This window comes from Sphingomonas sp. FW306-05-A, assembly GCF_058782275.1.
The window spans coordinates 1,936,326-1,993,996 of record NZ_JBYSXN010000001.1 but is presented as its reverse complement, the minus strand read 5'-3'; the positions used below and the strand labels follow the sequence as shown (position 1 = coordinate 1,993,996).

Below are 57,671 nucleotides of genomic sequence, written 5' to 3'. Positions count from 1 at the left end.
GCGGTGCAATCTGTCAATGCGCTGTAGGATTTGGGTTTTGGGGGCGACGGCAATCCGTGCCCTGTTATCGATGAATCGATACATGGTTTCGTCTCTTCGTTTTGGCCTACTACAGCCGTTCCCGGTGACGGACCGGGTGCCGGGAGGTAGTAGCCAGCCGAAGAGACTGGTGGAGAGCTTTCCCCCCGAAAGGGTATTGTATAGCGCCCCGCTCCCGACATAAGCTGTCGGCGAGCAGCGAACGCTAATTCGCTCTCATTCGGAGCATATCGCTCCGCGGTGTTCGGTCTTGGTCCCGCGCCAACGGGACAGCGACCTATCTTCGGTCAGGGCTACTACACCCACCGGCAACATGCCTAATTCCAACAGACCGCGCAAGCATCCTCCGCCAAGGGGATCGCTTTGGCGCGTTCTTCGGCGGATGATCCTGATGATGACGGATTGAAAACATGGCCGTGCGTTGTTGCGGCCTCTGATCACGGCTGACTATTTGAATTGATCGATCATTGGGTGGTAAGCAGTCCGGCCGCTTCCGGGCGGCGATTGCGGCCAGCAATGTCCGCTTCGCGCCCTGCAGTTGAGTGAATTGACGTGAACCAACGCCCGGTTTCCAGACCGACCGCATCGCAGCTTAAAATCGGAAGCGCATCCCGACAGACATCACCGATTCCTCGTAGCGGATCGCACGCGGCAGCGTCGCCGTCGTGCCGGCGTAAGGGCTGTCCGCGCCGTAAATGTAGGTGAGGTCGGAGCGGTAGGGCTTGGCCAACATGTTGGTCCAGTCAGCCGTCAGCGTCAGGCTCTTGAGCAGATCGTAACTCGCCGACAGATCGAGCCGCCCGATGCCACGGACATTCTCAATATAGGTGTCGGGCGCGCGAAACTGCAGCGCCGATTGGTAGCGGCTTCGGTAATTGTACGACAGACGCGTCGAAAAGCCGCCCTTCTCGAAAATGCCAGCGACGTTGTACGTCCATTTCGACACGCCGAGGATCGGCGTCTGCGTGACCGATCCGCCGAGTTCGCCGGGGACGCCGGTCTTGGCGTCGAGATAGGTGACGTTCGCGTCTACGCCGAACGATTTTGCCCAGGTCGGTAATCCATCGAAATCGAAGAAGGTCGTGAACAGAGCCTCCACGCCCTGAATACGACCGGCCCCGCTGTTGAACGGAGTCGTGACGTTTAGGCGATAGCCGTTCTCGTCCGTCGTCGGGATCTGGTAGCTCGAAATGAACCCGTTGAGATCGCGCCGGAAGGCCGCAACGGCGATCTGGCCAGCGCGCGAGAAGTAATATTCGAGCGAGACGTCGTAATTGTTCGATTTCAGCGGTTGAAGGTTGGGATTGCCTGAACTGCCGTTGCGGATGCAGCTACTCGCCGCTGGGTTCTGCGCGGCCGGAAGGATCTGGTTGGTGACCGGATCGAATTCGCAACCGGGCAGGGAACCTGCGTTGACCGCTGGATTATACTGACCGAAGCCCGGGCGCGAGCGCGTCTTGGTGGCCGCCAGGCGCAATTGCAGCGCGTCGGTGAAGCGGATCCGTGCGCTCGCATTGGGCAGCCAGTCGGTGTATTTCGTCGTCGCGTCGATCGGCGTCACCACGGACCCGCTCAGCGAGGTGCCGACCAGATTGAGCGTCGTGCCGACGACCCGAACCCCGACCGCGCCATCGACGCGAATACCCGTGCCGAACGCGTAGCGCAGCTGCCCGTAACCAGCATAGGATGTTTCCTGCGAACGATAGGTCGCCGCCGGATTGACCGGAGGTGTCCCCTCCGCGAGACCTGCAAAGCTGCGGAGGTCCGCGATATTGCTGCGGATACTCGCGTACGTCGGCGTGTAATAGCGTCCCAGCCCGTTGCCCGCGTCATTCGGGAAACCGCTCGGACCGACCGCATAGTCGACCGGCACCGCGCTGAGCGGCAGGCGCTCCCCTTCGAGATAGGCGTAGCGGTCCCCGTCCTGATATTGCGCGTTGCGGTCGACGTAACGGAAACCGGCCTCGATCTTGGTAAGGATGGCGTTTCCAGTGTCCCACGAACCGTCGATCCGTCCCTGCCAGTCGCGCCCTCGCGCAATTTGCTGCCGGTCGTAGAAGCCTCGGAAGATGTAATTGGCGGGGCTGTTCGCATCGACCCCGGAGAGCCCAAAGCTCGGAGTGCCGCCGGTCAATCCCGTGTTGAACGCCACCGTCGTGGGCGCAGCATAAGCCGTGTCGAACGAATAGACCGAATTGGTGAATGTGCTCGTGGTGCGGGCGACATCGGCAGACAGGTGGAAGCCACCGCCGTCATATTTGCCGCCGACGGCATATTGATAGGTGTCGGTCTTGCCATAGGTCGCGCCCTGGAAGCCTTCGGGGCGATTGGGGTTCACCGCGGTGCCGCTGTCGACCAGATTGCCGGTGCCGTATGCGATCCCGTTGTACGTCGTCAGCGGTGCCCCGTTCGCATCATTGCCGCGCGAATAAAGCGGAACGCTCGTCTCGCGATCGGAGACCTTGTTGCGGAACCCCTGCCACAATCCTTCGGCGTAGAATTCGAGTCCCGGCTGCGGACGCCATTGCAGCGCACCGTTCAACGAAGGACGCGTGCGTCGCCCCTCGCCGAACGTGATGCGCTGGATATCGGGAAGCCGCGCAACGGTGTTGCCCGGCTGGAGCGTCGGCGTCGCGATGAAGTCGGTATTGGAAAGTGTCGAGTCAAGATAGTGTAGGCTGGTGTAACTGAAATTGATCAGCGCGCCGACCTCGCCGATCCCGGTGTTCCAGCGGTTCGTGACCAGCAGGTTGCCGTTGGGCGTGAAATCCTTAGAGCGTTTCTGATACTGGCCCCAGAGCGAGCCGGCCACCTCGAACCCCTTGAAGTCGAACGGCTTGCGCGACCGCACATTGACCGAACCGGCAAGGCCGCCTTCGACCAGGTCGGCGGTAGTCGTCTTGAACACCTCGATTGCGCCGATCCCGCCCGCCGGAAAATCCTGGAGGGCTACGGCGCGCGACTCCGCGGTGAAGATTTCGCGGCCGTTGTAGGTGGTGGTGAAGTCAGGAAGTCCTCGAACCAGCACGCGGCTCGCTTCGCCGCCACTGCGATCGACCTGCACGCCCGGAATGCGTGCGGCGGTGTCGGATAGCGCGACGTCGGGCAACTTGCCGATGTCGGAGGCGACGATCGAATCGACTTGCTGGACCGAATTGCGCTTGATCGCCTGCGCCGAACGCAAACTCTGCCGCAGGCCGGTGACGACGATATCGCCCCCCGCAGTCGCGTCTGGATTGTTGACCGGCGACTGAACGTTGGCGCTGACCGCGTCCTGCGCTGCCGCTGGCGTCGATCCCGCCGAATTGTCCTGGCTGGTTTCACCCTGCGCGGGGAGGGGGGACGGCGTGGGAGCGGACGCTACCTGTGCCCCTGCGGGCGATGCAGCGAGTGCGATGGTGGACGACGTAACGAGGATGACCAGCTTGCGGCGCATAAAACCCCTCCAACCAATGGCTTCGTTCTAGAAGCTCAAAATCGAGTTCCTAAAGCTCCATCCACGGCGCAGCAATAGATTATCATATAAATGAAAGTTAGTTACGAATGCGACGATTAAACTGGCTTTCCCGCCACCCTTTCGACGGTCCAGGCGAAGCGCTCTCGAGAAGGTTTGATTAGTAAGATAAATGCGATTGGCCTTTCAGGGCAGGCTCGCTATCACGCTGGAAACGCTGGGTCTGCCCGCGCGAACTCAAGGAGAGGCTATGAAAACGCTGGCGATAATCGCGCTGACCGGGGCGATGCTGAGTCCCGCCACGGCGCATGCGGCGGACGCGAAGCGCAGTACGTTCGGGACACTGCCCGATGGTCGTCCCGTGCCGGCGGTCACGCTCAGCAACGGCGCGGGCGTCAGCGCGACCGTGATCGCCTATGGTGCGGCCCTACAATCGCTGGTGATGCCCGACCGCGACGGCAAGCTGGCGGACGTCGCACTCAGCTACGGTTCGCTCGCCGAATTCCTCGCCAACCCGCAGTATTTCGGCGCGACCGTGGGCCGCTTTGCCAACCGCATCAAGGGCGGGCGATACACGCTCGATGGCAAGGCATATGAAGCGCCGGTCAACGACGGGCCCAACTCGCTCCACGGTGGAAAACTCGGTTTCGACAAGGTCTTGTGGCAGGTCGTGTCGGTAAAGTCCGGGCCGGTCGCTTCGGTCACGTTGCGCTATGTCAGCTCAGACGGGGACCAGGGCTATCCCGGCACTTTGACGGTGGATGCGACCTATTCGCTCGATGCGGCAAACGCGTTGACGATCGACTATAAAGCCACGACCGACCGGGCGACGATCGTCAACATCACCAACCACAATTACTGGAACCTGTCGGGCGAGGACTCGGCGACCGGCGCGATGGCGCATCGTGTCATGATTCCCGCGGAAAGCTATCTACCGACCGATGCCACCGCGATTCCGACCGGTGAGATCCGATCGGTCGCAGGCACCGTATTCGATTTCCGCACGCCGCATGCCGTCGGTGATCGGGTGCGCGACGCGAGGGATCAGCAGATCGTTTTCGGTCGCGGCTATGACCATAATTGGATCATCGGACGCATGGTCACCGCCGACCAGCATCTGATGGCCCGCGTCGAGGACCCGGCATCGGGACGCGGCTTCGAGCTTTGGTCAAACCAGCCCGGCCTGCAATTCTACTCGGGCAATTTCCTGAACGGCACCAGTTCGGGCAAGGCGCGCGGCCTCTACCGCGAGGGCGACGCGCTTGTGTTCGAACCCCAGATCTTCCCCGACACGCCCAATCAGCCCGCGTTCGGCTCCGCCCGGCTTGCGCCGGGCCAAACCTATCGCAACGTCATGACCTATCGCCTGACCTTTGGTCGGCGCTGACCCGCAAGGACCCGTTTATGATCCGCAGAACATTCTTCTTCGTAGCGGCCAGCGCAGTCGCGCTGATGGCTACCGCTTTTCCCGCCACGGCGCGGGAGCAATGGACCAAAGCCGATTCAAACCGGTGGTATGACAAGCAGCCATGGCTCCTCGGATCCAACTATGCCCCCGCAACCGCGATCAACCAGTTCGAGATGTGGCAAGCGGACACGTTCGATACCGCCACGATCGACAAGGAACTCGCGTGGGCTGAACAACTGCACATGAACACGATGCGCGTGTTTCTGCACAACATGCTGTGGGAACAGGACGCCGCCGGCTTCAAGCAGCGCATCGATACCTTCCTGAAAATCGCCGCCAAGCACAAGATCCGTCCCGTCTTCGTGTTGTTCGACAGTTGCTGGGATCCGAACCCCGAGCTTGGGCCGCAGCACCCCCCGATTCCCGGCGTGCACAACTCGGGCTGGGTACAGGGGCCAGGCGCGGCGCGACTGGCCGATACGGCGCAATATGGCAAGCTGCGGTCCTATGTCGAAGACATCGTCGGCAGTTTTGCGACCGACAAGCGTATCCTTGCTTGGGACGTTTGGAACGAGCCCAATAACGGCGGCGGCGGTGGCGGCTCATACGCCGAGACCCCGAACAAGACCGCGCTGGTCGCCCCATTGTTGGATCAAGTCTTCTCTTGGGCGCAGGCCAAGGACCCGATCCAGCCGCTGACCAGCGGCGTATGGACCGGCGATCATTGGGACCAGCCCGGCACGCTGGACGCGGTCGAGAAGATTCAGATCGCCCGCTCCGATATCATGACCTTCCACGATTACAGCTGGCCCGAAACGTTCCTGCGCCGGGCACGGCAGATGCTGAGCTATGGTCGACCGGTGATCTGCACCGAATACATGGCGCGGGGTGCAGGGTCGACCTTCGATGGATCGCTGCCGATCGCCAAGGCGCTCAACATCGGCATGGTCAATTGGGGCTTCGTCGATGGGAAGACGCAGACGCGAATGCCGTGGGACAGCTGGAAGAAGCCCTATACCTATGAGGAGCCGACCGTCTGGTTCCACGAAGTCCTGCGTTCCGACGGGTCACCGTACCGGGTTGCGGAGACCGATTTGATCAAGCGGCTCGCGATGGCACCGAAGGGTGTCGTGCCCAAGACGGTGTCGCTGCGGCAGTGACCGGTCGCTTGCGGGCGCGGTTTGGCGCACTGCTGCTGCTGGTCGGCGGCAGCGCGATTGCCCAGGATGTTCCGTCGGTAATTGTTGGTGCCGATCCCGACGCGATCTTCGCCGAGGGAGAGATGTGGATCTACCCGACCGGTCCCGGCGACAGGCTTGATGCATGGTCGTCCGGCGACCGGCGGCACTGGCAGGATCGCGCGACGTTGCTGCGTTTGGAAGACATCGCGTGGGCGGAAGCCGACCAAGTCCGCCGCCACTATCTTTGGGCACCGTCGATGGTCGCGGCGAACGGAAACTATTTCCTTTATTACTCCATCGGACCGCAGGACCCGACGCCGAGCCGACTGGGCGTCGCGCGATGCGCCACGCCGGCGGGGCCATGCACCGACAGCGGCAAGCCGTTGCTTACCGGCGGGAAGGGGTTCGAGGCGATCGATCCGATGGTGTTCGTCGACCGCCGAACAGGGCAGCGGCTGCTCTATGCCGGGGGCAGCGCCGGGGCTAGGTTGCGCGTGTTCGAACTAAGATCCGACATGGTGACGATTGCGCGGGAATTGCCGATCGCGCAGCCGCCCGGTTTTACCGAAGGTGTATTCCTGCACGAGCGGCAGGGAGTCTATTATCTTTCGTACAGCCACGGACACTGGAACCGGGCCGATTATTCGGTTCGCTATGCCACGTCCGCGTCACCAACCGGGCCTTGGGCCTATCAGGGTGTCATCCTCTCCTCTCAGGGCAGGTACAAAGGGCCAGGGCATCATGCGTTCGTCCGCGACGCGGCAACCGGTGAATGGCTGATCGTCTTCCACCGTTGGGAGAACAAGACGGGCACCGGACCTTTTCCTGGCAACCGTCGCATCGCGATCCAACAGATCGTTTATCGCGCCGACGGGACGATCGCGCCTGTCGATATGCTGGGTGATGCGGTTCGGCGCATAACGCCCCGATCGACCAGCGTAAACGCACGCTAGTTCAAGGCGATTGAGGGGCACGTCCCCCGCCTGGGAACCGTCGGCGAAGGTCGAGCCATTGGCTCGACCGCCATCTTATAGCGCAGCAATACGCTCCGCCCCTGCTTATCATCCTCAGGAAGAATGGAGGACGCACTTAAGTTCGAACCAAGGGCGCGCTGATTAGAGCGCGTCGTTAGTCTGGCAATAGCAATAACGCGCTAATGCTGCGCGTTTTGGTCGACTGCCGAGACGAGACTGGCGTTCGGGGTTCCTCGCCCCTCGCGAACGAGCAGGCTCAAGAGGCGGTCGCCGAGGTGTGTGGTGAGCGGCGGGGAGGGCGGTGTCACCGCATTCATTACCTCTCACCGAAGGACTTCGGGAAAGAGGCTCACGTTCTTGCGCATGATGCGGATCCGGCGCTAGCGGGGACCGTCGCGGGGGCTCGACCCCCAACGAGCAGAGGCTGTCGCGGAGGGCCTCAAGCACAAGTCCCCGCAGCTTCATGCGCCCGCCGTTTCGGAAGCTGACAGGCAACTGACGGCCAGTTCCGGCCGAAGCATCCTGCCTTAACGAATATCCGCTTTCGATCGACCATTAAGCCGGCTTGATTGACCGATTGTGGGTCACGTCACCGGGAAGGTGGCGGCAGCTCTCGACCAACTCAAGCCGTTCCGCAGCCAGTTACTGAATGTCTGCTCCTGACGGAACCTGCCCTTCGCCCAACTGCGATCGGGCCGTACGCGACGCGACCAATCTCGGCCATTCAGCATCGTTGAACGGCCGTCCCGCCCCGGACTTACGATCATCTTGAGGTCCAATGCCGATCGACAAACGGGGAGCTGGGGAGCCGCGGAGCTAAGTGCCTAGGTTCATCTGCTTAGCTTGCCCGGCATACTCCACCGCCACGCCCGAGCATAGCGAGAGTGCGGAGTTCCCCGGGCGCATCAAATGCGCGCGGATCGCCCGGCTCTTCGCCATGCCGGGATACGAGCCCCGCCGCGAGCCCAGCGATAGCACGCCCGTCGCCTGCTTCCACTCCAGCGTCGTGCGCGCCGCCGCGCCTTGCTCGTAGCGATAGGTGAGTCCGTCATCCTCGTACAACAAGGCGGCGGCATCCCGGCCGGGATAAACCAGAAGATCGAGTGCCCCGCCAAGTAGACTCGCCGTCGATTGGCCGACCAGTCCCAAGGGCAGGACGGTGCCCGCCCGCACGTGAAGCGGAATGCGGTCCAGTGTCGCCGGAACGTTATGCATCCGCCCGCCCTCACGATGTTCGTTTGTCCAGAAATCGTACCAGCCGCCCTCTGATATCGGCAAGTAGACGTCCCAGGTCTTCACGCCTGCGGCCAGCACCGGCGCGACATGGATAGCGCTGCCAAACATGTACGCATGAACCTGATCCAGGGCTCTCGGATCGTTTGGAAAGTCGAATACCAGCGGCCTGATCAGCGGCATTCCGGTCGCAGAAGCCTCGGCTGCCAGGGTGTAAGTGTAGGGCAGCAAGCGATAGCGTAGTTCGAGGTAGGAGCGGGCGATGTGCTCTACTGTTTCACCATATCGCCAGAACTCGGTGTTGGTCATGTAGCCGTGGACCCGCGTCATCGGCAGGAACGTCGCGAACTGGAACCAGCGCAGGAACCGTTCCTGATAGGCAGGGTCGGTATATTGTCCCTTGCCCGGCCGGAAGAAGCCCCCCGCATCGACGGTCCACCAGGCCTGGCCCGCCGCCGCCATGTTGAGCCCGGCCGGGATCTGGCGTTTCAGCGTCTCCCAATCATGGCCGATGTCGCCCGACCATGTCGCCGCGCCGTAACGCTGCTGGCCCGGTGCCGCCGATCGGGTGAGGATCATCACCCGCTTGTCCGGATAGGCGCGCCGCTGTTCCTCATACACCGTTCGACTGACTTGCAGCGGATAGAGGTTACGGCGCTTCTCGCCCGGTTGGGTAGTGCCCGGTGCCGCATAAATCCGCCGTCCGGCCAGATCGTCATTCTCGGGTTCGGTTGCGTCCTGCCACCAGGCGTCGATGCGAAGTGAGGCAAGCTTCTGGTTCTGCTGTCGTGCATAGAAGCGCGCGGCGACCGGATTGAAGAAATCGATCCATTCGGTGCCGGGGATATAGAAGCCCCTCGCGGCCACGTCCTTGCCCAGTTCCGTCTCCTTGCCGACCTTGGACCAGACCGACAGCATCAGGCGCATGTCCATCGCATGCAGATCGCGAACGAGGCCTGCTGGGTCGGGATAATGCTCCTCGTCGAAGCGCATGGCGTTCCAGCCGTACTTTCCCCAATATTGCCAGTCCTGCACCATCATGTCGCAGGGAAGCTTGCGCGCGCGGAATTCGCGTGCCGTCGCCAGGATCTCGTCCGACGAGTGAAACCGCTCGCGGCAATGAAGATAGCCGAGCGCCCACAGCGGCATCATCGGCTGCGGGCCGAGCAAGGCGTGATACCCCGCCATCACCTCGGCAGCCGTCGGCCCGGCGATGACGACATAATCGATCCCCTCGGATACGGGCGACCACCAGGTCGTGCGATCGTCGACCGGCGCAAAGTTGAGCACCGGCACATCCTCGTCGGCCGCCCGCACCAGCACGCGGTGCTCCCCCGCGGCAAGCACGCCGATGAAGCTGGCGGTCGGCGGCAGCCAGAGATTAGTATGATCCGTCAGCGGCTTGCCGTCGATCTCCACATAATGGCGCGACGACATCTTGCGGCCGAGATCGAGCAGGAATGCATAGCGCCCCCCCTGCGGGACCGTGAACGTGCCCGTGAACTCGGCGTCGCGGCGCTGGACGCGGGCATTGCCGGTGGAGGTGGTGACATCCGCCGTGCGCGCGTCGCCTGCCTTCGCTTGCCGAGTCAACGCTATCGGCCGGTCGGGCCGGTTCAGCTCCGCCATGCCGGGATTGTGCCACAGCAGACCATAGCCCTTGCTCGACAGCACGAACGGCTGGCTGATCTGCGTATTCACCTGCGTCAGGCGCCGCGGCAGGCCCCGAATATCGAGATGGCCGTCCTGGAAGCAGCCCGTGCCGTAGAGCCGTTCGTCGGCCGGGCTGGCGAACCCTTGTGTCACGGCCAGGGTCGGCTCGGTCCCGATCGTCGATCGCGCAACGTGGCGCGATCCAGGCGCTTCGCTGAGGAGCAGATTCCCCGCGCCGTCATTGAATGACAGGCATCCTGTCGCCTCATCCCAAGTGCATATTGCGTGCGGAAGCGTCAGCCGCGTTCGGCCGCGCTCCTGGGTCCGCCTGGGGATTGGCGGCTTCGCGATGGGCACCAGCATTTCGCTCGGCGTTGCGGGGCGCGCGCCAACGGGCGTGACGCATACGCGAAACGCACGGTCGCTCAGTGCCGTGACGGCAATCGACAGGTCGCCGGTGCGGATCAGGAAGTCCGGGGCGGCGATCCTTGTCGCGGCTTGCACCAGGCCGCTCGACACGAAAGCCACGCCCGCGCCGCTCCCGAGCAGCGCCCGCCGGGTGATGGCTGCGCTCCACGGCGTTTTGGTCTCGCTCACGCAACCTCCCCTTCGTCTCGACACGGCGCGGCCATCAGTCGGATCGTCCATCTTCCTCGATGATGGCGACGTCCCATGCGGCAAGATCGATCGGCCCGCCGCGTTTCACCTTGCGCCCATGCACCAGTTCGGTGCCCGCGGCGGGGGCCGCCAGACGCTGTGGCATCGCCGAATAGTTGAGCACGTACCGGACCGTGTGCCCGTTCTTCAGCGTGCCGCCGCGCACGATCAGCGGGAATTGCACGCCTGCAACCGATGGCGTGACCCCTGCTCGCGTGACTTCGGCAGCGACGATCTTCTCGGCCAGCGCGTCGCTCGGCATGAAGCCGACATAGCTGACCTCGCCCTTGCCCCAGTGGTTGCGAGTCATCGCGGCGGCAGCCGGCCATGACGGATGCTGATAGCGCGCCACGACCTCGGCGGTGGTGGGCTTCAACATCTCCATCCACCAGCGCGGCGCGTTGTCGGCTTCCGAAACCCCGAACGGATTCCCTGCCAGCGTGACGCTCTCGGGGATCGTGAACTCCTGATAGGTGACGCCCGCAGCTTCCGCGATCGCCCCCGGCTGCGAAGCATAACGGACCTTCGTATTCTCGTCAGAAAAGCCGCTCTTGAACGTGTAGAGCAAGTGGCCGCCGCGCTTGGCATAGTCATTCAGCCGCGCGATCTCCGCGTCGCTTGCCGCGTACAGCGCCGGCACGACGATGAGCTTGTAATCATCGAGATTCTGCGTGCTGTCGGGCGACACGATGTCGGCCTCGACGTTCATCCGGTAGAGCGCATCGTAGAAGGGGCGAATCACCTGATTATACTCGATGCCCGTCGGCTTGAACGAATTGAACGCGGTCTGGGCGGCGTTGCTAACATAGACGGCGACCTGATTGTGCTTCGTCATGCCGGCCAGCTTCGGACCAAGGCGCGCGATCTCGGCACCGATCACCTTTGCCGCTGCATACTCCGCATTGGGCTTGTAGTCCTGCGACAGCAGCCCGCGCCAATAGGTCTCGACGGCGTTTGCGGTGGTCGCCCAGTGCCAATATTCGACCATCTGCGCACCCGAAGCGAGATGGCTGAACGCCTGCAGACGAAGCTGCCCCGGATAAGGCGTCCATTGCGGGAAGCCCTGCGCCTCGGTTTCAAGCACCAGATAATTCTGTCCATTGCGGATCGAGCGGGCCTCGTCGCCACCAAAGGCGATTTCCGCCCCGGTCAGCTTGTCCTGAGTTGGATGATAGATGTCGATGCCAGCGATATCGAGCGACCGCGCCGCTTTCCAGTGGTCGACTTCCGGCTGGATGCCATACGAACCCTCGCGCCAGCTCAGGTCGAAGTTCTGCGTCATGAACTGGCCGGGCCGGGCATGGGCACGCACCAGCTTCGCCTGCCACGCCAGGAAGTCGGTGACGAGGCTGCGCTGGTAGGAGGCGAAGGCGTTGGACATGCTGGCGTTGATCGATCCGTTGGTCGACGGGAAGTCCTCCCAGCGATTGATCCGGTTCGACCAGTAATTCAGGCCCCACGCTGTGTTCAGAGCATCGAGGCTCGGCCATTTCGCCTTTAACGACTGGACAAACGCCGCCTGCACCGCAGGGCCGCTGGTGCCATAAGGCTTTGTTTCGTTGTCCAGCTGGTAGCCGATCACCGCGGGATGACCCTTCACATGGTCGACCAGCGCGACGATCACCCGTTCGGCTGCGGCGCGGTAGTCGGGATGGGTGATGTCCATGTTCTGCCGGGTGCCATATTGCGCGCGGACGCCGTCGCGGCCGACGACGAGCACGTTGGGATGCTGGCGCGCGAGCCAGGTCGGTATTGCATAGGTGGGCGTTCCCACGATCACCTTGATGCCCTGCTTGTGCATCGCGGCAAGCATGCGGTCGACATGGCTGAAATTGAAGACCCCGGGCTGCGGCTCCAGCGTGCCCCATGTCGACTCCGCGATGCGGACGACGCTGATTCCAGCCGCCTTCATCATCCGCGCGTCCTCGTCGACGCGGTCGACCGGCGTGTACTCGTCATAATAAGCAACGCCGTAAAGGATGGTATCCGGCACTTGCGCCTGCGTCGCGGATGGCAGCGCCACGATGGCCAATGCGAGTGCTTGCACGAACCGCTGCATGATCCTGCCATCCATCTCCAAATCCTATCCCTCCTGTATCGTTTTCAAGCCGTCAGGCGCTGGACGATAGGCATCTTGCCGGACACGACTTGGCTCGCGGCGCCTAGGTTATTTCGGTTTGAGTCCGAGCGTGGAAAGTTACCTTGCCAGCGCAAGCAGCGCAGCACGTCGAAGCTGGCAGCTTTCATACGTCGTCTCCCCTGCAACGCCGCGCGGTCGTTTCGACGGTAGGGGCTGAACGCCGTTTACCGGTTGCCATCGCGTATCATGAATGACGTCATTCTACACAGCGATGTCATATATGCAAGATACCTCTCATATATGCTCGCAACGCATAGGGTCTTGGCCGCTTCGTTTGCAGGTACCTGCGCTGATGGAGAGTATAAACAAACAGAGACTGTTAAGCGGCTGAGGTAGTTTACTTGGCTGGTAGCGGAGGCTTTGCTGGCAGTTAGACAAGGTCGGCGTCGACAGCAGCGACATCCTTGTTCGTGACCCGGCCCGGTGAATACTGCTGAATGAGCAAAACGTCCATTTCACGACGACAAGAAGCCGCCTCGCTCTCGTCACACCGGTTTTGGCACCATTCGATATGTTGATTTGAGTGCGCAGATTGTTCCAGCCGGCGAACGTCCGCTTCTGCCGGTAAATGCCAAGCACGACTGCTTACTGGAAAGGCGGCTAAGTCCGAATGCGCGGTCAAATGGCCCCTCGCCGGATGCGAGGAGCCAGCGGGTCAGATTTCCGTATTCTCAGCAAGGGCGAGTGCGTCTTCCACGTCGATGCCGACATAGCGCACTGTGTTCTCGATCTTGCTATGACCGAGAAGGATTTGGACGGCGCGAAGGTCGCCAGTCGCCCTGTAGATGATCGATGCCTTCGTTCGGCGAAGCGAGTGCGTGCCATACTCGCTTCGCATCAAACCGACTCCTGTCACCCATTCATCGACGAGCCGGGCGTACTGGCGGGCGCTAAGATGCCCAATATGATCGACCCTGCTGGGAAAGACATAGTCGTCCACCGTGCCGCCCCGCCGTTCAAGCCATGCTAGCAGGCTAGTCCGAGCGTCCGGAAGCAATTCGAACTGCACCGGCCGACTGGTTTTCTGTTGCATCACGATCGCAAGCGTTCGGATCTGCCCGCCGCTGACAATGTCGCGAATCCTCATCTGCACCAGGTCGCAGCCCCGGAGTTTGCTGTCGATCGCCAGGTCGAACAGCGCCCGATCTCGCAAGCGGCGGCGCTGATTGAGATAAAATCGGATCTCCCATATTTGCTTCGGTTTCAGCGCGCGCTTCGCACCGACGGTCCGTCCGGCATTCCAGACTGGACGCTTTGTCGCGGTGGGTTCGGTTTCAGGCATCTCCATAATCATTCTCCGATGGCCAGAGTGGCCGTCCGAAGAACGCTTTGCCGCCTGGTAAGCAGGAATGACCCAGGCACCTGCCGACCAACTCAAGCCATTCCGCGGTGGATGCTTGAACGTCCGCCCACGCCGAAAGCTGCCGATCGCGCCGCGATCCGGAACGCAAGAAAAACGAGCATTTCTCTGACTATTTGCAAAAGACTGTCCCAATCTTAGTTTCGTCACCTGAGAACCCAATCACAAATGCGGTGCGCGCTTGGTCCCCCGCCAATGAGGTTTTCGAGTATTTTTGCTATCGAGCGCGGGCGACCGTTATCGTGCGTCCGCCGCAACGAGAGTGATTTACGTCTCCACGATCTTGGGACTGTTGCGTCGATCCGTCTCGCATACTGTGAGCCGTGAAACGCGTGTATGGCAGTTCGGGGCGATCATCATTGAATGCCGCCACAGCTATGTAGCGGAGCAGCGGCCCACTATCGCATTCGCTCGCGGCGAGAGTCGCGCTGGAGTTCCGGCAACAAGCCGTAGTCGGCATCACCGCGCGCTTTCGTTACGGATGCCCGCGGTGGTTGCGGAACTTGCACGCGGGTCCAAGGCGCTCATGTACAAGGACAGCGCCTCGGTTGACGGGCTGCCCGACTGATTACCCCTCGCCAACCAAGCACGTCGGCGTCTGCCGTCGCGCACCGTCAGCATCGCGAAAGCCAGTATGCCGATGGTGGAAAGGGCGAACTCCAATTTTGTGGAGTCCAACATAAGGTGAACCAGATCCGCGCCAATCAACGCCGTCATCGCAGCGACCGACCCGAGGGGAGCCTGCGTCGCGTTCGGGCGGGTGAGGTGGAGGAGCAGGGCGAGTGCTGCGAACAGCCCCGCGGTCGTGGCGATTGGGATCGCGACGCTAACACTCGCCACGAGCAGGAAAACGCAGGCGAGCGCCACGCCGGTCAGCGCCGCAAGCGCGACCAGAGAAGCATGAACAACCGGTGTCGACCAGCGCGTGATTCTCGAGCCTGCTGCCGCGGCGAACAGGAGCGGCGACAGCACCACGGCATAGCGCAGCACAGGCGTGTTGAAGATAAACCGATGCACGGCAACAATCTCGGCCACCAAGGCCGCAGAAAGTGCGGAGGCGAGCAGGCTTGCCGCCATTATCCAGTAGGTGCGGATCATGCCGACGCGTATCGTCTCGTCGGAAGCTAAGTACCTGGGTCGCCCCAGTCGGGGGTGATCAATCGTGACCCTGCTCATTGCCAGCGACTTAAATGTGCATGGTACGGGCGAGAATGCTTCGCGCGAAGGGCAGGGTGTAGCCGGCGGTAGGCGCATACCGAGCTAAGCAATCCTTGATCACCAGCCGTGCTCTCTTTAGCTCGGCCATGCGCTCGGGAGCGCTCGCGCCTGAGTTCACGCCCAACGATCCAGTTGGCTGCGAGAAGCCAATGGGAGCCGCGCATCGTAATCTCCTGAGTAATCATTCCGCTGGACAGTGGCATCTCGGTGCGGTCCGCCATCGTGAAGCTGTTCACCTCACAAAAGAGCGCGGCACGCCGCTGATGATTTGGCTCGTTCCGGTCGCGTGATCCAATCGAAATTTGGATCGGATAGCCATAGTTCGATGCTATGGTCCAACGACGAATATACGATACGCGATTGGGCCCGGTAACCTGCGCAACACCGTTCGCGTTGATGGCAATGCCTTAGGACGGGCCGTCGCTGCGGCGTGCGGAGTAGTAGATAGACGCTTCATTCTCGTTTGCCTGCCGCTTTGCCTCGACAATGCTCTGGAAGGGCGCATTGCCGTTGGCGATTGCACTGGACAGGACGCCGTCGCGCTGCCCGGTTGGCGACACCATGACCCGGCACTGCGTGTCCGCTGTCGCCTTAGTGGCCGCCGAATCTCAAGCGGGAACCGGCATCCGGCGCCGCTGGCGTCAACATGGTGCAGAGCGGCAGACGTGGTGACCGCATGGCCGTGCGGGACGAGCACCTTGCCGCCACTCTTCCACGCGCCCGACGTGGCGTTCGGCGTGAGAGTGCCGTGCAGTTCCTTATGGCCTGCAGCCATGACCGGGACGTTGGCACTGATGGCCTTGGTCGAGCAGTTTCTGACGTTGATGTTGATGGCCGGCGCGAGCGCGGACGCTAACGTAAGGGCTGTGGCGGCCAGCAACTTGGCATGGGCTTCTCCTTCGCGGTGAAGCACGACCACGTTCCAAGCGGCTTCTCGGACCGGGCACCGACGTCCGTGGTGAGCAGGACCCCTCAGCCGCGGTCCGGTAAGCCGAGGAAAGAGCCGGTGGAACGATCGAAAAGCTTGCGCCCATACCAGAGATCGTGCCTATTCAGTTCCATGCCGACGCTCCGACAGCTCAGCTATCTCGTGACGCTCGCGGACGCCAAGTCATTCGTTCAGGCAGCGCGGGTTGCCTGCGTTTCGCAGCCGACACTCAGCCAGCAAGTTAAGGCATTGGAGGACCGGCTAGGGGTCAAGCTGCTCGATCGCGGCCTTACAGGCGCGGTGCTCACCCCGATCGGTCGCAGCGTGGTTACGAGAGCCCGCGTGGTGCTAAGCGAAGTGCGGGATATTGAGATGCTCGCCTCCCGTTCGGCCAACCAGCTCTCCGGCACGCTGCGCTTTGGCACGACACCCACCCTTGGTCCCTATCTTCTGTCGCCGATTATCGCGGAACTGCACAAGCTTGCGCCTGAGCTTCGGCTTTACGTCCGCGAAGGAATTCCCGACGATCAGTCGCTCGATCTGTCGCGGGGCAATCTGGACGTGCTACTCGGGCCGATGCCGATTTTAGGTGAAGACCTGGAGGTTGAGCCGCTGTTTCGTGAGCCGCTTCACCTCGTCTGCGCGATCGATTGCGACTTGCCAGAAGGCGAGCCAATCGACCCGGGGCTGCTCCAAGGTCGGCCGGTGCTGTCGCTAGATCCTCGCCATCACCTCCATCGACAGGTGGCGGAGATCGCAGGCGGCTATGGCATGATGCTCACGCCCGATTACGAAGGGACGAGTTTGGACAGCCTGCACCAGATGGTCGCCAGCGGGCTGGGACTCAGCATCCTGCCTGGCCTCTATCTTGCGTCGGACGTCGGAGGTTCCATTGGGCTTAAGGTCATCACCGTCGCCGGCTGGACCCGGCACCGGTCGATCGCACTTGCTTGGCGTCGTTCCACCGCGATGGCACCCGCGTTCCGGTTGATCGCGGAACAGGTGCAGATCGCGGCGCGCACGATTTTGGAGCTATAGCATCCGACTAACGCGCGGACACATATCTTTCTATTTCTGGTCGGCTATCGTACGCTGGTATCCACTCCGTAGCGCACGGCAATGTCCCCAACCCCTAAGCTGGCGCGACCTTAGCGTCCGGAACCATGCTCCCAGGTTCCGGACGCATTTAGAACTTGATGCGGTGAGCATGTGGGACATCGCAAGTCCACAGGTGCGCGCGTGCGTCACTGCTTCTTGCGACAAATAGCCCAAGACAGATGATACAGGGCGGCGGTATCGCGATACTTCACCGCTTTGGCACCGCCCGTAAGACGAACGGTTGTCTGGCTATCTGCAAAAGACCATCTCAATCGTAGTTTCGTCATCAGAAATCCATTCACAAATTCAGCGCGCGATTGGTCCCCCCCAACCAGCTTTTCTCGTCATTCTGAGATCGCGGGTGGACGGTCATTATTGTGCGTCCGTCGTACCGAGTGTGCTTGCGGCTCAACGATCCGTCGATAGGTCTTACGCAATGTGAGCCGTACAACGCCTTCTATCGCAGTTTCGGGTATCATCCTTGCAAGCCGCTACAGCTACCGATGAGCGCGCCATAGCCGAGGCGGACGGCCAATCGCCGCGAAATGCCTATGGGATCGGTGCCTGTGAGGTCGCGCTTCATGTAGCGCGCAGTGGCCAGCACCGCCGAAGCGAGGTTCGCAGCGGTCAAATCTTGGTACTTTTCTTCGACTAAGAGTTAGATCTCGATAACTGCTGAAGTGGCACACCGTTCAGTGCAGGTCCCCGCAACCAAACGCTAAACGACAACGCCGCCCTCACGGGCGGCGTTGTCGTTTGTGGCAAAGGCAACTAGCTCAGAAACATTCGACACCATCTCTGCTTCATCAGCGTAATTGACTTGGACGTCGGCGCACGGACGATTCTTCTAAGTCGCTCTTCCAATTGGCCCGTTCTCGGAGCATCAAACACGCGGCCTGCCGGTCAGGCAACGGACCAAGCTGGTGACGATGATGCGCGAGCTTCTGACCGAGGTTAGGGTCGGCGTCCGGTGTGGGTTCTATGCGCGCTAATCACACCTATGGAAATTGAAGAAGGTCGCCTGTTGGATGTGCCGGATCCTTCCCACGTCGTTGCAGCAGGCGCGCGACCTCCACCTGCGGGCTCGCAGATTGATTGCGATCTGCCCGTCCGGAAATCTCGCAAAGACGTTACCGAACGCCTGATGACTATTCCCAGCATTGGCCCGGTCGGCACCGCCCTGGCGACCTCGATGACCGATGGGCACCAGTTCCGCTCAGATCGATAGTTCACCGCCTGATGGACCCACCTTGACCCGCAGCAACAGCGGCTGGCGCGGATCAAACAAGCGGTGATCAGTATCTGCGCAAGCCGTTGGTCATCAGCATGACCTAGCAGCTCGGGCAAGTCGTGTACAAACCCCAGGCGGCCTACTCTCGCCTCGTCGAATTGCTCATGCGCAAGCCGCCACGCATCTAGACGACCGCGATGCTGAACGTGAGCGCGCGGACGCGAAATGGTCAGAAACTATGTAGCTCGTAAAGGAGTATTCGGAGCCAATGGTCGTGCTGTTGACGGCGACGCCCGCTGGCGCGTGCCTGTTGGCCAACGCCAGCGACGCTTTCTCTGACCAGGGATGCTTGTGACGATTTCGGCCCATCGCACGCATCGCCGTACGCGCGCGCAACCATTCGCATACGGTCGTACCATCCCCGTCTCCAGGACCCAGTGAAAGATCGACGCTAGCTTGGACGATCCGCTTGGCGCGTAGAAGAGACCTACGTTCGGGCACCAGCAAGCGTGTCGACGAACTGCTGATGCGGCGGCAGCGTGGCGACACGCGTCGCGATCCCGCGGGAAAGATTTCTTAGCGCCTCCGCCAACTGACCGGGCGGCATCATCCGCGCCATCAAGTGGTGGCGATGCGGTGTAAGCCCTTGTCCCAGCATGACTTGCAGCCACGAACTGACTCGGAACAGCTCGTCCGCGCCTTGATAGGCCTGCGCTTCCTCGGCGAATAGCGCGAGGCGCGCTGCCAGCGTGTCGGGGATGCTCATCTCGCGGCATTGGCGCCAGAACGGCTCGTCGCGTGCGTTGAGGTGATAATGGAGAATCACAAAATCGCGCACGCCTTCCATTTCGCGCTGCGCCATGGCGTTGAAGCGATCCGACACCGCCGCCGTCGCACCCCCGAACGGAAAAAGCTGCAACAGGCGCGTCAGCGCGATCATCATCAAATGGATACTGGTCGATTCGAGCGGCTCGATGAAGCCCGACGACAGACTGAGCGCGACGCAGTTCTTTTCCCACGCGCGCTTGCGGCGGCCGGTCGTGAAGCGGATCGGCCGGGGCTCGGTCAGCGTATTGCCCGCCACCGACCCGATCAGGAGCGCCCGCGCCGCATCGTCGCTGAGATGCTCGGCGGCATAGACGATGCCGTTCCCGACGCGGTGCTGCAGCGGAATGCGCCATTGCCAGCCTGCTTCATGCGCGATCGCGCGCGTATAGGGTAACGCAGGTCCGACGGCGGCGGTCTGCACCGCCAGCGCCCGGTTCATCGGCAGCCAGTGGCTCCAGTCCTCATAACCGACCCCAAGCGTCTCGCCGATCAACAGGGCGCGGAACCCGGTGCAATCCAGGAACAAATCGCCTTCGACCCGCTCCCCCGATTCGAGCATCAGCGCAACCAGATCGCCGCTCTCGGCATTCTGCTCGACTCGCGCGATGCGTCCCTCGACCCGACGCAACCCGGCTGCCTCGCAGCGGCCGCGCAGATAGCCCACATACCGCCCTGCATCGAAATGATAGGCGTAATTGAGTTGCGCCTTGGTGCCTGTAGCAAAGCGACCCGCTTCGGCGGCTTGTGCCTCGTAACAATAGTCCTCGAGCGGCCCGGCATTCCCATCCGCGCGCGCCGCCAGCCAGAAATGCTGGAAATCACCCATCCAGGTCGATTTTCCGACGTCTCCGAAGGAATGGAGATAACGCGAGCCTGGCCTCGTCCAGCCCTCGAAGGCGATGCCCAGTTTGAACGTGGCACCGGTCGCCCGGACGAAATCGTCCTCGTCCAGCCCGAGCAGGGCATGGAACCCCCGGATGGTGGGGATCGTGGCTTCGCCGACGCCGACCGTGCCAATCTCGTCGGATTCGACAAGCGTGACGTCGACCAGCTGGCCCAACTGGCGGGTCAACAGCGCCGCGGCAAGCCAGCCGGCCGTGCCGCCACCGGCGATGACCACGCGGGTCTTGGGCAAGGTGTTCATCGACCGTCCTTTGTCAGCGATTGAGCCGTTGCAGCAGCGTGGCGCGCAACCGGCGCGCCGCGGTGGCATCCAGCGGGGCCAGCGCTCCGCGCGCGGCGGCGGGCAGATGCGCGCCGCCGCGCGCTGCATCGCCGAAGACATAATAATCGAACAGCGCTTGCCACCCTGCCTTCTCGTGCGCCGGGCGGTCGCGGAGGCTCAGCAGGCCGTGCAGCAGCGTATTCTGCGGCGTGTCCATGAAGCGCGGCGTCGCATTCCACCAGTAATTGATCATCGCGTTGAACGGATCGAGCGCCTCGACCTGATGCCACCACAAAGCGGGATAGATCAGCGCGTCGCCAGGCTCCATCTCCGCAATTTCGGCGGCGGCCAGCGCGTCGGCGAAGCCGGGATACCGGTCCAGATCGGGGGCATCGAAATCGACCATCGAGACGACTTGACCAGCGGGCGTCGGGTCGAGCGGCCCTGGATAGAGGTTGGCGACCTGATCGGGCGGGAAGAGGGTAAAGCGCCGCCGCCCGACCAGCGTGACGGCGATGTTGTTCGACATGTCGTAATGCGCCGCTGCCGTGGTGCGGTTGCCGATCCAGATGCTCACCACCGGCGGATGCTCCAGCAGTTCGGGATCGCCGAAGGGAAGCGCCGCTTCGGCCCTGAGCCCGGGCAGATACTGATCGATATCGGTGGAACCGATATAGATGGCCGGCGCGGCGGTATCGTGCAGGCTCGCCAGCAACTGATCGAGATACGCAGACATCGATCCGCGTTCGCGCGCAAAATTCAGTGCGGTGCCGTCTTCGGTATAGCCGAAACGGCCAGCGATAGCCGGATCGCCGATATAGGCCGTGACGGGTTGGCCGCCATCAAATTGCTTGAGCCAGGCAATCGCCGCGGCGGCACCATGCCGGCCGGCCTCCACCAGCGGGACATGCGCGGCTATGCCGCGGAGGATCGCGGGGCGACCCTCGGCGATCAGCGCGGCGATCGGCAGTGTCCGCGCGTCTGCAGCTTCGATCACGCGTGTGCGGCGCGATATGCGCTGCATCGCGCTCACGCCGCCGTGCCGGGAAGCCGTTGCTTCCGGGCAATCAACTGCTGAACATTGGCGAGCGAAGCCGCAGCGAGGATGGCGAGCCGGAGAATCCCTGCGTGGTGCAGCCGCTCGAGCGGTTCGCCCGTCAGCGCGGCGAGCCGTTCGACGTCCACCACCAGCACGTCAGGCACGGTGTAACGGCGCTCCTCGCTGACATCGATGGTCAGCGTTACGGGGGCGAGCAAGCCTGCATCATCGAGCGCGGCATAAGCGGTCGGCGCGCTCTCCATCCCCTCGTACAAGAGCCGCAGCACGCCGGTGACATGTTCGAGGTACGGGGTGTTGCCGCCATGTTCCAAAAAGAGCGGCAAGCCGTCATCATCCCCGACCCGCGGGTCGTCACGGTCGACATAAAGCATCGGCTGGCTGACGGCATCGCTCGTGCCGCGGACCATGCCGATGGAGAAGGGGCCGCGCTGATGACTGGCGGGCACATATCGGCTCGTCCAAAAGTCGCCGGACAGAAATAGGTTTTCGTCACGGTCGAGCCCCAGCAGGGCATAGGCCTGTAGGCCCTCGTCGCGGCGGCGAAAAATGATGGCGAATTCGCGCTGCAGCTCTTCGAATTCAGCCGGGAACACCAGCGCCTGATTGGCCGCGTCCCCAAATGCCGGGCCCGCGCGGGGGCTTACGCGCAAATCGGCATGGTCGATATTGTTGATCTGTACGGGGGTCATCCGCTCCGGTCCGGTTGTGGCGTCAGGTCTATCAGCGCGGCGGCGAAGGACAAAAGGAAAAGGCCGCCGCTCGATGCGCGGCGGCCTTCCTTCCTTGCCGGGCGTGGACCGTGGTCCACGCCCGCATGCGATTAGAAGCGGTAGCGCGCGCCGACATAGAAGCGTGGCTTGAGCTCCTGGACATAGACCAGATTGGTTTCGGTACGGGCGTACTGACGGAACGGTTCGCTCGTCAGATTGACCGCTTCCAGCGACACCGAGATGTTGGACCGGATGTCGTAGCTGATGCTGGCATCAAGCGTCCCGAACGCTGCCGTGAACAGCGGGTTACGGTTACCACCCTGGTTCGTGCCGGCGAGATACTTGTCGCGCCAGTTGTACGAGATTCGCGCCGAGATGCCGTTCTTGTCATAGATACCGGTCAGGTTGGCGCTGTCGCCCAAGCCGGTCAACGCGAAGATATTCACGTTCGGATCGGCATAGGGATCGACATTCACGTCGCCGCTGACCTTGGTGTACGACACCGCGAACCCGAAGCCGGTTCTGCCAAAGAAGTTGGTCCAGGCGAATTCAAAGCCGTGGATGTTGCCCTCGCGGTTGTTGACCGGACCGCTGATTGCGAAGTTGACGAGCGGATCGGCAGCATCCCCCTGAAGGTTCACGGCGGCCGCGAGTGGACCGTACAATGCTTCGTTCACTTCACCCGTAGCGGGGTCAAGCGCGCCCCTGAAGGCCGCCGTCGCCGCTGCCTGATTGCCGCCATTTTGCTGCAGAAGTGCGGTGTAGGCGAACAGGTTGCGGTCCGTCTGAGAGATTCCGTTGGTTCGCAGATAGGCGAGAGCAGTTCCGGACCGCGAACCAGGCGTCCCGGCGCCCGGATCCCGCAGTCCGAACAGGGTGCCGTTGGTGATCTGGTTGCCGACGAAGTTGCGCACGTTCTTGTTGAAGAAGCCGACCGATACGAAGCTCGTAGGCTTGTAGTACCACTCGATCGAGACGTCGAAATTGTCCGATAGCAGTGGCAACAGCCCCGGATCCTGGCGCGACGCGGGAGCGGGTGCCGCCCCCAGCGCGGTCGGACGGTTCGGTGCGTTGGCCGTTACCGAAGCGAACAGGTTGCCATAGTCCGCGCGCGCCAGCGTTCGACTGAACGATGTGCGTGCCACCACATTATCATGGACTTCGACGTTCAAATCGAGCGACGGCAACAGATTGTCGTAGTCCGCTTTGACATTCACCGCGCCGCCGGCCGGTCCGCCTATGATGGCGAAGTCATTGTCCGATTGCCATTCCAGCGCGGTCGGGACCGATTGGAGGGCGATCGAATTGACCCTGGTCTTTTCGTAGCGGACCCCGATCAGCGCGTTGGCACGGCGTCCGGCGAGCTCGCCGCCCCAGGCCAGCTGTCCGTAGACCGCCCACGTCTTCTCGCCCACCGTGTCGTCAGAGGAGCCCTGCAACACGTTGCCGCGGTTCGTAAAGTTCGGGTTGTTGGCATAATAGGGCCCGAACACGTTCAGCAAATCGACCGCATCCCCCCGGAATGCGACCAGCGCCGAACCGGTTGAATTGGGGTTATACCGATCGAATTTGCAGGTCAGACAGAAGGTGTCGACTAGATTGCCGGCGAGCTGATTGACGAGGCCGGTGTCCGTAATGCCCCAGTCGCCCAGAAGCTGTTGCGTATTTGAACTGGCCGAGCGAGTCTTTGCATCCACATAGTTGCCGCCGACCACGAACCGGCTCCGGTTGCCCAGGTCCCAACCCAGTTCAGCATTGAACTGATCGACCTTGGCTTCCTGCCGCGAGAAAATCTGCCGCGCGATCTGCGTACCCATGTCGCCGATATCGAGCTGATTGTTGCAATTGCCGCCGCGGCCGCCATTCGTGGCGGTGCAGTCGTTCAGCGTTTCGGACTGTTGTGGAAAGCCGCTCGAGAAATCGACGCGGTGGGTCGCGCGGACGGGGGCGCCGATAGAGATCGTCGTCGCCGAAGTACCGTTCGAATTATCCGGATTGGTGGTCGACTTCGAATGGTTCGCGTCGAGCTTCAACGACAGGGCGTCGGTGAAATTCCACTTTAGGTTGCCGCCGACCGAGTACAGTTCGGTCTTGGTTGCGAAACGCTGCTGTTCATACCCCTTGTCCGCCTGTTTGGCCTCGGCCAGAACGATCGCGGATTGCATCTGCTTGTTATCGTCGAAGGTGACGTCGCTGAACGGGCGCTGGAACCAGTTGGTCTGTTCGCTCCGCTCGTCGCTCAGCTTGTTGCGCGCATACAGGCCGTCCAACGTCAGTTCCAGACGGTCGGTCGGCTTGAACTGGATGCTGGCCTGGCCGTTGAGGCGTTCGCGACGGTTCTCGGAGAACTGATACCGGCTGTCGTTCGGAATTTGCACGTAAGGCGTGGTGGGACGATTGGTGATGTTCGTCGCCGCCGTAACGTAGGTCCCCGCGGGGTTCAGGAAATCAGCCAAAGGAACGATGTTCCAATAGTTCGGGTTCGACTGAACCGACGCCGATTCACGCAGCTGGTAGCTTCCGAACAGGTTGATGCCGAACGTCTCGTCGGTGTTCTTCCAGTTGATCAGGCCCGACAGTTCCGGCGTAACCTTCGAGAGATCCGCTTCGGCCTTCTCGACGGAACTGTCATACAGCGCCTTGGCACCGAACGAGCCGGACAGGCCGGCCTCGCGCGACTCGAGCGGGCGACGGGTGACGACGTTGATCGCTGCACCGATACCACCCGACGGGATGTTGGCGCGGCCGGTCTTGTAGACTTCCAGCGTCGCGACGCCTTCCGACGCCAGGTTCTGGAAGTCGAACGAGCGGCCGGTACCCACCGCAAAGGCGTTGCCAGTGCTGGTATCGATGCTGGTCGAGGCAAGCTGACGGCCATTAAGCGTCACCAGGTTGAAGCCGCCGCTGAACCCGCGAACTGCGACCTGCGAGCCTTCGCCATTGGCGCGCGTGATTGACACACCGGTAATGCGCTGCAACGATTCCGCGAGGTTGGTATCGGGGAATTTGCCGATGTCTTCGGCGGAGATGGCATCGACGACGCCGGCAGAAGTGCGCTTGATGTCGATCGCGCGGTTGAGACTGGCGCGAATGCCGGTGACGACGATGTCCTGATCTTCCGTTGCCACCTCAGCGGGGGCACCCGGCGATGGAGCGGTCTGCGCACTGGTTGTGGTGTCGGCGGGTGCAGTCTGCGCTGCGGCCGGCAGGGCAAAACCCGCGGCGAGCGCAAGCCCGGACGTCGAGCGACCAAGTGTGACGAGAAAACGGGTAGCTTTCATGGTATCCCCCCCTAGTTATCCTGCGGCTGTGCCGTCCGATGGCCACTTCCTATTGGAAGTTGGTACCGTTCCGGTGGTATCGCTATCAGAGCATCAGCCCTTGTCAATACATCGGCAGTCACATTGTGATCTAATGTTGCGCGTGTGCTCTTGTTGCAACAACTGTATATGCCGATGCGCTTTGGTCGACACCAGCCGGATACGCGGCCGCGCTGACCGAGGCTATTCCATCAGTGGTCGCCCAAACCTGCCCGTGGCCTCACCGTCCTCTCCAGCCATTTGAAGGTCGGTTCAACATCACAGCAAGTCAGCAAATCAAAGCGGCTGCACGTCCCAGCAACCAACGATGTCACAAAAGCCCCTGTCCGCTCAGACGGGGACTTTGTGCGTTCGGCTCATACGAAGCCTTAGCGAACAAAAGCAATTGGTACAGGTAACCATGAAGCGGCATGAGGCGGCGGTTGCCCTCACGCGCGCTGCTTGGCTGCACCACAATCTTCTCGATAAGCGGGCGGATTGTGTTCCGCGCTGCCGCACCGTCTTCGGACGCCAGATGCACGTCAAGTTCGGCAATGGCCCGGATATACAAAGCTTCATAATTCGCGGGTAGGCGCACGACCTGCGGCGCTGGCGTTGCAGCGATGATCTTCCCCAGTCGGCTTTCTTCGGCTTCCAGATTCTTCACACGGGTGGTCAGTGCGCGAGGGTCGTCTTTGTCCTCCTCGATCCGAGTGACGAGGTTGGCGATACGGGCGCAGGTCTTTGCCAGTCTGTGCCCGGCCGTAGCGCGCTTGACGTCTCTAGCCTGCACTGCGGCCATGAGTTCTTGCTGGAGGAGCGCGGCGAAGCGCTTGATGAGCGCCGGGGTCAGCAGCCGTTCGCGGATGCTTGCAAGTGCGCGGGTTTCCAACTCGGTGGTGCTGATGAGCCGTTGTCGTATCTTCCCGTTCGGTGACCCTTGCATCGCCACCGCCCGGGGCCGGTCGCCAGGAACGGTGCGCCGCAAGTGCCGCAGGTCACTAGCCCGGAGAGCATATGAGCAGGACGCTTCGCCAAGGCCAGCGGATTGCCGGTCAGCTTGAACTTCGCGTCGCGCGCGCTGCGTGCTTCGGCTTGAAGCGCCTTGACCTGCTCCCACGGCTGTCGGTTGATGATCCTGAGTTGCGGGTCGTTGCGGACGATCCATTCCGCCTCCAAGTTGAGGCGAGGGGGACGCGAGAAGCCGCGGCGCTCGTTCGGCACCTCGACCCAGGTGCGGCGGTTGAAGATACGGCGACCGATGTAGAGCTCGTTGTTGAGGATGCCTTCACCCCGCGTCACGTCGACTGATAACGTCGAGGGGTTCCAGACCCCGGCATTGTACTTCTCCCGCTCGCGGGCGCGCGGGGAGGGATGCCATCGGCATTGAGGGCGTTGCAGATCCGCTCGAGGCTTCAGCCATCGGCGTACAGCCGGAAGATGCGGCGGACGAGTTCGGCCTACTCGTCGTCGATTGCGAGTTGGTCGAGCTCGCGCCCTTGCGCGTCCTCACCGGTGATCTCACGGCGGTAGCCGAGCACGCGTCCCCCCGTGGCACCGCCGCGCGTGGCCTTGCCGCGCAGGCCGCACCTCGTCGTGTAGGCGATGCGCATCCGCTGTTGCTCGCCGACGATGCCTTTGAAGGCGAGCACCAAGTCGTCGACCTTGCCCGCCACCACCGTGTGCATCGCGACCTGGTGCAGCCTGAACAGCTTGACCATGCAATGCAGATGCTCGGCGTCGCAGCTTAGCCGAGCGACACCCTCGCTAATGAGGTTGCGCACCTGGCCTTTGGTGATGTGTTCCAGGACCTGCTCTAGCCCCGGGCGCTCCATCGTCGCGCCGGTTATGCCATCGTCGCCGTAAAAGGCGATGACCTCCAGCCCGCATCTTTCGGCAAAGCTTTGCGCGAGCCGTTGCTGGTCGTCAGGCGCGTTGATGCGGGATCGTGGCAGTGTGCTGCCGTACGCGATCAGCAACAAGTTTGCCGTGGGCAAAGTACACGATCTGCTGTCGGTCATGGAGCTGGGCTGAGCCGCGATACCGTCCGTAGGTCGGAGGTCCGCTCAGCGGCCTTCGGATGAACAGGAGAACTACGGGCCTACGGCATCACCCCGTGGGCATGGCCGAATGAAACACGCCCACGACCAGCAGGACGAGCACCAACGATACGGCACTGGATAGCGCGACAAGCACCGCTGCCGCCTTGCGGTTGGTGTCGAGCAGGGTCGCAAACAGGGTCACGTTGCTGGCGATCGGGAACAGGGCGACGAGCCCAACAATCACGCGGTCGCGCGGCCCCAACACGCCGACGAATGCCGCCTCCAATGCGAGCGCCGCGGCTATCAAGACCAGTCCGCTGGCCTGCCTCACCCCGAGGATGCGCGTCATAAGCTTCGGCCGCCAGTCGTCACGGCTGGTTTCGGCAAGGTTGAGGCCAATCACGGCCATGCCGAGAACCGACACCAGAGTGCCCGCGACAGATACAATGGGAGCCGCCGCTTCGGGCATCGTGACGCCCGCCGCCTTGGCGATGATCGCGCCGATGACGACATAGACGATCGGTACACGCAGCGCCTTGGTCGCGGCCTTGCGCGTACCCTCTTTGGTACGGGCGATGAGAAAATAGCCGATCGTGTCCCCGTACAGCGCGCTGCCGATATAGGCGCAGATCACGGTCGATACGCCGACCTCTCCAAAGAGTGCCTGGCTGACCGGCACGCCAAAGAACGCAACGTTGAAGAACGAGAAGGAAGCCGACAGCAGTTTGGGATCGAAATCGTCGCCAAGCCGCTTGGCCAGCCGATAAGCGGGGATGCTCATCAGTGCCGCAACCCCGAACATCAGCGGTGGGATGACCATCAGCTGTCGGGCTTCCGCCGCCAGCACCTTGTCGATGACCACTACCGGGATGAGCCCGAAGACGAGGATCGTCGAAAACAGCTTTGCTGCCCAGGGCACGCGTCCGCCGATGACCCACGCAAGCAGAATTACGCCATAAAGCGGCAGCAGCGCCGCTGCGACGTTACCGAGCGCGCTCATTGCTGCCGCAGGATATCGTCGATCGCACGACCGGCGCATTCGACGTTGAACCAGACCGCGTTGGTGTCGCGCAACTCGCCGTTGAGCAATTGGCCGAGCGCGTACAGGCGTGGTGCATCGCGCGAGGCGGATATGATCCGACACGTCGCCCTGTGCGCGATCGCACCACCGACCGGATGCGGTTGTAGCCAGTCTTTCGCGAGCAGATCCTTGACCAGTGTTTCCTTCATCTCGTCCAAGGTCGTGGCCTGGCCGGTGGCGTTTACGACGATCGGTGCTTCGAGCGTATCGCCATTCTCGAACCGTACGACGAAGCCGGGGCCGTTCGTACTCGCGATGGTCTCATCGACCCGCCCGCGGACGCTGAGCAATCCACGGGTCATGGCATCGGCAATCCGCCGCGCGTTAATCATTGGCGTGACAAAGCGCGCCGCGGCGAAATGCGGTGCCAGCCACTGTCCGAAACGTTTCTGGTCGGCGGCGCGCAACAGGTTCCATATCGCCGTGGACTCATGCCGGGCGGCGGTGAGAATGCGTTGAAACGGTTCGTCTCCGGCTTCCGCCGCCGCGATATCGTGAAGCAAGGCGGCCTCGGCGTCACCGTCGAAGCGATCTTCGGCCTTCCAATCGATCGGTCGACCGGCAGCCGCTTCGGCTTCGAGACGGAACAGACGGAACAGATCGACGACCGAGAAGGCCGCGCCGCGTTCGCGGATCAGGCGGTGGACGTTTGCAAGCGTCAGGTAGTGCCGTTCATAACCGGTCTCGGGGGCAGGTATCTCCGCCCGCGGGAGCATCCCTTCCTTGGAAATCAGGTGGATGTGTCCGCGGTGATCGGCGTCGAGCAGCGTCATCACCGCGTCGATCGCGCTGAGGCCACTGCCCAGCACGACGACCGGCTGATCCCGATCGATCTGCTCTGTCATGCGATGCGCGGGGTAGGGGGAATCGAAGTACCCGGGCGTGCCATTGAGGGTGCCGAACCGATCCGGATCGGGCGTGCCGATCGTGAGAAGGACGATGTCCGTAGCGATCGTCGATCCGTCCGAGAACCCTACCGTCGCCGCGGCATGATTGCCTTCGATGCTGACAGCTTCCTGGTGGTGGATCTGCACGTCGATCCCAGCGGTACGGGCCTGGTCTAGCGCTCGCTCGAGGACTTCGCGCATGTAGATGCGATATTCGCGGCGCTGGGGATATTCGACACCATCGGGATCAAGCGGCGTGCCCGCCGCGGCGCGGCGCGCCTCAAGCCAGGTTCGGAAATGACCCGGTTCCTTGTCGTATAATCCCATCAGTCGGGATTCGGTATTGAGGAGGTGTCCCAGCTGTTCCGTACCGAACGCCAGCCCGCGCGCGAGGACATCGTCACGCTCGATCAGATGGATCATCCAGCCTTCGCCCGGGTCGTAACAAAGCCGTGTTACGGCTTCGGCGAATGCGGCCACGCCGCAGGCGCCCATGCCGACGATCGTCAGTTTTTTCGGCATGCTCTTCCGTTCCATCAGGAAGGGCGACAACGCTCGGTTGATGTTCGGTGCCACGAGGAACGTGAAATATTTGTCATGTACGGCGTGCCCGGCACGACAGGCGGTTTCGCTGATTGAGACCGGCACCTCAGGGCCCAAACGGCTCCGTAAAGGTAGGCTTGTGGTCGACCGCCTTAGCGCGCACGGCGGCCGTCGCGTGAGTGTGGCGGGGAGGCTTTCGTCCAAACTCTGCTACGGGATGGCTTAGCCGATCTGGTTTCGGTTCATCTCAGCGTCAAACGAGATCGCTAGAGCAATTTCAGCTGGGAAGGGTCTGCGTCAAAGCCAAGCTCGCGAGATGCACCGTTGCGAGCAGTTGATCCAGCGTGTGCCCGTTGCGCGCCTTGGCGGACAGTCCTGACATGGTCGTGCTGACGAAGTCGGTCAGACGCCCGGCATCCGCTGGATGGCGGGCTGCGATATAGTCGTGAAGCACGGCTTCGGCCGCAAGGCTGAGCGCACAGGCGGCGTCGCGCGCGTCGCGATCGTTCGAGCGGGTGCCCTCCACCACCATGCAACCGCTCGCAAGCGGGTCAGCGGCATAATAGCGGGCGGCCTCCTCTAGCACCGCTGCGAGACAGTCGCCCACGGGAAGGTCGTCCCGCAGCAGCTTGGCGAGGGGAATGGCGCTGGTCGCACTATAGCGGTCGAGCACGCGGGCATAGAGACCGGCCTTGCTGCCAAAGGCGGCGTAGAAGCTGGGGGGATTGATCCCCAGCGCGGTTGTGACGTCCGAGACGCTGACCGCGTCATAGCCACGGGCGTGAAAAAGCTGCTGCGCGATACCAACGGCTTCCTCGGGATCGAAGCGCCGAGGCCGGCCCCTTGTGCGAGATTTATCTGTAGTCACTATTACAAAATACCTTGACGTGCCCGATCGGGTTTTTATGTAGCTCGCACTACATTAAATCTCAAGGATGCAGGTCATGGCTTCGTTTCAAGGCAAATCCGTTCTAGTCCTTGGCGGCAGTCGTGGAATCGGCGCAGCGGTTGTCCGGCGCTTCGCCGCCGAAGGCGCATCCGTGATCTTCACCTACGCGGGGTCGCGAGCCTCCGCCGAGCAGCTTGCCGCCGACACTGGCAGCATCGCGGTGCAGACCGACAGCGCCGACCGCGATGCGGTCATCGCACGGGTGCGCGAGAGTGGGCCGCTCGACGTCCTGATCGTAAATTCCGGGTTCGCCATCTTCGGCGATGCGCTCGATCAGGACCCGGACGAGATAGACCGGCTATTTCGGGTGAACGTCCACGCGCCCTACCATGCCTCTGTCGAAGCGGCACGGCAGATGCCCGACGGTGGGCGGATTATCGTCATCGGTTCGGTCAACGGCGATCGGATGCCGATTCCAGGCATGGCGTCCTACGCGTTGAGCAAGTCGGCGCTGCAAGGGATGGCGCGGGGGCTCGCGCGCGATTTCGGGCCGCGTGGCATCACGATCAACATCGTTCAACCCGGGCCGATCGACACCGATGCCAACCCCGAAGACGGTCCGATAAAGGATCTGCTGCATAGCTTCATGGCGATCAAGCGCCACGGACGGCCTGAGGAAGTCGCGGGCATGGTCGCCTGGTTGGCGGGGCCGGAGGCGGGCTTCGTAACCGGTGCAATGCATACGATCGACGGCGCTTTCGGCGCTTGAATCCGATGACGCGAATGGCGCGGCCAAGGTTGGTCGGGCCATCGCTCCCGTTGCGACCGCTAACGGGAGCAGTCGTGCGTCATCATCAGCAATTGACGATAAACGCGAGTTCACGAAGGTCCCGTTTCTGGAGACGGTTAAGGCGGCTTGGATGGCCGTTATTGGATCAGCAAAGTCGGTAGCTTCTTCGTAATTTCGGTATTTGTCGGTAAGGAAACTAAAGCCGGAAGGGCTTTTATCTTCTCTTTTTGGCGTTCTACGGGTAGCGGTATGGTGCTCCCATGAACGCGTAATGAGGCAAACGGCGTGTTAATCCGCAGCCTGCCCAACGAGCAGACGACGGTGCAGGGGCGCGACATCTCTACCGTTGATGGTCGCTCGGTCTCGATCCAGGATTTCCCGGCGCAGGCATTGTCGTGCGTCAAGGTCTACACGGCGACGACTGCCGACAAACTTAAAGGGGGGCGCCGACCTGATCGACGTCGGCCTGCGCCGTCCGTTCTACTTCAAGGGCTTCGAACTCGCGTGCGCCGCGCGCGGTGTCCACAACGCGGAATCGTCGAAGCTGGACCCGATCGGCAGCTTGCTGATCAGCGACCGTTGGCAGACCGGGATTGGCGAGATCGGCGCGCTGGTGAATGTGTCTTCCACGCAGACACGTTATCTCAACTCGATCCGCTATCAGGGTTTTCAGGACAATGTCCCCGCTGCGCAGCAGATCCTGCCCGCATCGGTCGGGTGCGACTTCACCTTCCCGCAGCATATCAGGCTGTTCTACGGTCGCGGCACGCGCCAGCCTCTTTCGGTCAACGGGCCAAGCAAACAGTCCGGGCGCAACGATACCGACACAGCGCCAACCACCTCGCGCGCCGACCATCGCGCGCCCATCGCGAACGGGCCAACATTTTCCTTGCGGTCTCGTCCGAATATGGCCGGTTCCCCTACGCGATCGCGCGTGTCCGCAAAACGGTTGGAATCTTTGCGTTTGGAACGTCGATGGGCATGTCGTCGATCTGCCTGCCCGGGGTGCTACGGGGTAATAGTGAGGGCATCCGATCGGCAGCGAATTGAAGGAGAGCAAGGTTGCGCGCGCGTGCGCCGATCACGAGGCGGCCGGTCTGGCCGACCTGCCGATAGCCGCGCCGACGACGCGTTAAGGCTTTCTGTCGTGATGCACACAAGCCATGCCGGGGGACGACGGCATCATCTATGCAGCAGGCGCCCAACGTAGCCTGTCGATCAGCACCCGCAGCGCAGGCGTGACCTGCCGGCTCGGGTAGTAGAGATAGCAACCGGGAAAGCTCGGGCACCAGGCATCGAGTACCTGTATCAGCCTGCCGTCCGCAATCTCCGCCGCGACATCGTGGTCCAGCATATAACCCAGGCCTGCACCGGCTCGGACCGCTGCAGCCGCCAGCTGCTCGTCGTTGACGATCAATTGCCCGCGTGGACGAAACTTGATGTCCCGACCATCGTGTTCGAACTCCCACGGGAGCAACCCCCCGCCACCGAGAAGCCGATAGTTGATGCAATTGTGTCCCTCGAGATCGGCTGGAACCGCGGGCAGGGGACGGGTCGCGAAATAATCGGGGGTGCCGACAACCAAGGTGCGCAACGCAGGTCCGACCGCCACCGCTACCATGTCCCGATCGACCGTCTCCCCCAACCGGATACCCGCGTCGAAACCCCCGGCCACGACGTCCACCAGCCGGTCTTCGACGATGACCTCGACCGAAATCTCAGGATGGTCGCGCAGGAAGCGCGGCAAAACCGGCGCGAGTATGGTCCGCGCGGCGTAGCCGAAGGTGGTCAGCCGGATCGCACCGGACGGTACGCCGCGCCAGTCGGCCAATTCGGACAGGCCTCGCGCAAGCTCGGCAAGCGCCGGGTCGAGCGATCGCAGCAGGCGTTCTCCCGCCGCAGTGGGGGCAACACTGCGCGTCGTTCGTGCCAGCAGCCGAACCCCGAGGCGTTCCTCCAGGCTACGCATCGCGTGGCTGAGCGCCGAGGGCGAAAGGCCCAGTTCTGCCGCGGCACGGGTGAAGCTGCGCGCGCGTGCGACCGCAGCAAAGGCAGCGAGGTCGTCAAGGTCGCCACGCTTCATTGTTGCATTTCCTTCACAAAGCCTTGCCGCGAATGACGGCTTATCCGTTCGCCGCCACCATGTAGTCTCCGATGCGACTTTCCTAGGAGTTACAGCAATGACCCTCACGACCTATCGCACACTCGGACGCTCCGGCTTGACGGTCAGCCCGCTCGCGCTCGGCACGATGACCTTCGGCGCCGGACGATGGGGTGCCGACGAAGCGACCGCACGATCGATCTTCGATGCTTATGTCGAGGCTGGCGGCAATTTTGCGGATACCGCGGATATCTACTCCGGCGGGGAAAGCGAACAGATGCTAGGGCGATTCATTGCGGAGCGGGGAAACCGCGACCGGATGGTGATCGCGACCAAATCGGGCTTTCCGCGAACCGCGGGCAATCCGCTGGCTGGGGGCAATTCCGCGCGCAACATCCGTGACGGAATCGAGGGCTCGCTGCGTCGGCTCGGCACGGACTACATCGACATGTATTGGACGCATGTGTGGGATCGCACGACCCCGCCCGAAGAAGTGCTGCGCGCGCTGACCGATGCGGTACGGCGCGGGGACATCCTGTATTACGGCTTCTCCAATGCGCCCGCGTGGTACGTCGCGCAGATCGCGACTCTGGCCCGCGCGCACGGCCTGCCCGAGCCCATCGGCTTGCAATATTCCTACTCGCTGATCGATCGCGGGGTCGAACTCGATGTGGTGCCTGCGGGACAGGCGCTCGGACTGGGGATGGTCGCCTGGAGTCCGTTGGCGGCAGGCCTGCTGACCGGCAAATATGGGCGCGAGAAGATCGCGGATGCCGGCCCGGCGGGGAGTCTTCCCAACCGCGGCGGCGAAGCGACGGGCAGCGGCAACAATGACCGTCTGAACGGCGACAATCCCTTTGGCGGAATGCTGTTCACCGACAAGAACTTCGATGTGGTGGATGCCTTGCGATCGGTATCGACTGAAATCGGGCGATCAATGGCGCAGGTCGCCTTGGCTTGGGTCGTGGCACGGGCCGGTGTTGCATCGGTTCTGGTCGGCGCGAGCCGGCCGGAGCAATTGCGCGAGAATCTTGCCGCCCTCGACATTGTCTTCACCGCGGATCAGCAGGCGCGCCTCGATGCTGCTGGCGCGCCGCCGATGCTCAACCCGTATTTCATCTTCCGACTGCCCCGGGCCCAGATCTTCGGCGGTCAGTCGATCGACCCGTGGACACCAGGGATCGCTTGAGGCGGCCAGGGGACGGCGGTGGGGTAGCGAGGATCCCCCACTGCCAGCGCTTCAATATATAATCGGCCGCCAAACGAGGGCTTCCTGCTCGCCGGCAAACCGACCCCTTGGGGGCAAATTCCGGTACGCCGCAGGGTGCGTCACGTGAGGTGCTGGTCGCCCCCCGCGGTGCGATGCGCCCAGGGCAGGTCAGGGCCCACCGGCACGACACCGCACGGGTTGAGGTCGCGGTGGCTGGCGTAATAATGCGTCTTGATGTGGTCCAGATGCACGGTTGCGGCGATGCGGGGATCGGCCAGCATCCGCTCGAGATAAGCCTCCAGCTCGGGATAGTCCGCAATGCGGCGGACGTTGCACTTGAAATGCCCGTAATAGACCGCGTCGAAGCGGACCAGCGTCGTGAAGAGGCGGATGTCCGCCTCGGTCATTGCATCGCCCACGAGCCAGTCGCTGCCCGATAGCATCTCCTCCAGCCATTCCAGCGATCCGAACAGCGGGCGGACCGCGGCTTCATACGCATCCTGCGTGGTGGCGAACCCGGCTTTGTAGACGCCGTTGTTGACCGTATCGTAGATGCGCTCGTTGACCCGGTCGATCGCGGCGCGATGAACCGCGGGATAGAGATCCGGCCCCTGTCCGCCAAACGCGGTGAGCATCCGGATGATCTCGGCTGACTCGTTAGACACGATCGTGTCGGTCTCGCGGTCCCACAGGACGGGGACCGTGACTTTGCCCGAATAGTCTGGCCGTGCGCGGGCGTAGAGCTGCCACAGGCATTCGGAACCGTGCAGCGGATCGCCGCTCCCGCCGTGGTCGGTGCCGAAGGTCCAGCCATTCTCCAGCATGACGGGATCGACCACGGAAACGCCGATCGCCTCCTCCAGACCGTACAGCGCGCGGACGATCAACGTCCGGTGCGCCCAGGGGCAAGCATAGCTGACATAGAGGTGATAGCGGCCGGGCGTCGCCGGACGGCCGGGCTGGCCGTCGGGGCCGGGGTCGCCCGCCGGGGTGAGCCAGTCACGAAAGCCCGCATCCTGCCGCTCGAACGCGCCGCCTTTGCTGTCTTCCGTCACCTTGCCCGCGTGCCAGGCACCCTCGATCATTCTACCCATATTCTGTCTCCGTTTAGGTAACCTGACCGCAAACAGGGGCGGCTACGGCTTGCCCGTCACCAACAACCGGGGGCTCTTTTCGTCCCATGCGATGCAGTTGGCGACCGCGTCAGGCTGCGCCGCTGACGTCGATCCGGCGAATGGCTCGAACCGGAGATACGCGCGGTGCCAGCGAAGGCGGGTACAGGCTCGTCAACGTGGCGATAGCGATCCACGCGATCGGTTTCCGCGTGGACTTTCCTTCAATAATCGTTGTGGCGAATTCTGCTTATGTTGATGGTGACGTCATCGTCCATACATCGCCGGGCGCCCTCGAATGGCTGTCGCGATACGTTCAAGACGGGAGAGGGGCCTTCGCTTCCGGATTGAAGTAAGGATCTGTTTACGAGCAACGCGGCCTAATCAGAGAGAATGCCTTCGATCGGTCGTTTCCCTGATCTCGCTGAACTCGGCACGACCGAACGCCTGCAACAGCCGTGGTACGAAGTTCAGGTTGAGACCATGCTCCTGGTTGACAATACCTAAGCCACTTACGGGACGGCGGAACTATGCCGCCTCCGCCTGCAGACCTTGCAGGGAAGCATGCGCCAAACGTCGATCGTCGTTCGTAAAGTATGCCTTGATCTCATCGCTTCGAAGCGGCTTGCTCAACAGATAGCCTTGCAAATGCGTGCATCCGCCTTCCATGAGGGCTGACATCTGCTCGGCGGTCTCGACCCCTTCCGCTACCACGCCCATACCGAGCTTTCGACCAAGCCCGACAACGGCTTGGATGATCGCAGATGACGCTTGCGACGAGAGCATTTGCCGCACGAAGCTTTGGTCTATCTTCACCTTGTCGAACCGGAACCGCTCGAAATAGCTGAGGGACGAGTAGCCGACGCCGAAATCATCCATGAGGATCTGAATCCCAAGAGCGCGCAGTTGCGCAAGCTCGCGGAATGTGTGGTCGACGTCGCGTAGGAAAAGTCCTTCAGTTACTTCCAGCTGAAGACGTTCCGGATCAAGGCCGGTACTGTCTAAGACGTGGCGAACAACCTGGCAAAGGTCTCCTGCGTGGATCTGCATAGGGGATATATTGACAGCGACCTTGATATGGTGCGGCCACGTCATCGCTTCCTCGCAGGCCAGGCATAGGATCCGCGTTCCCAATTGCCCGATCAGCCCGCTTTCCTCCGCAATCGAGATGAACACGTCCGGTGGGATCGGTCCGCGCACCGGATGATGCCAGCGGGCCAATGCCTCGGCACTCGTGAACTGCCCGGTATCTGCTGAAAAGACGGGCTGGTAGGCAAGGGTGATGGCGTGCTGGTCGAGCGCAACGGACAAATCCCGCTCCAGCTCCCGTCGATCCTGCGTCGCCCGGTCCATTTCCGCGCTGAAGAAGCATACGATCCCGCGGCCCTGCTGTTTTGCCCGATACAAGGCAAGGTCGGCATGCTGGCGTAATTCTTCGGTCGTCGTCGCGTCCTCAGGAAACAGCGCGATGCCGACACTGCTTCCCAGCTGGACGGTTGCCCAGTGGGTGACAATCGGGGATGCCAGCGTGATCGCGATCGTTGCCGCAAGCTGACGTGCCTGCTCTCCGGGTGCCGCGCCGGCGACAATGACCGCGAACTCATCTCCGCCAACACGCGCCTGGATCGTTGTGGCCGTTGCGACCGCGCGCAGCCGATCGCCGATCTGCGCCAGCACCGCGTCACCGGCAAGATGGCCGAATTGATCGTTCACGGCCTTGAACCGGTCGAGATCGATGCTGACGAGCGCGAAAGGCGTTTGGTCGGCAATGAGCCGGTCCAACTCGTCGACGAACGAAGCGCGGTTGCGCAGACCGCTCAACGAGTCGTAATGTGCCAGACGCTGGACCTCGGCCTGCGCCTTGCGAGTTTCGGTCACATCCTCGGACATGCCGACGATATATTCGCGCGGGCGGCTGGGGCCGTCGACAACGAGCCGTTTGGTGCGCAGCGTTACAGTGGTGTTGCCGGGTCGGACAAAATCGCTTTCAGACACATACAGACCTTCGCCTGCGACCGCGGCATCATCGCGCCGCTCATAGGTTGCGCCATGCGCAAACAGCTCAGGATCGGTCTTCCCGATGATATCGTGCCTGGAACAGCCGGTCAGCTCCTCACCGGCGCGATTGACCAGCAGATACTGCCTCGTGTCCGCGTCCTTGACGAACAGCATGGCGGGAAGGTGATCGACAACCGTATCCAGAAACGCCTTCGCCTGCTCCCGTTCCCGCTCGAGCATCTTGCGAGCGGAAGCGTCCCGGATAATCCCCGCAAAATTATACCCGCCTTCGGAGGACCCCCAGCGCGCCAACGACAGTTCGATCGGGAATTCCGAACCGTCGGAGCGCTTGGCGGTCAACTCGACCGACTTTCCGACCAAGGTGGTCCGTCCACCCGCGGAAGCTCGCGAGAAGCCACGATGATGGGCGTCCGCATGGATCGGGGGAAGAATGATGTCGAGCGTACGGCCGATCGCTTGCACGCAGGAATAGCCGAACATCTGCTCGGCGGCGCTGTTCCAGAACGTGATGGTGCCGCCGCCATCGACGCAGAGAATGGCATCTGAAGTGACGTCCACGATCTGCGTGGCGACCTCTCCGATCTGACGATACCGTCTGGCTTCGATCAGCCCCACTACGATCCCGGCGAGATCCACTAGTGCCCTGAGTTGATTGGACGGAACCTCGTCGCGAGGCTGCCGATCGAGAACACATAGCGTTCCCAGACAATGTCCGTCGCGGGTAATGATGGGGGCCCCCGCATAGAACCGGTAGCCGTCGGGCCCAAGCGTGAGCGGGTTCCCGACGCATCGTGGGTCGGCGTGTGTATCGAGAATGACGACCGGTTCAATGCCGTCCAGCGCCAGAGTACAGAAGGCATGTTCCCGCGGTGCCTCCGTTGCTGGCATGCAAACGCTGGATTTGAACCAGGCGCGACGGTCATCGACGAGGCTGACTGCAGCGCTTTCGCCGCCCAGCGCGAGTGCTGCCAAGCGCGTGACCTCATCGAAGTCGCGTTGCGCGGGCGTATCGAGAATCGCCATGCTCCAGAGCGCGGTCAGGCGCGCCGCTTCGGACGCGTCGCTCAGGGAGCTGGCAAAGGTCATCGTGTATCTATTAAAAGTAGAACGTTAGCAGCGCCTTAACGGGATCGTCGCGTCCAGTAGAGTGTTGTTTGCGCAGGCTCAGTAAGCAATTTGGCTTGGGATCAGGTATTCCGCCATCGATAAGACGTAGGTCAATCGATCTGTCCATCCAAAGCCTAGCGTCTGCTCCGACCTAAACCCGTCATTGCAGTAGCGAGCAAGGGATAACGGCCGAGTCTTACTTCTGGTCGTTTTGCCTTCGCCTGCTGTCCGTCCGACCCCAATGAACCGACGGAAATGACCGTTGACAGTTGGCCAGTGCGGCAGGGCGTCCTGAACGCCCATGTACGGGTCCAAGCATCGATACCCGTATATAAGTTCCTTCATGCGATACGATCAGTTCGCATGAAGGGAAGGCAATGAAAAAGCTTCGCATGTGAGGTAAGTAGCAATCTGTTACTTTCCTCATGTTTACTTCGTCAGAATATAGCGTACGCTATAGTTCGTAATAGAGTTGCGTATCGATACCATGTTGGGGAGCATGAGTATGAAGCAATACGCGACGCTTTGCGCTGGGCTGGCAATGGTTTGCGTCCATCCGGCTGCGGCACAGACAGTAGTCGATCCCGCAGCGCCGCGCGGGCAAACCGCTGCCGACCCGGCATCCGACGATCGATCCGACAGTGAAAGGCTGCCGGATATCGTCGTCACCGCGCAGCGCCGCGAGCAATCGCTGCAGAAGGTGCCGATCAGCGTTACCGCCTTCACCGCGGACAATATCGCCGCGTTGACCGCAGAATCGATCGGCGACCTCGACACCTTCACGCCTGGTCTCACGATCAACGATACGTCGGTCACGCAGCCCAGCTTCACGGTGCGCGGCGTGGCGACCGACGATTTCGGGATCGGCACCGATCCCTCGGTCGGGATCTTCATCGACGGCATTTATTCGGGGCGATCGGGGTCGTCGCTGATCTTCTTCAACGACGTCGCCCGGGTCGAAGTCCTGAAGGGGCCGCAAGGCACGTTGTTCGGTCGCAACACTTCGGCCGGGGCGATCTTGATCATCACCAACAAGCCGAACGATACGCGGTCGCTGAGCGGCACGGTGCAAGTCGGCAACTTCAAGAAAATCCGCGGCGATGCGACGCTCAATCTGCCGCTCACCGAAACGCTCTTCCTGCGCCTGAACGGCGTCGCCAATGACCGCGAAGGCTATCTCAGGGACGCACTGACCGGCCGGCGGCGCGAGCGCGAGAACAACGCATCGGGGCGTGCCGCCTTACGCTGGGCGCCGAGCGACGCCACCGATTTCGTGCTCGCTTACGATCATGATGACACCGCCAAGGACAGCCCGTTCGCGATTGGTATCAGCGACAACGCGCTCAGTACAAATCCGCGCGGTCCGTACACGAATGACGTGATCGACGACAAGGAAACGCGGTTGCTCAACGCGGTTTCGTTCACCGCGACGCACCGCACCGGTTCGCTCACCTTGACCAGCATCAGTTCGTTCAAGCATTTCGAAACGCACAATCGCGAGGATGAGGACGGCACCGCCGACCCGACACGCTATTTCGACACGGAGAATATCGAAAAGAACAGCAGCCTGTACCAAGAGTTGCGCGTCGGCTTCGACAATGATCGGCTGAGCGCGATCGTCGGCGGGAGCTATTTTCGCGAGCGCGGGCGGCAGACCAGTGCGGCGACCTTGCTGAGCGATTCGGTCGATCGCCTGCTCGACCAGGTGGCCGGTTTTCCGGTCTTCACGATCCTCGACGCCTTCGGCGGCTTGCCGGTGTTTGGCCAGCCCTTCCGGGAGGACATGGACAACCGCGCCGCAAACGATTCCTTGGCGGCGTTCGCGGATGCGACCTACAAGGTCACAGATCGACTGAGCCTGACCGCGGGCATCCGTTACACCCGCGATCTGAAGAAGTTTACCTGGACCAACGGCGGGTTCGACGCATCCGGTTTGGAGACGCTGACCGCGCCGGGCGCACTGTACAATGCCATCACCGATGCAGTCCTGGGCATATCGCCCTTTCCCGACGCTGCATCGATCAGCGCGGCTGACTTCTTCCGCGCGACGGTCGGCGCGAGCGGCTTGATCTTCGATGTCGGCGCACTGGAAGGGGTGCCCTTCACGCGGCGCGAGAGCTTCAACGACGTGTCGCCGCGCTTCGTCGGGCAATACGACCTCAACGCCGACCTGCACCTCTATGCTTCAGCATCGCACGGCTACAAGGCCGGCGGCTACAATTCGACCGAGATCAATTCGTTCTTCGCCCCCGAACGGGTGTGGAATTTCGAGGGCGGCTTCAAGTCCGAGCTCTTCGATCGGCGAGTCCGGTTCAACCTTTCGGGCTATTATTTCAAATACCGCAACCGCCAGTCGATCAGTCTGGAAAACGCCGGCGGCGCGCTGCCGCAATATATCACACGATCTGGGGATTCGCAGGCATATGGTGCCGATCTCGAGACCCAGTTCGTCGTCTCGCGCGATTGGACGGTCAGCTTTACCGCCGGTGCAATCGACTCCACGTGGGTCACGCGCGTCGAGCAAGGCGTGAATATTGCCCGGCAGCCGACGGGCGAGCCAAGCTTCCGCGGCATCGCCAGCGCGCATTACAAGCATGACTTCGGCGTGGGCAGCCTCTTGGCCGATGCGAGCTACAGCTACACTTCGAAACAGCGGATCAACGATGCGACGCGCGCGATCGATACGGCGATCGCGCCATTCGTCGATTTCTCCAAGCTCGGCGCGCTCCGCTCGGCGCGCGACATCATCAACGCGCGGGTCGGCTGGCGCTTGCCCGGCAACCATGTGACGATTTCGGCTTATGCCGAGAACCTGCTCGACAAGAGATATTACCGCACACTCAACACGATCTCGGCCGACATCTTTCAGACACCGTATGTCCGGGCGGAGCGGCCGGGCTTCTACGGTGTCGAATTGGGCTTCCGCTTTTGAGGAGAGAAAGATGCACAGGAAACTCCTGGCGCTGGGGGGCACGGTAAGCCTGGCACTGCTCGCCGGTTGTGCCGGGCCCAGGACTGATGCGCAGGGCTTCGTGATCGACCCTGATTTCGAAAAGACGCTGCAAGGCAAGCTGATCGACGCGAAGCCCGGTGACGTGGTGACGATTCCAGCGGGCAAATATGCGCTGCGCCGCAGTCTCAGCCTCACCGCCAATGGCGTGACGGTAAAGGGCGCGGGGATGGACAAGACCATCCTGTCCTTCGCCAAGGCAACATCGGGTGCCGAGGGGATGCTCGTCACTGGCGACGATTTCACGATCCAAGATTTGGCGTTCGAGGACAGCAAGGGCGACGCGCTCAAGATCAACGGCACCAAAAATGCGGTGATGCGCCGCGTGCGCGCGTCGTGGAGCGGTGGCTCGAAGAGCAGCAACGGTGCCTATGGTCTTTACCCGGTGCAAGTCACCAACGTGCTGATCGAGGATTCGGTGGTGAAGGGCGCGTCGGACGCCGGCATCTATGTCGGCCAGTCGAACACTATCATCGTCCGCAACAACCGCGCCGAGGGCAATGTCGCGGGAATTGAAATCGAAAATTCGAGCCATGCCGACGTTTATGGCAACACCGCGACAGGCAATACCGGCGGTATTCTCGTGTTCAACATGCCCAACCTGCCGGTCCCGGGCAGCAAGACGCGGGTCTATCGGAACACCGTCGTCGCCAACAATCACGCCAATTTCGGCGCGAAAGGGAGCGCGGTCAGCTCGGTCCCGCCGGGATCGGGGGTGATTGTCAATTCGAACGACGAGGTCGAGATTTTCGACAATGACGTGAAAGACAACAAGACCGCCAACGTCATCATCTCGAGCTACTTCTCGACCGGCTTCGACACCAAGAGCGGGATCGCGGCGGCCTATGATCCGTACCCGGAGAACATCTTCGTCACCGACAACCGCTTCTCGGGCGGTGGTGACGATCCCGGCGGTCGCTTCGTCCCGATGAAGGCGCTTGCCGGGGGACGCTTGCCCGATGTGCTGTGGGACGGCTTCGTCAATCCCAAGCTTCGATCCTCCGGGATTTGCGTGCGCAACGGCACCGCGAAACTGCTGAATGTCGACGGGCCGGGCAAGTTCGCCAATGCGCGGATCGATCCCGCGGTCGATTGCGCGCCTGCCAGCCGTCTCCCCGAAATCGCACTCCCGCCAGCGATGACGAAGGACAGTGGCAAGCCGTGACGCAGATCGTGTTCGAGTACCCCCTTTCCCTTTCGCGCTTCTCCGGCGAAGGCCGGGGCCCAGTCGGAAAGGTTGATGAGGCCGGGCGCAATGCTGCCTTTCTAGCGTTCCGCGACTGGGCCCCGGCCTTCGCCGGGGAAGCGCTTTGGAGGTGGATCGGCGTTGCTATCCTCATCCTGCTCGTGCTGCTGCTCGCGGGATGCGGTGGCGCGCCGCGCGGGGTGACGTTCCACCCCGACGAGAATCCGGCGAATCTTTCCGACTGGGGGCTGTTCACGCGCACTGCGGGACGGCTGGCACCGCACGACGGGATGGTCACGTACGAGCTCAACACACCGTTGTTCAGCGACTATGCGCAGAAGTGGCGGACTATCTGGATGCCCAAAGGGGTCCATGCCACATACGATCCGGAAAATTGGTTCGATTTTCCGGTCGGCACGATCATCACCAAGACGTTTTACTATTCGACCCCGGTCGACGCAGCCGCACCGCAAACCAGTGGTGAAGTTCTCAAGGTCACGCCCGCCACCTATCAGACCGGGGTGTCTGGGCTCAACCTCAGCCATGTCCGGCTGATCGAAACGCGGCTGCTGGTGAAGCGCACCAGCGGTTGGGTCGCCTTGCCCTATGTCTGGAACGCCGATGGCAGCGATGCGACGCTCGAGCGTACCGGTGCCGACGTACCGCTGACCCTTGTCGACGGCGCGCGCCCGGATGCGTTCAGCTACACGGTGCCCAACCAGAACCAGTGCGCCGGCTGCCATGCCCAGGATTTCCGCACGCGCGCGATCAACCCGATCGGGCTCAAGGCGCGCCACCTCGACCGGACCTTTGCGGGCGAGGGTGGTGAGATCAACCAGCTCCGCCGGTTGGTGGCGCTGGGCTACCTCACCGGCGTGCCGGGCCAGGTGCCGCCCGGCAATGCAAAGTGGCAGGACGAGAAGGCCGGCACGATCGGGCAAGCCCGCGCCTATCTCGACATCAATTGCAGCCATTGCCACAACCGTGTTGGCGCGGCGCGAACTTCGGGCCTGTGGCTCGATACGAAAACCGTCGACCCGCGGATGCTCGGCACGTGCAAGCCCCCGGTCGCCGCCGGGCGCGGCACGGGGGATCGTCCCTTCGATGTCGTGCCGGGGCAGCCCGATCGCTCGATCCTGACCTACCGGCTCGCCAGTACCGATCCGGGCGAGATGATGCCCGAGCTCGGCCGTGATCTGGCGCATGGCGAAGGAATTGCCCTCATCACGCGCTACATCGCGATGATGAAGGGGGCGTGTAACGCGGTTGACGGGCCCAAGCGCGGTACGGCGCGATGAGCTGGTCGAATTGGTCGGGCAGTGTCCGCAGCACCGCGCCGGTCTTGCGCCCGACCAGCGAGGCGGATCTCGGCAAGGCGATCCGCGCGGCGACAAGCGTCCGCGCGGTCGGGGCGGGACATTCGTTCATGCCGCTGTGCGCTTCCAGCGGCATCATCGTCAGCCTGGAGGATATGGCGGGCGCGATGACCGTCGCGCCCGACCGCCGCACCGCCCGCATCCCGGCGGGATGGAGCATCAAGCGGCTGACCGCTGCGTTGTTCGATCAAGGCCTCGCGCTCGCCAACCAGGGCGACGTCAATCCGCAATCGCTTGCGGGCGCGATGGCGACGGGCACGCACGGCACCGGGCGCGATCTTGGCAGTTTGTCGACCTTCGCGCGCGGTTTCCGGCTCATTGGGGCGGATGGCGAGGCGGTCTGGTGCGATGCCGCGACTAATCCCGATCTGTTCGAAGCGCATCGCCTGTCGCTCGGCATGTTCGGCATCGCGACCGAAATCGTCGTGGACGTGGTGCCGGCCTTTCATCTGTCCGAACGGATCGAGAAGAAGCCGTGGGGGGAAATCCGCGAACGCTATGATGCGCTGGTGACGCAGCAGCGCCACGTCGAATTCTGGTTGTTCCCGCATGCTGACAGCGTGATCCTGAAGACGCTTGAGCTGACCGACCCGTGCGATCCGCCCAAATCGACCAGCGATGTGGACGAGGCCACGTTCCGCCGCGTGCTCAATCTGGGGGCGTGGGTGCCGCCGCTGATCCCGACGCTCCAGCGGCTGATGATGAAGACCAATATGGACGGCCACCGGCGCGGGCCGGCTCACGCGATCTTCCCATCGGATCGCACGATTCCGTTCGAGGAAATGGAATATGAAATGCCCCGCGCGGTCGGGCTGGAGGTGCTGGAGGAGGTGGTCGGCTGGATCCGCCGCAAGCGGTTGCCCGTGTCGTTCCCGTTCGAATTCCGTGTCGTCGCACCCGACGATATCTGGATGAGCCCGATGAACGCTGGCCCGGTCGCGGCGATTTCGATGCATCAATATGCCAGGATGCCGTGGCGTGCGCTGTTCGCCGATGCCGAGGTGATCTTTCGTGGAGGCGGCGGACGGCCGCATTGGGCCAAGCGCCACACGCTCGCGCGCGCGGATGTCGACGCGCTCTACCCGATGGCGGAGCGCTACCGCGCCGTGCGACGCGCCGCCGATCCGTCGGGCAAATTCCTCAACCCCCATTTGGCGGAGCTGTTTTCCTGATGGATGACCTCAAGCTGCATCAGCATCTGATCGGTCAGCAAGGGGCGCGCGCCGCGCTTAACACGCCGGTGCTGGTGCTCGACCGCGATCAGCTCGATGCCAATATCGCGGCGATGCAAGAACTTGCCGCGGCGCACGGCGTCGCGCTCAGACCGCACGGCAAGACGCACAAGAGCGTCGATATCGCGCGACGCCAGATCGCGCGCGGCGCGGTCGGCCTGTGCTGTGCCAAGATCGGCGAGGCGGAGGTGTTCGCGGATGGCGGCATCGACGGGTTGCTGATTACCTCGCCGGTGGCGGCACCAGCGGCGATCGAACGGCTGGCGGCGCTGGCCGGGCGCAGCGCGGGGCTGATGGTGGCGGTCGATGATCCCGGCGGGGTCGCGCGGACTCAGCAAGCGCTGGCCGAAGCAGGCACGACGCTCGACGTGGTGATCGACGTCGATCCCGGCATTCGGCGCACCGGCGTCGCGTCGCCCGAGGCAGCGGTCGCGCTCGCCGAGACGATTGCCGGGTGCGACAACATCACGCTCCGCGGCGTGCAATGTTATTGCGGGATGCAGCAGCATATCGAGGCCTATGCCGCGCGTCGCACCGCGATCGTCGAGCGCACCGCCTATCTGTTGAGCGTCATCGCTGCGCTGACCGATACCGGCTACCCACCCGAAATCGTGACGGGCTCCGGCACCGGTACGCACCGCATCGACCTCGACCTTGGTGTCTTTACCGAGCTTCAGGTCGGGTCCTACGTCTTCATGGACAAGCAATATCTCGATTGCGACTTGATCGGAGACGGTACGACTCCGTTTGCACCGTCGCTCGCCGTCGATGCGCGCGTGGTCAGCGCCAATCACGACGCGCTGGTGACGATCGACGCCGGCTTCAAATCGCTGTCGACCGACGGCGGCGCGGCGCACGTCCGCAGCGGCGCAGCGACGGACGCGATGTTCGTGTTCATGGGCGACGAACACGCCGCGCTGATCGCGCCGGGGATCGGCAAGGCGCTGCGTCCCGGCGATGCGGTAAGCCTGACCGTGCCGCATTGCGACCCGACGGTGAACCTCTACGACCATTACCATGTCGTGCAGGGCGGAACGCTGGTCGAGATCTGGCCGGTCAGCGCGCGCGGGCGCGCACGGTGACGCCCCGCGCCGGTCACGTCGCGGCCATCCTGGTCGTCGGCGTGATCGGCGTGCTGATCGCGGGATTGCAGCCACAACTGCTCGGCGCGCTGGCGCTGGAAGGTCGTCTGTCGGTCGCGGCGCTGGGCGGCCTCGCCACGGTCGAGCTACTCGCGATGGGGATAGCGGCGGCGGCGGCGAGCTTTGTGCTGCCAGCGAACCGGTTGCGCACGATCGCGCTGTGCGCGCTGCTGGCAACCGGGCTGCTGGATCTCGCCACGCCGCCGTGCGGCGGTGGCGGCATTTTCGTCGCCCGCATCGCCGCCGGTGTGGGGGAGGGCGTGCTGATCTGGATCGCGATCGGCTTCATCGTCGGCACCGCTCGGCCGGAGCGCTGGTCGGGACTGTATCTTGCGCTGCAAACGCTCGCGCAATGCGCGCTGGCCAGCTTCATCGGATTGTTTGCGGCGAGCAGCGGTGGCGGGTTCGCCACGCTCGGGGCGGTGACGCTCGCAGGGGTCCTCGCGGTGCGGTGGATGCCCGATGCGCACGCGGCGAGCGCCGGAGACGCTGGCGACACGTTGCCGCACGGGCGCGGGCTGCTCGCGTGGCCGGCGTCCTGCTTTACCTCGCGTTCATCGTTGCGATCTGGGTCTATGTCGAGCCGCTTGCGCGTCAGCGCGGCGTGCTGGCACCGATCATACGTCTCATCGTGCCGCTCTCGCTGGCGATGCAGGTGATCGGCGCTGGCGCTGCGACGGTGCTGGCGGGGCGTCTGCCGCCCCGCGTGACGATCCTATGCGTGGGGCTGCTCAATCTCGGCCTGCTCGCGGTTATGGCGGAAGCACCATCCGGCCTGTTCGTCGTGGCGATCGCCATGTTCGGCTTCCTGTGGCTGTTCGCGCTGCCGTTCCAAGTTTCGCTTGTCATCGCCGCCGATCCGACCCGTCGGGCAGCGGTGTTGATTGGGGGCGCGCAATTGACGGGATCGAGCCTCGGTCCGCTGCTCGCCAGCGCCCTGGTCGCCGACAGCAACGTCGCGTCGGTGCTGCCGTTCGGTACGATTTGCCTCGTTGCCGCGGTGTTGGCCCTGTTGGGCGCGGGCTCGCCGCGCCATGGCGTCGGCGCATGACGACCCCGGCTATCTCCAAGCGCTCCAAGCCCAAGCGGGAACGCGCCCATCTGACCTACGAGCGCTCGACGTCGCGGGCGCGCTACTGGACGAAGTCGGGATCGGCCGCATCTCGACCAACATGATTTGCGCCCGCGCCGAACTGACGCCGCCCGCGCTGTATCGTTATTTCGACGGCAAATATGCGGTGCTGGAGGCACTTGGGCGGCGTCTGATGGCACGCAAGAACATCGTGCTCGAACACTGGGTCGCGCGCCATGTCGAGCACGGCGTGGACGCGTTGCGCGACGGGATCGAGGAATTGCAGCGCGAAACCGCGGCGGTGACGCAGTCCGAGCCGGGCGCAGTCTGGATCCTCCGCGCGCTGCATGCCACGCCGCAGCTGGTCCATGTCCGCCTCGAATCGCACCGTTACGTCACCGATCAACTCGTCGCGGCCTATGCACGGCACCTGCCGCACGTAGATCGAGCCGATTTATGGCAACGCCTCCGTCTGGCGGAGGAGGTTGGTTTTGCTGTCGATGAAATGTTGCAGGAAGAGGATCACATCGCCCCCGAACGCGCGTTCAAGCACGTCGCGGCTTTGCTTCGGATGGATCTCAGTTATTGAGCCTACGCAAAACGCGCAAGCGACGCAAGAAACGGGCGTGAGCGAACGGTTGCATGCAGTGCGGTGTAACCTTACGGATGGAGATATTTAAACAAATTGGCCACGCCGTTTCGTAAATAAGATTGGTCCAAGAACTGCGGGATCGCTGTCAAGCAAAGATGCCACCGCTTCTTGGGACTAAGTTTAATTGACCGGAAAGGTTCCGGTGAGTACATTAGAACAATTGGTAGCATTAATTAACCACCGGGTAGATGCCGACTAGGCAGCGGCAGGAACTGTTTGAAGGAAGTTTCGGAAATTGTCGCTTGGCGGGCGGGACCAGAGGCAAGCTTCGTAACGAGGGCGATGCATACGATCGATGGTGCGTTCGGCAATTGAAGCGTATGACGACAGTGGTGCCGGTTAAGCCAGTCGTACAATTTCTCGCGCTGCTGCCTCGAGCGAGAACGGTCAAGGGTGTTCACGAGCATCGATGATCAGCTCATCCGAGCGTAAGCTCGGTTTGAGAGAGCTGTCGGGCCAGTTGCAAAAGGCCGAAATTGTGTCAACGCGATGTTACAGCCGAAACTGACGATGAGCCGAAAACACGTTCTACAGGGGGCAAACTACAGGGGTCAAATTGGGTCCCCGCATGCAAACGCTAAACGGCAAAGCTGTCCTTACGAGCGGCGTTGTCGTCTATGGCGCCCGTGCCGAGCTTAACAACTGTTGCCACGACGTCCGCCGCAGGGGTGGGCTCCCCCCACGATAGATCGTGACGCTCTGTATTAGCTTTCCGAGCGTAGTTGGGAGGTGGCTCGGTTGCTCTGTTCCCGAAATTCATCCCCTGTCAGGAGTGGCAGCGGGGCTCGTTCGAGCGCGTCGTTTGAGCGCGACAGGCCGGCAAGCGGATGATCCGTACGATCGGCCCACCGACGCTCCCGGGGTGAGGCGTGAAGACCGCGACCAGATGCCCTCCCGCTGCGATGCGGCGATAGTTGGCAATCTCGGTCGGAAAACGCGCGCTTTCGGCAACATAGCGGTCGTAATTGGCAAAAATCAAATAGTCAGCGCGACAACTTGCCGTGCGGTCCGCTTCTATGTCAGCAAAATCGACGATAGGTCGTGACGAATGCCACGAGCCGACGGTGGAGACGGTTATCTGCCGCGTCACAAAGGTGCGTGGGTCGAAACATCCGCGATTGCCGCCCGGATACAGGAAGCGCCATGGCGCGGACAACGCGTCAAAGGCTAGATATTCGATCGCGACGGTGTTGCCCGGTGGAATATGCTGCATGGCCCAGGCCGTGGCGAGACGACGCGTGTCGACGGCGCGTTCGACCGCCTGGGCGTTGGCAACACGCAATGGCGGTACGGCGACAAGGAGCGTGATCGCGATTGCGGCCGGAAGCTTGAACAGCGGAAAATGCTTTCGGACCTTATCAACAAAAGAAACCGTGGCGTAGGCGAGTGCGATCGTCAGCAGCGGAAGGAGCGGCACCACCCAACGCTCCCAAATCAGGTTCTGGACGGTGATCGAGACGAAGAATACGCCGATCGTGCTTCCGACGACGTAGCCGAAGATCGGCTGGCGCCGCGCGCCCGCGACGAGCCCGGCCGCAGCGAGCGCCAAGCCGCCAATTCCTAGCGCATTGGTCAGCGGATTGCCCAGATACCAGCCCATATTTGCCAGGAGTCCGTTGCCGGTCGCACCGACATGAACCGCTCGACCTTCACCCTGCAGGTTCGAAATCACGGTCGCGTAGTCCAGAACCAGGTAAGGTGACACGATCACGCAACTTGCGACGGCCATGAGCGCACAGCAGCCGAGCCTGCGCAGCGCCAAGCGGTATTCGCTCGGATAGAGCCGGATCCGAAGCAGCGCTGCGCCCACGACACCCGCCGCCACCGTTCCCGCGGGCCATTTGGTGGCACAGGCGATCCCGACCCACATGCCCGCAATAAGATAGGCGCGCAGCGACCCGCGCTCGACGATCCGCATCGCTGCAAGCAAGGCCAACAGGATGAAGATGGTCGACTGCATATCGGTGCGGATGATCTGCGAATAACGGATGTGGATCGGATCGATCGCCAGCAGCGCCGCAGTCAGCAGGGCGACCCGCGTATCGAACAACCGTCGGGCTAGTTGATACGCCAGAAGAATAACGGTCAGGCCGCTGATCAGTATGACGACACGGCCAGGGAGAAAAGCAACCGCGGGATCGTGAAAAAGTGCCTTAGCGAAGGCATTCGTGTCGGGAAAACGCCCGGTCAATGTTCCGACCAGTACGATGCCGGCCTCGACCAGTGCGAGCGAGTAGATCGTGGTCGTACCCGGGTGGCCGAACCACCCGGGGTTTAACGTATGCTCCTTGAGCAGCTTCAGGGCGATCAGCACGAAGATCGGCTCGTCCGGATCAAGCAACGCCGGAAGACCAAAATCCAGTCCGCGCAGACGCATAGCGAAGGCAGTTGCCATAATAGCTACAAGCACCAAGATACGCCATGGTCGCACTGACCCTATTATTGATTGAATCATCATCTTCATTACAGGCGATTGGCAGTAGCATTAGCCTTTGTCTATTTATAGAAGCGCCTCCTGCGACACCGCGGGGGGAACAATATGACGACGGCAGTAATCTTGGCGGGCGGACTCGGCAGCAGGCTGGGCGAAGAAACCGCCGTCCGGCCAAAGCCGATGGTCGAGATCGGCGGAATGCCAATCCTTTGGCACATCATGAAGATCTACACTGCCGGCGGGATCACCGACTTCGTTATCTGCCTTGGTTACAAGGGATATCTCATCAAGGAGTTCTTCGCGAACTACTTCCTCCACACCTCCGACGTGACGGTCGACATGTCCAAGAACTCGCTGGAGGTTCACTGTTCCCGGAGCGAACCGTGGCGCGTCACGCTGGTCGATACGGGCCCGACGACGATGACGGGGGGCCGGCTCGCGGCGGTGCGGTCGCATCTGAAGGACGATGAGCCCTTCTGCTTTACCTATGGCGATGGCGTGAGCGACATCGACATCGCCGGGCTGGTCGCCTTCCACAACAGCCACGGACGCCGTGCCACCGTCACCGCGGTCAGCCCGCCAGGACGTTTCGGCGCGATCGACTTCGACGGCGACCGTGTCGCAGGCTTCAAGGAGAAGCCGGCTGGCGACGGCGGGCGAGTCAACGGCGGCTTCTTCGTCGCCGACCCGAGCGTGCTCGATCTCGTTTCCTCGTCCGAGACGGTGTGGGAGGCAGAACCGCTCGAGACGCTCGCCACCGCCGGCGACCTCATGGCCTATCGCCATGACGGCTTCTGGCAGCCAATGGATACCTTGCGCGACAAAATCTATCTCGAGGATCTGTGGAGCCGCGACGAGGCTCCGTGGAAGGTCTGGTGAGCAGCGCAGGCGCGGCGACCAGCTGGCAGGGAAGGCGTGTCCTCGTCACCGGCCATACCGGCTTCAAGGGCGGTTGGTTGACGCTCTGGCTGCACCAGCTCGGGGCCGAGGTTGCTGGCCTGTCGCTGGCGCCGGCGACCGATCCCAGCCTGTTCGAGGCGGCGCGGATCGGCGATCTGGTCGATCACCACATTGCCGATATTCGCGACTTGGCGGCGGTCGAGCGCGTGATCGACCAGGTCCGGCCGGAAGTGATCTTCCATCTCGCGGCGCAGCCACTGGTTCGGCTGTCCTACGCGCAGCCGGTCGAGACCTTCGCCACCAACGTGCTCGGCACGGTGCATGTGATGGATGCGGCGCGGCGGATTGGTGGGGTGGCGGCGTTGGTCTGCATCACCACCGACAAATGCTATGAGAATCGCGAGTGGATCTGGCCCTATCGCGAAAGCGATCCGATGGGTGGGCATGATCCTTACAGCAGCAGCAAGGGATGCGCCGAGCTGGCGATCGCGGCCTATCGCCGGTCGTACCATCTGACGGGCGCGGCGGGCGAGGACCCGATGGCGCTGGCATCGGTGCGGGCCGGCAATGTGATCGGCGGTGGCGACTGGTCGCTCGATCGGCTGGTGCCCGATCTGGTGCGGGCGTTCGAACAGGGCTTGGCGCCCGAGATCCGCGCGCCCTTGTCGGTGCGGCCATGGCAGCATGTGCTCGAGGCACTGAGCGGCTATCTGCTCCTCGCCGAGCGGATGCTGGCGCGTGCGCCGGGCTTTGCCGATGCGTGGAATTTCGGCCCGGCGGATGAGGACGCGCGCCCGGTCGGTTGGATCGTCGAGACGATGCGCGCCGCCTGGGGTGGTGATGCCGCGGAGTCGGTGCCCTTCTCGGGCGCGGTGCCGCACGAGGCCGGGTTGCTCAAGCTCGACACGTCGAAGGCGCGGGCGCTGCTCGGCTGGCGGCCGGTGCTACGGCTCGAGGAAGCACTGGAGTGGATCGTGACCTGGCACAAGCAGGTCGGCGCGGGCGGTGACGTACGGGCGGCGACGCTCGACCAGATCGCTGCTTATCGGGCGCGGGTCGAGCGGTAACGGTGCGGGCGCGGTGTCCGCACGTCAGCGCAAACGCGATTGCGGCAACGCGCTCGCATCCGGATCGTACCCGCTCCAGTGCAGCTGGAGCGGGACGGGCGGCTCCCGTTCACCATGAGCAAGCAACGCTCCATCCTGCGCCATCGGATCGACCGCTGCACCGCGCTGCCGCACCTCGAAATGTAGATGCGCGCCGGTCGAGCGGCCGGTGGAGCCGACATTCCCGATGACGGCCCCCTGCTCGACCGCGCCGGGGGTGACGGTGATCGACCGCAGATGCGCATAGCGCGTCTCGTTGCCGTCGCCGTGATCGATCCGAACCATGTTGCCATACCCACGGCTCCATCCGGCAAAGGTGACCGTGCCGCTGCCGGCAGCATGGACGGGCGTTCCGGCAGGGTTCGGGATGTCGATGCCCCTATGCGCGCGCAGGTCGCCGTGCAGCGGGTCGCGGCGGAGGCCGAAGCGCGAGGACAGGTGCGTTACGGTGACGGGCAGTTCGAGTCGCTCCTGGAACGATGCTGCCGCCGGATGCGACCAGCGCAGCATCGTCGTATCGAAATCAGCACCGCCCGATGGCAGCGCGCCCCCCTGGGGTGGCGCAGTCCCATCAGGCCGGGGGAGGCTCGGCTCGGCCTTTGCTACCGTCGCCCCAGCGAGGGGCGGCACCGACGAAACCCCGAGGGCGGTGATCACGGCGATCAGGGATGACATCATGCGCCGCCCGTATCACGCTTGCCGGGAAACGGTAAGGGACCGTAACGATTCCTGTCACCCCGGGGAGCCGCGATCGCCACGCCAATCCGCAACGGAACCCCCGCCGCCGCAAGACCGATCGCAATCGATCATATGCCCGCCAGACCCAAGCGCCACGTCGTTCGAAAGCCGCGGGACTGGGCGGTCGCTGCGGCGGTACCGGCAACCGCAACCATCGCTGCGCCAGCAAGATCGCAACACGTTGGTACCAGTCAATTTTATTACGTACCAAGTTTAGACCTTGAATTTTGAGAGTTGATCAGTCAACTGGCGGAGCGTGTGAGAACAGCTAATGGATTGTACTGCCAGCAGCGAAATAATGAAAATCGGCAGGGAGTAATATTTCCGTGAACTCTTTAGAACGTAAGATGCTGGATGTGCTCAAGAAAGGTCGCGACAGCTATGGTGTTGTAGCCGTAAAGGCTGAATTCGAGGCCGAAGGTACACGTCCGGACGAGTTTCACCGTCTGCTCGAAATCGCACAGCGTGCCGATGTAAAGGTCGCACTCAAGATCGGCGGTTGCGAAGCAGTCAGCGATCTTCTGTCAACCAAGGTTTATGGCATCGACCATGTGATCGCGCCCATGGTGGAAACCCGCTACGCGCTATCCAAGTATATCGAAGCAAAGGACAAGGTACACGGTCCCGAGAACCAGCGGACCCAGTTCCTGTTCAATCTCGAAACCCAGACGACGCTCCAGAATCTCGACGAGATGGTCGAGCTCGCCAAGGGCAATGTCGACGGAGTCGTCTTCGGACGCGTCGATTTCACGCTCTCGCGCGGCATGCCGCGCGGTGCGGTCAACGAGCGTTCGATTACCGAAGCAGTGCTCCTCGTCGCGCATGCATGCCGCGATGCCGATCTCGAGCTGGTCGTTGGCGGTTCGGTATCGGCCGAGGCGATCGACGCCTTGCGTGAGGTTCGCAAGGTGCGTCTCGACCGGTTCGAGACGCGCAAGATCATCTTCGAGGGCCCCGCGATCGAGACCGACAAGATCGTTGCCGGGATCGCCAATGCAGTCGATTTTGAGCTGATGTGGCTCCAGAATAAGCGCGATTACTACATGCAGATCGCCAAAGAGGACGAGCCGCGGATTGAAATGATGCAGAAACGCCAGCGCGCTTCGCAGCTCGAGACCGTCTGAGGGCGTTGTTCACAGCCGACGAGGGTAAATAGTAGTCCCAATCGTCACTTGAGGCGGCTCTGCGCCGGTCGGCAACGCGGCGTAGCGCGTCTCATGAGCGGGTGACCGTAGCGCGCTTGGAGATTTTGGGCGCTTGGTGGAATCCAATATCAGCGTCGCCGCGCATCCACCTTGCGGCGGGTGGGGGGGGGCGCGTGACTAGCGAGGATTGTGGACCGGGCGCGGCGTCGGTCCGAAACTTAATCCGGCACTCGATAACGCCAATCGCGCTAGTAAGGCATGCGTCGAGTACGATTATCTTCGCGCAGAGAGAACAACGGATCAACTGGGGACAGCGAACCACCGTAATTCGCGAATGCAGAGCCTTGGTTATTTAAAGACTGTGGAGGTTCAGATGAGCAATTTAATCGTATTCGGCGCAGGCAGTGCGGCAAAGGACTTTCTCAGTTCCGTTCCAGAAGAGCATGCTATAATTGCTATTGCCGATAACGACGTATCCAAGCAAGGATCGTTCATAGACGGTCATGAGGTTATCAGTCTCCAGGCCATTGCCCAACGCAGCTTCGACTTCGTGGTGATAGCCGGTCGCGCTGTCGATGCTATTCGGGAGAACCTCATCTTCAATGGCATTCCCGATACCAAGATTGTTGCATACTATCCCAGCTATAGCAAAAAACTGCATGAAGTGGCCAACCGGGACGTATCACTGCTGAACACGAAGTTGGGATTAGGCATCCCTCCCGTAGGGCTAGCGACGATGTATCTCGATGTTGAGCCTGCTGTTGAACCTGTAGGCGAATCACCGAGGGATTTTGTCAGGGACCAGGCTTTCCGCCTTGCGGCACGCCGAGTTGTTGAACTGAATGTTCCTGGCGCTGTTGCCGAGCTTGGTGTTTATCAGGGTGACCAGGCGAAGCTTATCAATGCGCTGTTTCCAGACCGTCCACTGTACCTCTTCGATACGTTTACGGGCTTTTCAGAGAACGACCTATCCTCGGAAACGAGCAACAAATTCTCATCAGCCTCCTTGGGTGACTTTTCGAACACGAGCGTGGAAACCGTGCTCGAAAAGATGCCGTTTCGGGACTGTGTACGGATCTGCCAAGGATATTTCCCAGAATCTGCGATAAACATCGAGCAGAACTTTGCCTTTGTAAGCATTGATGTGGATTTGTACGAGCCGATGTTGGCTGGACTATTCTGGTTCTACGATCGTCTTAATCAGGGAGGGTACATTTTCGTCCATGATTACAACAACCGTCGCTATCGCGGTGTCCGAAAGGCCGTCGAAGAGTTTACGACATCTCGAAAGGCATGTTGTGTACCACTTCCCGACTTTGCCGGGTCGATAGTTATTACCAAATAGCCAATTGCCATTCACATCGATGTGCGGCTGAGTGTGCGGGCGGACGTAGCAGTAGAATTAGTGGCAGGGCCTGATGATCCCACAATCCGCGGTCGACGTAAGCAAAACCCCAGTGCCCAGCGCGGCATTGGGTTAAAGCTCGGTAATATGATCACGCTCGCGCACGTCTGACCAACGTTATCTCCAGCGCGCTGACGATCCCGCTTGCGATCGAAGCGTTTTGGGCAAGGTTGGCTGGCCGAGTAGAACTTCTGCGCCGAGATCCCACAAAGCAGGCGTCGCAGCCGCCAAGATCCCCGTTCCGTCATCGCCCACGCAATAAGGCGTCCCGTCCCAGCGTGCGACATGGCCCCCAGCCTCCATCAGGAACAACGCGCCCGGAATATGATCCCATGGCAGCGTTCGCTGAAACATCGCCAGATCATTCTGGCCCAGACAGATCCGCGGATAGTGCTCGGCCGCGCACCGCGGGATCGGGACCACCTCAAACGCGCGCTCCGCCCGGGCGTGAACCGCGGCGCGCCCTTCCTCGGTCATGAATTGCGACGCGATAGATACGATCGGAAATTCTGCATTGCTGGGCTTCGCCGTGATCGCCACATCATTGATGAACGCGCCCCCGCCACGACTCGCGTGGCACATCCGGTTGGTTACCGGATCGAACAGCCAGCCTGCTTGAGCCACCCCATCTTCGACTAGCGCAATCATGATGCCAAAGGGCTGCCGACCAGCCGCAAAGTTCGCGGTGCCGTCGATCGGATCAATGATCCAGCACCGTCCACGATCGAGATCGGCTTGCAGCGTGGGGTCTGCCGAACAGGCTTCTTCGCCCACGATCCGCGCATCACCGTCGATGACGTTCAGCCCTTCGGATAGCCGAATTTCGGCTTCGCGATCAGCTATGGTTACGATCTCA

41 protein-coding genes (1 of these 41 only partly in view) are annotated in these 57,671 nt (G+C 62.3%); 18 read left to right on the top strand and 23 right to left on the bottom strand.

Going from position 1 to position 57,671, the window contains the following annotated elements:
- Nucleotides 1–631: 631 nt before the first annotated feature.
- Nucleotides 632–3,475 (bottom strand): TonB-dependent receptor, encoded by a 2,844-nt coding sequence (locus AC3WJR_RS08800; RefSeq protein WP_492724058.1) that lies wholly within the window; start codon nucleotides 3,473–3,475, stop codon nucleotides 632–634.
- Nucleotides 3,476–3,743: 268 nt separating this feature from the next.
- Between AC3WJR_RS08800 and AC3WJR_RS08795 the strand changes: the two genes are divergently transcribed.
- From AC3WJR_RS08795 to AC3WJR_RS08785, 3 genes are read left to right on the top strand one after another with little or no spacing between them, the layout of a single operon-like run.
- Nucleotides 3,744–4,880: an aldose epimerase family protein gene (locus AC3WJR_RS08795; RefSeq protein WP_492724056.1), complete on the top strand. Its 1,137-nt coding sequence runs from the start codon at nucleotides 3,744–3,746 to the stop codon at nucleotides 4,878–4,880.
- Nucleotides 4,881–4,897: 17 nt separating this feature from the next.
- The gene (locus AC3WJR_RS08790) at nucleotides 4,898–6,061 is read left to right on the top strand and encodes a glycoside hydrolase 5 family protein (protein ID WP_492724054.1); all 1,164 of its coding nucleotides are present in this window, start codon (nucleotides 4,898–4,900) and stop codon (nucleotides 6,059–6,061) included.
- Complete coding sequence (locus AC3WJR_RS08785; RefSeq protein WP_492724052.1) at nucleotides 6,058–7,035, top strand: family 43 glycosylhydrolase; 978 nt, start codon at nucleotides 6,058–6,060, stop codon at nucleotides 7,033–7,035. The genes AC3WJR_RS08790 and AC3WJR_RS08785 overlap by 4 nt, the downstream gene beginning before the upstream one ends.
- Nucleotides 7,036–7,872: 837 nt before the next feature.
- Here AC3WJR_RS08785 and AC3WJR_RS08780 read toward each other — a convergent pair.
- From AC3WJR_RS08780 to AC3WJR_RS08760, 5 genes are all read right to left on the bottom strand, one after another.
- Nucleotides 7,873–10,539 (bottom strand): glycoside hydrolase family 31 protein, encoded by a 2,667-nt coding sequence (locus tag AC3WJR_RS08780; RefSeq protein ID WP_492724050.1) that lies wholly within the window; start codon nucleotides 10,537–10,539, stop codon nucleotides 7,873–7,875.
- 34 nt (nucleotides 10,540–10,573) lie between these two features.
- Nucleotides 10,574–12,673 carry a beta-galactosidase gene (locus AC3WJR_RS08775; RefSeq protein WP_492724046.1) on the bottom strand — a complete coding sequence of 700 codons (2,100 nt, stop codon included), beginning with the start codon at nucleotides 12,671–12,673 and terminating at the stop codon, nucleotides 10,574–10,576.
- Nucleotides 12,674–13,394: 721 nt separating this feature from the next.
- A complete protein-coding gene (locus tag AC3WJR_RS08770; RefSeq protein WP_492724044.1) occupies nucleotides 13,395–14,027 on the bottom strand; it encodes a tyrosine-type recombinase/integrase in 633 nt (210 codons plus the stop codon).
- A 531-nt stretch (nucleotides 14,028–14,558) separates the two neighbouring features.
- Entirely contained in the window at nucleotides 14,559–15,197 is a 639-nt protein-coding gene (locus AC3WJR_RS08765) for a Bax inhibitor-1 family protein (protein WP_492724042.1), read from the bottom strand.
- Nucleotides 15,198–15,724: 527 nt separating this feature from the next.
- Nucleotides 15,725–15,880, bottom strand: coding sequence for a hypothetical protein (locus tag AC3WJR_RS08760; RefSeq protein ID WP_492724040.1), 156 nt, complete (start codon nucleotides 15,878–15,880; stop codon nucleotides 15,725–15,727).
- Nucleotides 15,881–16,377: 497 nt separating this feature from the next.
- Here AC3WJR_RS08760 and AC3WJR_RS08755 point away from each other — a divergent pair, with 497 nt between their 5' ends.
- Nucleotides 16,378–17,283 (top strand): hydrogen peroxide-inducible genes activator, encoded by a 906-nt coding sequence (locus AC3WJR_RS08755; RefSeq protein WP_492724239.1) that lies wholly within the window; start codon nucleotides 16,378–16,380, stop codon nucleotides 17,281–17,283.
- Between the two features lie 1,778 nt (nucleotides 17,284–19,061).
- On the opposite strand, the gene AC3WJR_RS08750 is transcribed toward AC3WJR_RS08755, so the two are convergent.
- The 10 genes from AC3WJR_RS08750 to AC3WJR_RS08705 form a co-directional block, all read right to left on the bottom strand.
- The gene (locus tag AC3WJR_RS08750; protein ID WP_492724038.1) at nucleotides 19,062–20,546 is read right to left on the bottom strand and encodes a tryptophan halogenase family protein; all 1,485 of its coding nucleotides are present in this window, start codon (nucleotides 20,544–20,546) and stop codon (nucleotides 19,062–19,064) included.
- A 13-nt stretch (nucleotides 20,547–20,559) separates the two neighbouring features.
- The gene (locus AC3WJR_RS08745) at nucleotides 20,560–21,591 is read right to left on the bottom strand and encodes a cupin-like domain-containing protein (RefSeq protein WP_492724035.1); all 1,032 of its coding nucleotides are present in this window, start codon (nucleotides 21,589–21,591) and stop codon (nucleotides 20,560–20,562) included.
- Nucleotides 21,592–21,596: 5 nt separating this feature from the next.
- On the bottom strand, nucleotides 21,597–22,316 hold the full coding sequence (locus AC3WJR_RS08740; RefSeq protein WP_492724033.1) for a SapC family protein: 720 nt from the start codon (nucleotides 22,314–22,316) through the stop codon (nucleotides 21,597–21,599).
- Nucleotides 22,317–22,447: 131 nt separating this feature from the next.
- Entirely contained in the window at nucleotides 22,448–25,618 is a 3,171-nt protein-coding gene (locus AC3WJR_RS08735; RefSeq protein WP_354282784.1) for a TonB-dependent receptor, read from the bottom strand.
- Nucleotides 25,619–25,967: 349 nt separating this feature from the next.
- Nucleotides 25,968–26,528: a hypothetical protein gene (locus tag AC3WJR_RS08730; RefSeq protein WP_492724030.1), complete on the bottom strand. Its 561-nt coding sequence runs from the start codon at nucleotides 26,526–26,528 to the stop codon at nucleotides 25,968–25,970.
- Nucleotides 26,486–27,037, bottom strand: coding sequence for a recombinase family protein (locus AC3WJR_RS08725; protein WP_492724237.1), 552 nt, complete (start codon nucleotides 27,035–27,037; stop codon nucleotides 26,486–26,488). The genes AC3WJR_RS08730 and AC3WJR_RS08725 overlap by 43 nt, the downstream gene beginning before the upstream one ends.
- A gap of 59 nt (nucleotides 27,038–27,096) precedes the next feature.
- Nucleotides 27,097–27,657, bottom strand: a complete 561-nt coding sequence (locus tag AC3WJR_RS08720; RefSeq protein ID WP_492724028.1) for a recombinase family protein — start codon at nucleotides 27,655–27,657, stop codon at nucleotides 27,097–27,099.
- A gap of 88 nt (nucleotides 27,658–27,745) precedes the next feature.
- Complete coding sequence (locus AC3WJR_RS08715; protein WP_492724026.1) at nucleotides 27,746–28,678, bottom strand: AEC family transporter; 933 nt, start codon at nucleotides 28,676–28,678, stop codon at nucleotides 27,746–27,748.
- Nucleotides 28,675–30,168 carry an FAD/NAD(P)-binding protein gene (locus tag AC3WJR_RS08710; RefSeq protein WP_492724024.1) on the bottom strand — a complete coding sequence of 498 codons (1,494 nt, stop codon included), beginning with the start codon at nucleotides 30,166–30,168 and terminating at the stop codon, nucleotides 28,675–28,677. The genes AC3WJR_RS08715 and AC3WJR_RS08710 overlap by 4 nt, the downstream gene beginning before the upstream one ends.
- Before the next feature lie 298 nt (nucleotides 30,169–30,466).
- Nucleotides 30,467–31,057, bottom strand: a complete 591-nt coding sequence (locus tag AC3WJR_RS08705; protein ID WP_492724021.1) for a TetR/AcrR family transcriptional regulator — start codon at nucleotides 31,055–31,057, stop codon at nucleotides 30,467–30,469.
- Between the two features lie 76 nt (nucleotides 31,058–31,133).
- Here AC3WJR_RS08705 and bdcA point away from each other — a divergent pair, with 76 nt between their 5' ends.
- Nucleotides 31,134–31,847: an SDR family oxidoreductase gene (bdcA, locus tag AC3WJR_RS08700; protein ID WP_492724019.1), complete on the top strand. Its 714-nt coding sequence runs from the start codon at nucleotides 31,134–31,136 to the stop codon at nucleotides 31,845–31,847.
- Nucleotides 31,848–32,301: 454 nt separating this feature from the next.
- Here bdcA and AC3WJR_RS08695 read toward each other — a convergent pair whose 3' ends face one another.
- Both AC3WJR_RS08695 and AC3WJR_RS08690 read right to left on the bottom strand, forming a co-directional pair.
- Nucleotides 32,302–32,610 carry a hypothetical protein gene (locus tag AC3WJR_RS08695; protein WP_492724016.1) on the bottom strand — a complete coding sequence of 103 codons (309 nt, stop codon included), beginning with the start codon at nucleotides 32,608–32,610 and terminating at the stop codon, nucleotides 32,302–32,304.
- Between the two features lie 444 nt (nucleotides 32,611–33,054).
- Nucleotides 33,055–33,951, bottom strand: coding sequence for a LysR family transcriptional regulator (locus tag AC3WJR_RS08690; RefSeq protein ID WP_492724012.1), 897 nt, complete (start codon nucleotides 33,949–33,951; stop codon nucleotides 33,055–33,057).
- Nucleotides 33,952–34,048: 97 nt separating this feature from the next.
- On the opposite strand from AC3WJR_RS08690, the gene AC3WJR_RS08685 reads away from it, so the two are divergent.
- Nucleotides 34,049–35,158: an aldo/keto reductase gene (locus AC3WJR_RS08685; RefSeq protein WP_492724011.1), complete on the top strand. Its 1,110-nt coding sequence runs from the start codon at nucleotides 34,049–34,051 to the stop codon at nucleotides 35,156–35,158.
- Nucleotides 35,159–35,298: 140 nt separating this feature from the next.
- Here AC3WJR_RS08685 and AC3WJR_RS08680 read toward each other — a convergent pair whose 3' ends face one another.
- Both AC3WJR_RS08680 and AC3WJR_RS08675 read right to left on the bottom strand, forming a co-directional pair.
- Nucleotides 35,299–36,273: a glutathione S-transferase family protein gene (locus AC3WJR_RS08680; RefSeq protein ID WP_492724010.1), complete on the bottom strand. Its 975-nt coding sequence runs from the start codon at nucleotides 36,271–36,273 to the stop codon at nucleotides 35,299–35,301.
- 546 nt (nucleotides 36,274–36,819) lie between these two features.
- A complete protein-coding gene (locus AC3WJR_RS08675; protein WP_492724008.1) occupies nucleotides 36,820–39,396 on the bottom strand; it encodes a sensor domain-containing phosphodiesterase in 2,577 nt (858 codons plus the stop codon).
- A gap of 520 nt (nucleotides 39,397–39,916) precedes the next feature.
- Here AC3WJR_RS08675 and AC3WJR_RS08670 point away from each other — a divergent pair.
- The 8 genes from AC3WJR_RS08670 to AC3WJR_RS08635 all read left to right on the top strand — a co-directional run bounded on the left by AC3WJR_RS08670 (nucleotide 39,917) and on the right by AC3WJR_RS08635 (nucleotide 49,024).
- Nucleotides 39,917–42,349, top strand: a complete 2,433-nt coding sequence (locus tag AC3WJR_RS08670; protein WP_492724006.1) for a TonB-dependent receptor — start codon at nucleotides 39,917–39,919, stop codon at nucleotides 42,347–42,349.
- Nucleotides 42,350–42,359: 10 nt separating this feature from the next.
- Nucleotides 42,360–43,592 carry a parallel beta-helix domain-containing protein gene (locus AC3WJR_RS08665; RefSeq protein WP_492724005.1) on the top strand — a complete coding sequence of 411 codons (1,233 nt, stop codon included), beginning with the start codon at nucleotides 42,360–42,362 and terminating at the stop codon, nucleotides 43,590–43,592.
- A 182-nt stretch (nucleotides 43,593–43,774) separates the two neighbouring features.
- Nucleotides 43,775–44,911, top strand: a complete 1,137-nt coding sequence (locus tag AC3WJR_RS08660; RefSeq protein ID WP_492724003.1) for an SO2930 family diheme c-type cytochrome — start codon at nucleotides 43,775–43,777, stop codon at nucleotides 44,909–44,911.
- Nucleotides 44,908–46,161, top strand: coding sequence for a D-arabinono-1,4-lactone oxidase (locus AC3WJR_RS08655; RefSeq protein ID WP_492724000.1), 1,254 nt, complete (start codon nucleotides 44,908–44,910; stop codon nucleotides 46,159–46,161). Before AC3WJR_RS08660 ends, AC3WJR_RS08655 begins: the two co-directional genes overlap by 4 nt.
- The gene (locus tag AC3WJR_RS08650; RefSeq protein ID WP_492723998.1) at nucleotides 46,161–47,303 is read left to right on the top strand and encodes a DSD1 family PLP-dependent enzyme; all 1,143 of its coding nucleotides are present in this window, start codon (nucleotides 46,161–46,163) and stop codon (nucleotides 47,301–47,303) included. Before AC3WJR_RS08655 ends, AC3WJR_RS08650 begins: the two co-directional genes overlap by 1 nt.
- Nucleotides 47,300–48,022: a hypothetical protein gene (locus AC3WJR_RS08645; protein ID WP_492723996.1), complete on the top strand. Its 723-nt coding sequence runs from the start codon at nucleotides 47,300–47,302 to the stop codon at nucleotides 48,020–48,022. Before AC3WJR_RS08650 ends, AC3WJR_RS08645 begins: the two co-directional genes overlap by 4 nt.
- Entirely contained in the window at nucleotides 47,995–48,414 is a 420-nt protein-coding gene (locus AC3WJR_RS08640) for a hypothetical protein (RefSeq protein WP_492723994.1), read from the top strand. The genes AC3WJR_RS08645 and AC3WJR_RS08640 overlap by 28 nt, the downstream gene beginning before the upstream one ends.
- Complete coding sequence (locus AC3WJR_RS08635) at nucleotides 48,398–49,024, top strand: TetR/AcrR family transcriptional regulator (RefSeq protein WP_492723992.1); 627 nt, start codon at nucleotides 48,398–48,400, stop codon at nucleotides 49,022–49,024. The genes AC3WJR_RS08640 and AC3WJR_RS08635 overlap by 17 nt, the downstream gene beginning before the upstream one ends.
- Before the next feature lie 829 nt (nucleotides 49,025–49,853).
- Here the strand turns inward: AC3WJR_RS08635 and AC3WJR_RS08630 are convergent.
- Entirely contained in the window at nucleotides 49,854–51,482 is a 1,629-nt protein-coding gene (locus tag AC3WJR_RS08630; protein WP_492723990.1) for an ArnT family glycosyltransferase, read from the bottom strand.
- Between the two features lie 144 nt (nucleotides 51,483–51,626).
- Here AC3WJR_RS08630 and rfbF point away from each other — a divergent pair, with 144 nt between their 5' ends.
- Both rfbF and rfbG read left to right on the top strand, forming a co-directional pair.
- Nucleotides 51,627–52,400 carry a glucose-1-phosphate cytidylyltransferase gene (gene rfbF, locus AC3WJR_RS08625; RefSeq protein WP_492723988.1) on the top strand — a complete coding sequence of 258 codons (774 nt, stop codon included), beginning with the start codon at nucleotides 51,627–51,629 and terminating at the stop codon, nucleotides 52,398–52,400.
- Complete coding sequence (rfbG, locus tag AC3WJR_RS08620) at nucleotides 52,397–53,488, top strand: CDP-glucose 4,6-dehydratase (RefSeq protein WP_492723986.1); 1,092 nt, start codon at nucleotides 52,397–52,399, stop codon at nucleotides 53,486–53,488. The genes rfbF and rfbG overlap by 4 nt, the downstream gene beginning before the upstream one ends.
- A 24-nt stretch (nucleotides 53,489–53,512) precedes the next feature.
- Here the strand turns inward: rfbG and AC3WJR_RS08615 are convergent, their stop codons facing one another.
- Nucleotides 53,513–54,205 (bottom strand): M23 family metallopeptidase, encoded by a 693-nt coding sequence (locus AC3WJR_RS08615; RefSeq protein WP_492723984.1) that lies wholly within the window; start codon nucleotides 54,203–54,205, stop codon nucleotides 53,513–53,515.
- 407 nt (nucleotides 54,206–54,612) lie between these two features.
- Here AC3WJR_RS08615 and AC3WJR_RS08610 point away from each other — a divergent pair, with 407 nt between their 5' ends.
- Nucleotides 54,613–55,389: an aldolase/citrate lyase family protein gene (locus AC3WJR_RS08610; RefSeq protein ID WP_492723982.1), complete on the top strand. Its 777-nt coding sequence runs from the start codon at nucleotides 54,613–54,615 to the stop codon at nucleotides 55,387–55,389.
- 394 nt (nucleotides 55,390–55,783) lie between these two features.
- The gene (locus AC3WJR_RS08605; protein WP_492723980.1) at nucleotides 55,784–56,755 is read left to right on the top strand and encodes a TylF/MycF/NovP-related O-methyltransferase; all 972 of its coding nucleotides are present in this window, start codon (nucleotides 55,784–55,786) and stop codon (nucleotides 56,753–56,755) included.
- Nucleotides 56,756–56,932: 177 nt separating this feature from the next.
- Here the strand turns inward: AC3WJR_RS08605 and AC3WJR_RS08600 are convergent, their stop codons facing one another.
- A protein-coding gene (locus tag AC3WJR_RS08600; protein ID WP_492723978.1) for an inositol monophosphatase family protein crosses the window boundary here: on the bottom strand, nucleotides 56,933–57,671 show its 3' portion. 113 nt of this gene lie beyond the right edge of the window; only the last 739 of its 852 coding nucleotides appear in the window; its start codon lies off the right edge, out of view; its stop codon occupies nucleotides 56,933–56,935.

What these genes read in the sequence shown, in the direction of transcription:
- AC3WJR_RS08765 (WP_492724042.1), bottom strand. Translation starts at nt 15,197, where the DNA reads ATGATCCGCACCTACTGGATAATGGCGGCAAGCCTGCTCGCCTCCGCA.
- bdcA (WP_492724019.1), top strand. Translation starts at nt 31,134, where the DNA reads ATGGCTTCGTTTCAAGGCAAATCCGTTCTAGTCCTTGGCGGCAGTCGT.
- AC3WJR_RS08740 (WP_492724033.1), bottom strand. Translation starts at nt 22,316, where the DNA reads ATGACCCCCGTACAGATCAACAATATCGACCATGCCGATTTGCGCGTA.
- AC3WJR_RS08675 (WP_492724008.1), bottom strand. Translation starts at nt 39,396, where the DNA reads ATGACCTTTGCCAGCTCCCTGAGCGACGCGTCCGAAGCGGCGCGCCTG.
- AC3WJR_RS08755 (WP_492724239.1), top strand. Translation starts at nt 16,378, where the DNA reads ATGCCGACGCTCCGACAGCTCAGCTATCTCGTGACGCTCGCGGACGCC.
- AC3WJR_RS08605 (WP_492723980.1), top strand. Translation starts at nt 55,784, where the DNA reads ATGAGCAATTTAATCGTATTCGGCGCAGGCAGTGCGGCAAAGGACTTT.
- AC3WJR_RS08770 (WP_492724044.1), bottom strand. Translation starts at nt 14,027, where the DNA reads ATGGAGATGCCTGAAACCGAACCCACCGCGACAAAGCGTCCAGTCTGG.
- AC3WJR_RS08790 (WP_492724054.1), top strand. Translation starts at nt 4,898, where the DNA reads ATGATCCGCAGAACATTCTTCTTCGTAGCGGCCAGCGCAGTCGCGCTG.
- AC3WJR_RS08665 (WP_492724005.1), top strand. Translation starts at nt 42,360, where the DNA reads ATGCACAGGAAACTCCTGGCGCTGGGGGGCACGGTAAGCCTGGCACTG.
- AC3WJR_RS08630 (WP_492723990.1), bottom strand. Translation starts at nt 51,482, where the DNA reads ATGGCAACTGCCTTCGCTATGCGTCTGCGCGGACTGGATTTTGGTCTT.
- AC3WJR_RS08615 (WP_492723984.1), bottom strand. Translation starts at nt 54,205, where the DNA reads ATGATGTCATCCCTGATCGCCGTGATCACCGCCCTCGGGGTTTCGTCG.
- AC3WJR_RS08710 (WP_492724024.1), bottom strand. Translation starts at nt 30,168, where the DNA reads ATGCCGAAAAAACTGACGATCGTCGGCATGGGCGCCTGCGGCGTGGCC.
- AC3WJR_RS08685 (WP_492724011.1), top strand. Translation starts at nt 34,049, where the DNA reads ATGACCCTCACGACCTATCGCACACTCGGACGCTCCGGCTTGACGGTC.
- AC3WJR_RS08655 (WP_492724000.1), top strand. Translation starts at nt 44,908, where the DNA reads ATGAGCTGGTCGAATTGGTCGGGCAGTGTCCGCAGCACCGCGCCGGTC.
- AC3WJR_RS08690 (WP_492724012.1), bottom strand. Translation starts at nt 33,951, where the DNA reads ATGAAGCGTGGCGACCTTGACGACCTCGCTGCCTTTGCTGCGGTCGCA.
- AC3WJR_RS08750 (WP_492724038.1), bottom strand. Translation starts at nt 20,546, where the DNA reads ATGAACACCTTGCCCAAGACCCGCGTGGTCATCGCCGGTGGCGGCACG.
- AC3WJR_RS08670 (WP_492724006.1), top strand. Translation starts at nt 39,917, where the DNA reads ATGAGTATGAAGCAATACGCGACGCTTTGCGCTGGGCTGGCAATGGTT.
- AC3WJR_RS08760 (WP_492724040.1), bottom strand. Translation starts at nt 15,880, where the DNA reads ATGGTGTCGCCAACCGGGCAGCGCGACGGCGTCCTGTCCAGTGCAATC.
- AC3WJR_RS08610 (WP_492723982.1), top strand. Translation starts at nt 54,613, where the DNA reads ATGCTGGATGTGCTCAAGAAAGGTCGCGACAGCTATGGTGTTGTAGCC.
- AC3WJR_RS08795 (WP_492724056.1), top strand. Translation starts at nt 3,744, where the DNA reads ATGAAAACGCTGGCGATAATCGCGCTGACCGGGGCGATGCTGAGTCCC.
- AC3WJR_RS08775 (WP_492724046.1), bottom strand. Translation starts at nt 12,673, where the DNA reads ATGGATGGCAGGATCATGCAGCGGTTCGTGCAAGCACTCGCATTGGCC.
- AC3WJR_RS08635 (WP_492723992.1), top strand. Translation starts at nt 48,398, where the DNA reads ATGGCGTCGGCGCATGACGACCCCGGCTATCTCCAAGCGCTCCAAGCC.
- rfbF (WP_492723988.1), top strand. Translation starts at nt 51,627, where the DNA reads ATGACGACGGCAGTAATCTTGGCGGGCGGACTCGGCAGCAGGCTGGGC.
- AC3WJR_RS08680 (WP_492724010.1), bottom strand. Translation starts at nt 36,273, where the DNA reads ATGGGTAGAATGATCGAGGGTGCCTGGCACGCGGGCAAGGTGACGGAA.
- AC3WJR_RS08735 (WP_354282784.1), bottom strand. Translation starts at nt 25,618, where the DNA reads ATGAAAGCTACCCGTTTTCTCGTCACACTTGGTCGCTCGACGTCCGGG.
- AC3WJR_RS08715 (WP_492724026.1), bottom strand. Translation starts at nt 28,678, where the DNA reads ATGAGCGCGCTCGGTAACGTCGCAGCGGCGCTGCTGCCGCTTTATGGC.
- AC3WJR_RS08745 (WP_492724035.1), bottom strand. Translation starts at nt 21,591, where the DNA reads ATGCAGCGCATATCGCGCCGCACACGCGTGATCGAAGCTGCAGACGCG.
- AC3WJR_RS08800 (WP_492724058.1), bottom strand. Translation starts at nt 3,475, where the DNA reads ATGCGCCGCAAGCTGGTCATCCTCGTTACGTCGTCCACCATCGCACTC.
- AC3WJR_RS08650 (WP_492723998.1), top strand. Translation starts at nt 46,161, where the DNA reads ATGGATGACCTCAAGCTGCATCAGCATCTGATCGGTCAGCAAGGGGCG.
- AC3WJR_RS08695 (WP_492724016.1), bottom strand. Translation starts at nt 32,610, where the DNA reads ATGCTGCGGGAAGGTGAAGTCGCACCCGACCGATGCGGGCAGGATCTG.
- AC3WJR_RS08720 (WP_492724028.1), bottom strand. Translation starts at nt 27,657, where the DNA reads ATGACCGACAGCAGATCGTGTACTTTGCCCACGGCAAACTTGTTGCTG.